Source organism: Pseudomonas sp. Tav-5-1A (genome assembly GCF_055755055.1).
On the sequence record NZ_CM146901.1, the window covers coordinates 1,753,940 to 1,809,314 of the forward strand.

At 63.3% G+C, this 55,375-nt stretch carries 54 protein-coding genes and 1 pseudogene (2 of these 55 cut by a window edge); 36 read left to right on the plus strand and 19 right to left on the minus strand.

The features are described 5' to 3' along the window. Positions 1-154: the 5' portion of a hypothetical protein gene (locus AC0J42_RS07750; protein WP_473005710.1), read on the minus strand. It extends 671 nt beyond the left edge of the window; the window shows 154 of its 825 coding nt (coding positions 1-154); the start codon lies at positions 152-154; its stop codon lies beyond the left edge, outside the window. 142 nt (positions 155-296) lie between these two features. After that, the gene (locus AC0J42_RS07755) at positions 297-1,589 is read right to left on the minus strand and encodes a glycosyltransferase (protein ID WP_473005711.1); all 1,293 of its coding nucleotides are present in this window, start codon (positions 1,587-1,589) and stop codon (positions 297-299) included. A 406-nt stretch (positions 1,590-1,995) separates the two neighbouring features. Between AC0J42_RS07755 and AC0J42_RS07760 the strand changes: the two genes are divergently transcribed. From AC0J42_RS07760 to AC0J42_RS07830, 15 genes are all read left to right on the plus strand, one after another. Beyond that, positions 1,996-3,738, plus strand: a complete 1,743-nt coding sequence (locus AC0J42_RS07760; protein ID WP_473006822.1) for a type I secretion system permease/ATPase — start codon at positions 1,996-1,998, stop codon at positions 3,736-3,738. A 15-nt stretch (positions 3,739-3,753) separates the two neighbouring features. Then, the gene (locus tag AC0J42_RS07765; protein ID WP_473005712.1) at positions 3,754-5,079 is read left to right on the plus strand and encodes an HlyD family type I secretion periplasmic adaptor subunit; all 1,326 of its coding nucleotides are present in this window, start codon (positions 3,754-3,756) and stop codon (positions 5,077-5,079) included. Continuing rightward, entirely contained in the window at positions 5,076-6,476 is a 1,401-nt protein-coding gene (locus tag AC0J42_RS07770) for a TolC family outer membrane protein (RefSeq protein ID WP_473005713.1), read from the plus strand. Before AC0J42_RS07765 ends, AC0J42_RS07770 begins: the two co-directional genes overlap by 4 nt. 248 nt (positions 6,477-6,724) lie before the next feature. Continuing rightward, on the plus strand, positions 6,725-7,756 hold the full coding sequence (gene gmd / locus AC0J42_RS07775; RefSeq protein ID WP_416423046.1) for a GDP-mannose 4,6-dehydratase: 1,032 nt from the start codon (positions 6,725-6,727) through the stop codon (positions 7,754-7,756). Continuing rightward, a complete protein-coding gene (locus AC0J42_RS07780) occupies positions 7,756-8,649 on the plus strand; it encodes a GDP-mannose 4,6-dehydratase (RefSeq protein ID WP_416423047.1) in 894 nt (297 codons plus the stop codon). The genes gmd and AC0J42_RS07780 overlap by 1 nt, the downstream gene beginning before the upstream one ends. Further along, entirely contained in the window at positions 8,650-9,795 is a 1,146-nt protein-coding gene (locus tag AC0J42_RS07785) for a glycosyltransferase family 4 protein (RefSeq protein WP_473005714.1), read from the plus strand. Further along, the gene (locus tag AC0J42_RS07790; protein WP_473005715.1) at positions 9,792-10,910 is read left to right on the plus strand and encodes a glycosyltransferase family 4 protein; all 1,119 of its coding nucleotides are present in this window, start codon (positions 9,792-9,794) and stop codon (positions 10,908-10,910) included. Before AC0J42_RS07785 ends, AC0J42_RS07790 begins: the two co-directional genes overlap by 4 nt. 36 nt (positions 10,911-10,946) lie before the next feature. Continuing rightward, entirely contained in the window at positions 10,947-11,918 is a 972-nt protein-coding gene (locus AC0J42_RS07795) for a UDP-glucose 4-epimerase family protein (protein WP_473005716.1), read from the plus strand. Further along, complete coding sequence (locus tag AC0J42_RS07800; protein WP_473005717.1) at positions 11,915-12,943, plus strand: MraY family glycosyltransferase; 1,029 nt, start codon at positions 11,915-11,917, stop codon at positions 12,941-12,943. The genes AC0J42_RS07795 and AC0J42_RS07800 overlap by 4 nt, the downstream gene beginning before the upstream one ends. Positions 12,944-13,016: 73 nt before the next feature. Beyond that, positions 13,017-15,011 (plus strand): polysaccharide biosynthesis protein, encoded by a 1,995-nt coding sequence (locus AC0J42_RS07805; RefSeq protein WP_473006823.1) that lies wholly within the window; start codon positions 13,017-13,019, stop codon positions 15,009-15,011. A gap of 293 nt (positions 15,012-15,304) precedes the next feature. Continuing rightward, positions 15,305-16,204 (plus strand): glycosyltransferase family 2 protein, encoded by a 900-nt coding sequence (locus AC0J42_RS07810; RefSeq protein WP_473005718.1) that lies wholly within the window; start codon positions 15,305-15,307, stop codon positions 16,202-16,204. Between the two features lie 22 nt (positions 16,205-16,226). Further along, the gene (locus tag AC0J42_RS07815) at positions 16,227-16,865 is read left to right on the plus strand and encodes a class I SAM-dependent methyltransferase (protein ID WP_473005719.1); all 639 of its coding nucleotides are present in this window, start codon (positions 16,227-16,229) and stop codon (positions 16,863-16,865) included. Then, positions 16,862-17,764, plus strand: a complete 903-nt coding sequence (locus tag AC0J42_RS07820; protein ID WP_473005720.1) for a hypothetical protein — start codon at positions 16,862-16,864, stop codon at positions 17,762-17,764. The genes AC0J42_RS07815 and AC0J42_RS07820 overlap by 4 nt, the downstream gene beginning before the upstream one ends. After that, the gene (locus tag AC0J42_RS07825) at positions 17,765-20,080 is read left to right on the plus strand and encodes a hypothetical protein (protein WP_473005721.1); all 2,316 of its coding nucleotides are present in this window, start codon (positions 17,765-17,767) and stop codon (positions 20,078-20,080) included. It begins immediately after the preceding gene. A gap of 116 nt (positions 20,081-20,196) precedes the next feature. Next, positions 20,197-20,508 (plus strand): ComEA family DNA-binding protein, encoded by a 312-nt coding sequence (locus AC0J42_RS07830; RefSeq protein ID WP_473005722.1) that lies wholly within the window; start codon positions 20,197-20,199, stop codon positions 20,506-20,508. 314 nt (positions 20,509-20,822) lie between these two features. Here AC0J42_RS07830 and AC0J42_RS07835 read toward each other — a convergent pair whose 3' ends face one another. Further along, entirely contained in the window at positions 20,823-21,146 is a 324-nt protein-coding gene (locus AC0J42_RS07835; protein WP_473005723.1) for a YceK/YidQ family lipoprotein, read from the minus strand. 262 nt (positions 21,147-21,408) lie between these two features. Between AC0J42_RS07835 and fabF the strand changes: the two genes are divergently transcribed. Beyond that, a complete protein-coding gene (gene fabF, locus AC0J42_RS07840; protein ID WP_473005724.1) occupies positions 21,409-22,680 on the plus strand; it encodes a beta-ketoacyl-ACP synthase II in 1,272 nt (423 codons plus the stop codon). 6 nt (positions 22,681-22,686) lie between these two features. Here the strand turns inward: fabF and AC0J42_RS07845 are convergent, their stop codons facing one another. The 3 genes from AC0J42_RS07845 to eat all read right to left on the minus strand — a co-directional run bounded on the left by AC0J42_RS07845 (position 22,687) and on the right by eat (position 25,043). After that, positions 22,687-23,253: a TetR/AcrR family transcriptional regulator gene (locus tag AC0J42_RS07845; RefSeq protein ID WP_473005725.1), complete on the minus strand. Its 567-nt coding sequence runs from the start codon at positions 23,251-23,253 to the stop codon at positions 22,687-22,689. A gap of 151 nt (positions 23,254-23,404) precedes the next feature. Further along, entirely contained in the window at positions 23,405-23,572 is a 168-nt protein-coding gene (locus AC0J42_RS07850) for a DUF2897 family protein (RefSeq protein WP_416423061.1), read from the minus strand. Positions 23,573-23,678: 106 nt separating this feature from the next. Further along, positions 23,679-25,043: an ethanolamine permease gene (eat, locus tag AC0J42_RS07855; protein ID WP_473005726.1), complete on the minus strand. Its 1,365-nt coding sequence runs from the start codon at positions 25,041-25,043 to the stop codon at positions 23,679-23,681. 214 nt (positions 25,044-25,257) lie between these two features. On the opposite strand from eat, the gene pyrF reads away from it, so the two are divergent. After that, positions 25,258-25,959 (plus strand): orotidine-5'-phosphate decarboxylase, encoded by a 702-nt coding sequence (pyrF, locus tag AC0J42_RS07860; protein ID WP_416423063.1) that lies wholly within the window; start codon positions 25,258-25,260, stop codon positions 25,957-25,959. 66 nt (positions 25,960-26,025) lie between these two features. Here the strand turns inward: pyrF and AC0J42_RS07865 are convergent, their stop codons facing one another. Continuing rightward, positions 26,026-27,027, minus strand: coding sequence for an NADP-dependent oxidoreductase (locus tag AC0J42_RS07865; protein ID WP_473005727.1), 1,002 nt, complete (start codon positions 27,025-27,027; stop codon positions 26,026-26,028). Between the two features lie 173 nt (positions 27,028-27,200). Between AC0J42_RS07865 and AC0J42_RS07870 the strand changes: the two genes are divergently transcribed. From AC0J42_RS07870 to AC0J42_RS07880, 3 genes and pseudogenes are all read left to right on the plus strand, one after another. Further along, complete coding sequence (locus AC0J42_RS07870) at positions 27,201-27,962, plus strand: SDR family oxidoreductase (protein WP_416423065.1); 762 nt, start codon at positions 27,201-27,203, stop codon at positions 27,960-27,962. 984 nt (positions 27,963-28,946) lie between these two features. Further along, positions 28,947-29,123 (plus strand): annotated as a pseudogene (locus AC0J42_RS07875) (HAMP domain-containing protein); the annotation flags it as partial. 204 nt (positions 29,124-29,327) lie between these two features. After that, on the plus strand, positions 29,328-30,032 hold the full coding sequence (locus tag AC0J42_RS07880; protein ID WP_473006824.1) for a methyl-accepting chemotaxis protein: 705 nt from the start codon (positions 29,328-29,330) through the stop codon (positions 30,030-30,032). Positions 30,033-30,086: 54 nt separating this feature from the next. On the opposite strand, the gene AC0J42_RS07885 is transcribed toward AC0J42_RS07880, so the two are convergent. Both AC0J42_RS07885 and AC0J42_RS07890 read right to left on the minus strand, forming a co-directional pair. Continuing rightward, entirely contained in the window at positions 30,087-31,277 is a 1,191-nt protein-coding gene (locus AC0J42_RS07885; RefSeq protein WP_473005728.1) for a benzoate/H(+) symporter BenE family transporter, read from the minus strand. 202 nt (positions 31,278-31,479) lie between these two features. Further along, positions 31,480-31,923 (minus strand): MarR family winged helix-turn-helix transcriptional regulator, encoded by a 444-nt coding sequence (locus AC0J42_RS07890; protein ID WP_416423067.1) that lies wholly within the window; start codon positions 31,921-31,923, stop codon positions 31,480-31,482. An 81-nt stretch (positions 31,924-32,004) separates the two neighbouring features. On the opposite strand from AC0J42_RS07890, the gene AC0J42_RS07895 reads away from it, so the two are divergent. Together AC0J42_RS07895 and AC0J42_RS07900 are read left to right on the plus strand one after the other, a co-directional pair. Beyond that, entirely contained in the window at positions 32,005-33,174 is a 1,170-nt protein-coding gene (locus AC0J42_RS07895; protein ID WP_473005730.1) for an aminotransferase-like domain-containing protein, read from the plus strand. A 12-nt stretch (positions 33,175-33,186) separates the two neighbouring features. Continuing rightward, positions 33,187-33,789, plus strand: a complete 603-nt coding sequence (locus AC0J42_RS07900; RefSeq protein ID WP_416423069.1) for a glutathione S-transferase family protein — start codon at positions 33,187-33,189, stop codon at positions 33,787-33,789. Positions 33,790-33,917: 128 nt separating this feature from the next. Here AC0J42_RS07900 and AC0J42_RS07905 read toward each other — a convergent pair whose 3' ends face one another. The 5 genes from AC0J42_RS07905 to AC0J42_RS07925 form a co-directional block, all read right to left on the minus strand. Beyond that, complete coding sequence (locus AC0J42_RS07905; protein WP_416423070.1) at positions 33,918-34,283, minus strand: glutaredoxin family protein; 366 nt, start codon at positions 34,281-34,283, stop codon at positions 33,918-33,920. 16 nt (positions 34,284-34,299) lie between these two features. Beyond that, positions 34,300-34,845 (minus strand): GTP cyclohydrolase I FolE, encoded by a 546-nt coding sequence (folE, locus tag AC0J42_RS07910; RefSeq protein ID WP_416423071.1) that lies wholly within the window; start codon positions 34,843-34,845, stop codon positions 34,300-34,302. A gap of 71 nt (positions 34,846-34,916) precedes the next feature. After that, the gene (locus AC0J42_RS07915; protein WP_416423072.1) at positions 34,917-35,474 is read right to left on the minus strand and encodes a Smr/MutS family protein; all 558 of its coding nucleotides are present in this window, start codon (positions 35,472-35,474) and stop codon (positions 34,917-34,919) included. 35 nt (positions 35,475-35,509) lie between these two features. Then, the gene (locus AC0J42_RS07920) at positions 35,510-35,830 is read right to left on the minus strand and encodes a hypothetical protein (protein ID WP_473005731.1); all 321 of its coding nucleotides are present in this window, start codon (positions 35,828-35,830) and stop codon (positions 35,510-35,512) included. Between the two features lie 143 nt (positions 35,831-35,973). Next, positions 35,974-36,564: a cysteine hydrolase family protein gene (locus tag AC0J42_RS07925; RefSeq protein WP_416423074.1), complete on the minus strand. Its 591-nt coding sequence runs from the start codon at positions 36,562-36,564 to the stop codon at positions 35,974-35,976. Between the two features lie 189 nt (positions 36,565-36,753). On the opposite strand from AC0J42_RS07925, the gene prmB reads away from it, so the two are divergent. Next, positions 36,754-37,662, plus strand: coding sequence for a 50S ribosomal protein L3 N(5)-glutamine methyltransferase (prmB, locus tag AC0J42_RS07930; protein WP_416423075.1), 909 nt, complete (start codon positions 36,754-36,756; stop codon positions 37,660-37,662). Positions 37,663-37,818: 156 nt separating this feature from the next. Here the strand turns inward: prmB and AC0J42_RS07935 are convergent, their stop codons facing one another. Both AC0J42_RS07935 and AC0J42_RS07940 read right to left on the minus strand, forming a co-directional pair. After that, positions 37,819-38,619, minus strand: a complete 801-nt coding sequence (locus tag AC0J42_RS07935) for a hypothetical protein (protein ID WP_473005733.1) — start codon at positions 38,617-38,619, stop codon at positions 37,819-37,821. A gap of 99 nt (positions 38,620-38,718) precedes the next feature. Then, positions 38,719-39,672, minus strand: a complete 954-nt coding sequence (locus AC0J42_RS07940; RefSeq protein WP_473005734.1) for an alpha/beta hydrolase — start codon at positions 39,670-39,672, stop codon at positions 38,719-38,721. A gap of 126 nt (positions 39,673-39,798) precedes the next feature. Between AC0J42_RS07940 and aroC the strand changes: the two genes are divergently transcribed. The 5 genes from aroC to mtnC are packed head-to-tail and all read left to right on the plus strand — an operon-like array spanning position 39,799 to position 43,928. Next, positions 39,799-40,890 carry a chorismate synthase gene (gene aroC, locus AC0J42_RS07945; RefSeq protein ID WP_416423078.1) on the plus strand — a complete coding sequence of 364 codons (1,092 nt, stop codon included), beginning with the start codon at positions 39,799-39,801 and terminating at the stop codon, positions 40,888-40,890. After that, positions 40,890-42,056 carry an MFS transporter gene (locus tag AC0J42_RS07950; protein ID WP_473005736.1) on the plus strand — a complete coding sequence of 389 codons (1,167 nt, stop codon included), beginning with the start codon at positions 40,890-40,892 and terminating at the stop codon, positions 42,054-42,056. Before aroC ends, AC0J42_RS07950 begins: the two co-directional genes overlap by 1 nt. Further along, positions 42,053-42,673 (plus strand): methylthioribulose 1-phosphate dehydratase, encoded by a 621-nt coding sequence (locus AC0J42_RS07955; RefSeq protein WP_473005737.1) that lies wholly within the window; start codon positions 42,053-42,055, stop codon positions 42,671-42,673. The genes AC0J42_RS07950 and AC0J42_RS07955 overlap by 4 nt, the downstream gene beginning before the upstream one ends. 18 nt (positions 42,674-42,691) lie before the next feature. Next, the gene (locus tag AC0J42_RS07960; protein ID WP_473005738.1) at positions 42,692-43,237 is read left to right on the plus strand and encodes a 1,2-dihydroxy-3-keto-5-methylthiopentene dioxygenase; all 546 of its coding nucleotides are present in this window, start codon (positions 42,692-42,694) and stop codon (positions 43,235-43,237) included. Positions 43,238-43,250: 13 nt separating this feature from the next. Continuing rightward, positions 43,251-43,928, plus strand: a complete 678-nt coding sequence (mtnC, locus tag AC0J42_RS07965; protein ID WP_473005739.1) for an acireductone synthase — start codon at positions 43,251-43,253, stop codon at positions 43,926-43,928. A gap of 61 nt (positions 43,929-43,989) precedes the next feature. Here mtnC and AC0J42_RS07970 read toward each other — a convergent pair whose 3' ends face one another. Beyond that, positions 43,990-44,268 (minus strand): DUF3509 domain-containing protein, encoded by a 279-nt coding sequence (locus AC0J42_RS07970; RefSeq protein ID WP_416423083.1) that lies wholly within the window; start codon positions 44,266-44,268, stop codon positions 43,990-43,992. A 342-nt stretch (positions 44,269-44,610) separates the two neighbouring features. Between AC0J42_RS07970 and AC0J42_RS07975 the strand changes: the two genes are divergently transcribed. The 4 genes from AC0J42_RS07975 (at position 44,611) to AC0J42_RS07990 (ending at position 48,306) form a co-directional block, all read left to right on the plus strand. Beyond that, entirely contained in the window at positions 44,611-45,135 is a 525-nt protein-coding gene (locus tag AC0J42_RS07975; protein WP_416423084.1) for an ankyrin repeat domain-containing protein, read from the plus strand. Positions 45,136-45,199: 64 nt separating this feature from the next. Further along, positions 45,200-45,730: a hypothetical protein gene (locus AC0J42_RS07980; RefSeq protein WP_473005740.1), complete on the plus strand. Its 531-nt coding sequence runs from the start codon at positions 45,200-45,202 to the stop codon at positions 45,728-45,730. A gap of 133 nt (positions 45,731-45,863) precedes the next feature. Beyond that, positions 45,864-46,055, plus strand: coding sequence for a PLDc N-terminal domain-containing protein (locus AC0J42_RS07985; RefSeq protein ID WP_416427556.1), 192 nt, complete (start codon positions 45,864-45,866; stop codon positions 46,053-46,055). 172 nt (positions 46,056-46,227) lie between these two features. Then, positions 46,228-48,306, plus strand: a complete 2,079-nt coding sequence (locus AC0J42_RS07990) for an LTA synthase family protein (protein WP_473005741.1) — start codon at positions 46,228-46,230, stop codon at positions 48,304-48,306. Positions 48,307-48,368: 62 nt separating this feature from the next. Here the strand turns inward: AC0J42_RS07990 and AC0J42_RS07995 are convergent, their stop codons facing one another. Beyond that, on the minus strand, positions 48,369-51,290 hold the full coding sequence (locus AC0J42_RS07995; protein WP_473005742.1) for a hypothetical protein: 2,922 nt from the start codon (positions 51,288-51,290) through the stop codon (positions 48,369-48,371). A gap of 178 nt (positions 51,291-51,468) precedes the next feature. Here AC0J42_RS07995 and AC0J42_RS08000 point away from each other — a divergent pair, with 178 nt between their 5' ends. Next, complete coding sequence (locus AC0J42_RS08000; RefSeq protein ID WP_416423088.1) at positions 51,469-51,705, plus strand: hypothetical protein; 237 nt, start codon at positions 51,469-51,471, stop codon at positions 51,703-51,705. Positions 51,706-51,928: 223 nt separating this feature from the next. Next, positions 51,929-52,270, plus strand: coding sequence for a ribonuclease E inhibitor RraB (locus AC0J42_RS08005; protein ID WP_416423089.1), 342 nt, complete (start codon positions 51,929-51,931; stop codon positions 52,268-52,270). A 668-nt stretch (positions 52,271-52,938) separates the two neighbouring features. Here the strand turns inward: AC0J42_RS08005 and AC0J42_RS08010 are convergent. Then, on the minus strand, positions 52,939-53,151 hold the full coding sequence (locus tag AC0J42_RS08010; protein WP_473005743.1) for a hypothetical protein: 213 nt from the start codon (positions 53,149-53,151) through the stop codon (positions 52,939-52,941). 199 nt (positions 53,152-53,350) lie between these two features. Here AC0J42_RS08010 and AC0J42_RS08015 point away from each other — a divergent pair, with 199 nt between their 5' ends. Both AC0J42_RS08015 and AC0J42_RS08020 read left to right on the plus strand, forming a co-directional pair. Further along, on the plus strand, positions 53,351-54,760 hold the full coding sequence (locus AC0J42_RS08015; RefSeq protein WP_416423091.1) for a circularly permuted type 2 ATP-grasp protein: 1,410 nt from the start codon (positions 53,351-53,353) through the stop codon (positions 54,758-54,760). A 13-nt stretch (positions 54,761-54,773) separates the two neighbouring features. Next, positions 54,774-55,375, plus strand: the 5' portion of a protein-coding gene (locus tag AC0J42_RS08020; RefSeq protein ID WP_416423092.1) for an alpha-E domain-containing protein. 349 nt of this gene lie beyond the right edge of the window; only the first 602 of its 951 coding nucleotides appear in the window; the start codon lies at positions 54,774-54,776; its stop codon lies off the right edge, out of view.

Below are 55,375 nucleotides of genomic sequence, written 5' to 3' on the forward strand. Positions count from 1 at the left end.
CAATGATGCAGTCGCCCAGTTTGGTCAGCATGTTTTTGCTGACACCCTCGGCGGGAAAGAAATCGATTAAACCTTTGCCTAGCGGAGCTTGTTGCAGCGCAATAAAAACCGCTTTCTCGGCTGTGGTGGTAGACGCATAACGAAAGATATACATACCCGGCTCGAGAAGTGTAACTCGAGAGGTTATCTTTAAATCGTCTGTGGTTTGAGATGACACCCGTTCAAGCTCCTTACTATCCTGCAACCAGTCGCGTCCCGCGCTCGTGTAAAAAGATGATCCGAGCGAGAGTTGCCAACTAATTAAAGGCTAATGGCGTTATGGTGGCTTCCCTGACAGGAAGGGAGATTAGACGATCTGAGAAAGTTTCGCAATACGTCCGTGTAAGAATTTTTTCATACGCCTGTAGGGTTACTGTCTTCAGGTCGTAACGTTGCTGAATCGTCGCTCGTGCTTGCTGGCCAATGCCCCGGAATTGCTGGGGGTCGGCCAGTACAGCGCACACCGTGCGGGCAATTTCCGCCGGTTTGAAAAAGTCCACCAGCAGGCCGTTGGTCCCGTGTTCGATGACCTCGCGAACGGGTTGAGTGTCAGAGCCGACAACCACCGCGCCCGCACTCATGGCTTCAAGCAGCGACCAGGACAGTACAAACGGGTAGGTGAGATAGACGTGGCAGCGGGTGATCTGCATCAGGCGCAGGAACACCGTGCGCGGCACCCGCCCCAGAAAATGCACGCGCGCAGGGTCCAGCAGGTGGGCCACTTCGATCAGGTATTTCTCGCGCCAGGTGCCGTCTTCACCCTTGGCGCCGTAGCCGGCATCGTCACCGCCCACAATAAATACCTGCAGGTTGGGGCGGGCCTTGAGGATGGCTGGTAGTGCGCGCATGAACTGGTGGTAGCCACGCAGCGGCTCCAGGTTACGGGCAACGAAGGTCAGCACCTCGTCGCCGCGTCGAATGCGCAAGTTTTTGTTCGGTAAGCGAATTTCAGCTGCGGGGTGCGGGGCGACCTCGTCGGTGTCGATGCCTTCGTGCAGTACCACGGTCTTGGCCTGCGCCCATGCCGGTAACGTGCTTGCCTGCCATTGGGTGGCGGCGATGCCCAGGTCCATGGCGTCCATGGCCAGTAGCAGGCTGGCGTTCTTGGTGTGCAGGCGCGCCTTGGTTGCGAAGGCCTGCTCCGGGAATTCGGGGTCGAAGTCCAGGTCCTGGCCGGTGGCGCGGTAGAAATATTCCATCAGGCACACAAGGCGTGCGCGGGGGAAGATGTCCTTGAGGTAAAGGGTCTCGCCCCAGCCTGGGTGTGCAAGTATCAGATCGGGTACAAAGCCCTTGTCGGCCAGCGCCTGAGCCAGCTGGGCACAGCCTTCGGCGCGCAGGGTCTTGCTCTCGAATTCCTGGGCAAGGTCATGTATGCCGGGGGTGTTGGATCGCTGCAGGGAATAGCTGAAAACCTCCACGCCTTGCAGAGGTTCGCGATTCAGCGGGCCCTCGCGCAGGGCGGCGACACGATGTCCCAGTTGGGCAAAGTGTTTGGCGATGTGCAAAAATTGGCCAGGAAAGTTCTGGTGTACGAACAGTAGGTTCATTGAGTCCATGATCTGTACTGCGGCAGCAGAAAGTCTGCTTCCTTGCGCAGAGCTTCGTACGCGGGGCGTGCGAAAAGTTGCAGGCCTGAGCGCGTAGCTCGCAAAAAAATTATGCCGCTATGGTAATGACAAGTGTCGGGCATGTCTCGACCGGTTGTCGACTTGCCCTCAATCTCGGAAATGCCTTACAGGTACTTCCTACAAATAAGCCTTGTTATGTGTGGGGTTGGCTAGGCAACCGATGCTGGCCTTTTGCCTTTATTTTGCGGGAGATCGGAGCATTCATTTGGATGTCACTGGTCGGGCAAATATTAAACTTGGCAATTGGTACATTTTTTTGGGCTGCATTGATGAAGCTCGATGGTACACTCTGGCGCTTTCCGTCTTACCAGCCAGTATGGATGCTATGAGTCGCTTACACGAGAATAACTTGCAGGCTGCTCTCAAAGTCTGCAAGGGCAGTTTCCTTTCCGTCGGTTTCTTCAGTCTGTTCGTCAATGCCCTCATGCTGGTGCCGACCTTCTTCATGATTCAGGTCTCGGGCCGTGTCGTGCCCAGCAGCAGCCAATCGACCCTGTTGATGCTGGTGCTGATCATGACCGTGCTGATGTTCACCATGGGGTCGCTGGAGTGGGTTCGCTCGCGCATCATGGTGCGCATCAGCAACCGCCTGGATGCGCTTCTGAGTCGCGACGTGTATCGCGCCAGTTTTCGCCGCGCCCTGGACAGTGGCGGCATGGACGCGTCGGCCCAGGCGCTGAACGATTTGACCGCCTTGCGCCAGTTCATGACCGGCAACGGCCTGTTCGCCTTCTTCGACGCACCCTGGTTGCCGATCTACGTCGCCGTGATGTTCATGTTTCACGCCGTGTTCGGTTGGGCCACCATTGCCTGTGCCATCGTGCTCATTTGCCTGGCGTTGCTGAACCAGCGCTACACCGGCAAGCCGATTGCCCAGGCCAACAAGGAAAACCTGCTGGCTTCGCTGCACACCACCAAGACCCTGCGCAACGCCGAAGTCATCGAGTCGATGGGGATGCTCGGCACGCTGATGCAACGCTGGAACGTGCGTCAGCGCACTGTGTTGCGCCTGCAGTCCTACGCCAGTGACAAAAGCGGGATCATCACGGCGGTGTCCAAGACGTTCCGCCTGTGGACGCAGTCGCTGATGCTGGCGGTGGGTGCCTACCTGGTGATCAACCACGAGGTAAACCCTGGCCTGATGATGGCCGGCTCTCTGCTGCTGGCCCGTGCCTTGTCGCCCATCGACCAGATGATCGGCAACTGGAAGGGTTTCATTGCGGCGCGTCAGCAGTACGTGCGCCTGAACGAAACCCTGGACAAGCTGGCCAACGAGCCGGAGCGCATGAAACTGCCGGCCCCGGAAGGTCATATCCAGGTCGAGGGGCTGATCGTTGTGCCGCCGGGCGGAAAGGAGCCGGTGATTCGCGGCCTCAGTTTCGTGGCCCCGGCGGGCACCATTATCGGCATCGTGGGGCCAAGCGCCGCGGGCAAGTCGACCCTGGTGCGCGCCATCATGGGTATATGGAAGCCGCAGCGTGGCGTGGTGCGCTTGGACGGCGCCGACATCGGCTCGTGGGACAAGCAGGACCTGGGCCCCTATGTGGGCTATCTACCGCAGGATATCGAACTGTTCGAAGGCAGTATCAGCGAGAACATCGCGCGCTTTGAAAAGGTCGATCCGGAAAAAGTGGTGCACGCCGCCAAGACCGCAGGCGTGCACGAGATGATCCTGATGCTGCCCGATGGCTATGACACGGTAATCGGAGGGGAGGGCATCAACCTGTCCGGCGGCCAGCGCCAGCGCATTGGCCTGGCCCGTGCCATCTACGGCAGCCCGCGGCTGATCGTGCTGGATGAGCCGAACTCCAACCTCGACGAGGTCGGGGAGCGGGCACTGGGTGTCGCCTTGCAGAAAATCAAGGAAAGCGGCGCCACGGTCTTCATCGTTTCCCATCGCCCCAACGTTCTCTCGCGTCTTGATCGGATTATGGTCATGAGTGCCGGCACTATCAGCCTCTACGGGGCTCGCGAGCAAGTGATCGCCGAATTGGCTAACCAGCAGGCAAAGGCTCAGCAGCGGGTGGCGCAGGCCCCTGCCGCGGGCGCCGCCCCGGCCAGCGCGTAAAAGGAAGTGTTTCAGATGAGCAGTACAACCCTTATTCCCCTGGACGACGACGCAGGTGAGGTACCGACCTCCGATCGTAGTATCCGCCGTCTGGGCATGACGATTGTTCTTGTCACGTTCGGCCTGTTCGGCGGCTGGGCCGCGTTGGCACCGCTGGACAACGCGGTGTTCGGCAGTGGCCAGGTCACGGTGCAGAGTTACCGCAAGACCGTACAGCACCTGGAGGGCGGTATTGTCAAGGAGCTGTTGGTTCATGACGGTGACCTGGTGCGCAAGGGCGACCCGCTGATTGTGCTCGACCCCTCCCAGGTCAGTGCCGACTACGAGTCCACGCGCAGCCAATTGATCGCTGCTCGTACCAAAGAGGCGCGACTGCGCGCCGAGCGCGATGACCTGCCGACCATGCCGGTGGTGTCCTACGAGGGGCCGGACAGTGACCGGGCCCGTGAGGCGCTCGAGGGTGAAACCCATGTGTTCAATGCCCGGCGCACCTCGCGCCTGGGCGAAATCGCGGTGAAGAAAGAGCGTGTCAGCCAACTGGGCCAGCAAATCGCCGGCCTCGAGGCCATGATCAAGACCAAGATGGGCCTGGAGCGCTCCTACAGCGAGGAAATCACCAAACTGCGCGAGCTGCTGGCCCAGGGCTTTGTCGACAACCAGCGCCTGCTGGACCAGGAGCGCAAGCTGGACATGCTCAAGTCCGAGGTGGCCGACCACAACTCGAACATCATTACCAGCCGTCTGCAGATCAACGAGACGCAGCTGGAGATTGTCCAGCTGACCAAGGACTTCAACTCCGATGTGGTCAAGGACCTGGCCGATGTGCAGAGCCAGGTGTTCGACCTGCAGGAAAAAGCCGCAGCCCTCAAGGACCGCCTGACCCGTATCGTGATCCGCGCGCCGGAAGACGGCATGGTGCTGGACATGAAGGTGCACACCATTGGGGGCGTGGTCAGCCCGGCGACGCCGCTGATGGACATCGTGCCTGAATCCTCGCAGTTGGTGGTCGAGGTGCACGTGAGCACCAACGATATTGACCGCATTGCCCTGGGCAAGGATGCAGATGTGCGTTTCACCGCCTTCAACAACGCGACCACCCCGGTCATCTCGGGGACGGTCACGCGCATTTCGGCCGACCGCCTGACTGATGACCGCACGGGTGACCCGTACTACCTGGTACGCGTGGCATTGACCGACGACGGCGCCAGGAAACTGGGTGATCGCAAACTGTTGCCAGGCATGCCGGCCGAAGTGCTGATCAATGCCGGCAGCCGTACGATGCTCGAGTACTTGCTGCAGCCTGCGCACAACATGTTCGCCAAGTCGATGATCGAGGAATGATTGTGCGTTTGCTTCCCGTTGCCTTGTTCAGCCTTGTTGCCCTGCAGGTTCACGCCGCCACCCATGAACCGCCGGCGCGCAGTGTCGCCGCCAGTACCTATGCTCTGGACCTGTTGTCACTTTACAAAGAGTCGCGCCTGCAGGACCCGCGCATCATTGCTGCCAATGCCCACGCCCGTTCCGCTGCCGAGCAGCAGCGTGCCGCGTTGGGCAGCCTGCTGCCGCAGGTGTCGGCCAATGGCTCCTACAACCGCATCCTGCGCAAGGAGGATGCCGAGCGTGAAATCTACGACAGCCAGAGCTATTCGCTCAGCCTTAGCCAGTACATCTACAACAAGCAGGCGTGGGAAGACTGGCAGAAGAGCAAAAGCGTAACCCGGCAGAAGGGTTCGGAGGCCGAGGAGGCCTTGGCTGAATCCACCGTGGATCTGGCCCAGCGGTATTTCACCGCATTGGCCGCCGACGACCAGCTTGAGCTGATCATGGCCGAGCGCCGCGCCACGCAGAAAAACCTCGACCAGGTGAATGCACTGTACGCCCGGCAGATGGCCAAGATTACCGATCAGCTGGAGATCCAGGCGCGTGTCGACAACCTGGCTGCCCAGGAAGTCGATGCGCGTAATCAGGTGCGTCTTAGCCGTGCCGCCTTGTCGGAGCTGATCGGGCGCACGGTCAGCGAGCCGTTGAGCCGGATTCGTGATGACGTTGCATTCCAGGCGCCGCTCGACAGCCTGGACAGTTGGATTGAGGTGGCCCTTGCGGCCAATCCGGCGCTCAAGGCCAAGCAAAGCAACCTTGAGGCCGCGCAGGCCGCCGTGCGTGGCGGCAAGGGTGGTCACTACCCATCGCTCAGCTTCAGCCTGAGTGGCCAGCAAAGCGACGAGGGCTACGACAACACCGTATCGCCGCGCGCCGACAGCTATGTGGCGAGCCTGAACCTGAAAGTGCCGATCTACAGTGGCGGTTCCACCTCGGCGCGGGTCCGCGGCCTGTACGACGAGCAGGATGCAGCCGAGCAGGAGCAGGAGGCGGTCAAGCGCCAGGTGGTGAAGGAAACCACCGGTGCCTACCTCACGGCGCAGTCGAGCGTGGAAATGATCCGTGCCAATCGTAATGCCCTCAAGTCGGCTACCCAGGCCAGCCTGGCGTCGCAGAAGGCCTTCAGCTACGGCGTGGCCAATGCGGTGGATGTGCTAAATGCCCTCCAGGCCGAATTCAAGGCCCGCCATGACCTGCTCAAGTCGCAGTACGACTTCGTCACCAACCTGTTCATGCTCGATCGCTGGGCGGGCAAGGTCTCGGAAGACAGCGTGGTAGACGTCAATGGCTGGTTGGGTGGCACCGCCGCCCCCGCGGTTCAAGCCCGGCAGGGGCAGGAAAACACCGCGGCGCGCTGAATCCGGCCCAGGCAGGGTTGCGGAACCTATTGACGCAACCATTGCCTGAGCACGGTGCCAGTGCAGGCCTTCAAATTACGTGGTTACAAATTGCACCCTTTTGTTCGATCTTCAGGTCGAGGGATTGCGGCGTGGCTTGTATAATCACGAATCCTGATGTATTCAATAATATGCATTCACGCCGCTACCGTGGCATGTCTTTATCTGTGCATGCCGATCCGGCATCAAAATGGAGTTTAGAAGCTCGAATGAAAGCAATTGTCACTGGTATCACTGGTCAAGACGGCGCCTACCTGGCTGAGTTGCTGCTGGAGAAGGGGTACACCGTCTACGGTACCTACCGCCGTACCAGTTCTGTCAATTTCTGGCGTATCGAAGAGCTGGGTATCCATACCAACCCGAACCTGCACCTTGTCGAGTACGACCTGACCGACCTGTCGGCCAGCATTCGCCTGCTGCAGACCACTGAGGCCACCGAAGTCTACAACCTGGCGGCACAGAGCTTCGTGGGCGTCTCCTTCGAGCAACCGCTGACCACTGCCGAGATCACCGGCCTGGGCGCGGTGAACCTGTTGGAAGCCATTCGCATCGTCAACCCCAAGGTCCGCTTCTATCAGGCGTCGACCTCGGAAATGTTCGGCAAGGTGCAGGCTATCCCGCAAATCGAAAGCACGCCTTTCTACCCACGTAGCCCATACGGCGTTGCCAAGCTGTACGCGCACTGGATGACCATCAACTACCGCGAGTCCTACGGCATCTTTGCCACCAGCGGCATCCTGTTCAACCACGAATCGCCCCTGCGCGGTCGTGAGTTCGTCACCCGCAAGATCACCGACTCGGTCGCCAAGATCAAGCTGGGCCTGCTGGACAAGATGGAACTGGGCAACATGGACGCCAAGCGCGACTGGGGCTTTGCTAAGGAATACGTCGAAGGCATGTGGCGCATGCTGCAAGCGGACGAGCCGGATACCTTCGTGCTGGCCACCAACCGTACTGAAACCGTGCGTGATTTCGTCACCATGGCGTTCAAGGCCGCGAACATCGAGATCAAGTGGCACGGCGAAGCCGAAGGCGAGCACGCCATCGACCAGGCCACCGGCAAGGTTGTGGTAGCGGTGAACCCTAAGTTCTACCGCCCGACCGAAGTTGACCTGCTGATTGGCAACCCCGCGAAAGCGAAAGAGATTTTGGGCTGGGAGCCGAAAACTTCTCTCGAAGAACTGTGTCGGATGATGGTATTGGCCGACCTGCGCCGTAACGAAAAAGGATTTTCCTTCTGATGACCACTGCCGGCAAACGTGCACTGATAACAGGGATTCATGGTTTTACCGGCCGCTACATGGCGGCAGAGCTTCAAGCCCATGGCTATGAAGTGCTGGGGATGGGTACCCACCCCTCGGATGAAGTCAATTATCATCAAGTGGACTTGGCCGATGCGCCGGGACTGCGCACGCTGCTGGCAGTGCTTCAGCCAGATATCGTCATTCACCTGGCCGCGCTTGCCTTTGTCGGGCACGGCTCGGCCGAGGCGTTCTACCAGGTCAACCTGATAGGCACGCGCAACCTGCTGGAGGCCGTCGCCGCTTGCGGCAAGACCCCGGACTGCGTGCTGGTCGCCAGCAGCGCCAATGTCTACGGCAACGTGTCCGAGGGCTTGCTGAGCGAGGTTACCCCGCCAGCGCCGGCCAATGACTATGCCGTGAGCAAGCTGGCCATGGAATACATGGTCAAGCTGTGGTGTGACCGCTTGCCTATCGTCATGACGCGACCGTTCAACTACACCGGTGTAGGCCAGGCTGACAATTTCCTGTTGCCCAAGATCGTTTCCCATTTTCGCCGCAAGGCCGAACGAATCGAGTTGGGCAACCTGGATGTGTGGCGTGATTTCAGTGATGTGCGCGCGCTGGTCAAGGCCTACCGCGGGCTTATCGAGGCCAGGCCCCTGGGCGAGACGGTCAACGTCAGCTCGGGCAAGACCTACTCGCTGCGCGAGGTCATTGCCATGTGCAGCGAAATCACCGGGCATCAATTGCAGGTCGAGGTGAACCCCGCTTTCGTGCGCGCCAATGAGGTCAAGACCCTCTGCGGTGACAATGCCAAGCTGCGTGCGCTGGTGCCGGGCTGGCAAACTCCGCCCTTGCAAGACACCTTGGGTTGGATGCTGGCTGAGTAAATGAAGGTCATCCTTTCCGTTGAGCCGGTTCGCTTTCCGCTGACCGGCATAGGTCGCTATACCTACGAACTGGCCATGCGGCTACAGCAGAGTCCTGAAATCAGTGACTTGCAGTATTTTGCCGGCCGCTCTTTTCTGCCTGCACTGCCCACGGCCGCCGAAACATCGGGGTCGGGCTACGGGCTCAAGCGCGCGGTGCAGAAAAACTTTCTCGCCATCGAAGCCTACCGGTTGCTGATGCCGTATTTGCGCAAGCGCGCGCTCAAGGGCCATGGTGATTACCTGTACCATAGCCCCAACTATTACCTTCCGCCTTTTGCCGGGCGCAGCGTTGCGACATTCCATGACCTGTCGCCTTTCACCTGGGCGCACTGCCATGCACCGCAGATGGCGCGTTACCTGCAAAAAGAGTTGACCGTGACGGTGGCCCGCGCTGATGCGCTGATCACCGACTCGCAATACACCCGTCACGAACTGGCGAACTATTTCAACTTCCCGCTGGAGCGTATCCACGCAGTTCCGTTGGCCAGTTCGCCAGAGTTCTACCCGCGTACGGCCGAAGCGCTGGCGCCAGCCCTTGCACGCCATGACCTTGTACCAGGCGGCTACAGCCTGTTCGTCAGCACCATCGAGCCGCGCAAGAACATTGACACGCTGCTCGACGCCTATGGGCACTTGCCATTGGCACTGCGCCGTCGTTGGCCACTGATTCTCACCGGTTACCATGGCTGGGCCAACGAGGCTATTCATAACCGCCTGGACCAGGCAAAGCGCGAGGGCTGGGCGCGGTACCTGGGGTTCGTCCCCAGTGAAGACTTGCCATTGCTGTTCGCAGGGGCGCGCCTGTTTGCCTTCCCGTCGCTTTACGAAGGGTTTGGCCTGCCGGTGCTTGAGGCCATGAGCTCAGGGGTGCCGGTTGTCTGCTCCAACAGCTCGTCATTGCCCGAAGTGGCAGGGGACGTAGCGCTGATGTGCGCGCCCATGGACGTGGATGCCCTGAGTGCCAACCTGCAACGCGGCCTCGAAGACGCCGCCTGGCGCGAGCAGGCGGTCGCCTGCGGGCTTGCGCATGCCGCGGGCTTTTCCTGGGAGCGCTGTACCGCACAGACACTCGATGTCTACCAGACAGTGAGCCAGGGGCGATGACCAAGGTCCTGCATTTCTTCAAAACCTATTACCCAGACAGCATGGGGGGGATCGAGCAAGTCATCTTCCAGATCGCCGAGGGGTGCACGCCACGTGGTTTCGACGCCCAGGTGCTGTCGCTGAGCGAGCAGGGTGCTGCTCGCAACCAGCCACTGGCCCACCATGTCACCCATCGCTCCAGGCTGGACCTGCATGTCGCGTCCACCGGCTTTTCGCTGTCTGCTTTCAAGGACTTCAAGGAGCTGGCCGCTGAGGCAGACCTGATTCATTACCACTTCCCGTGGCCCTTCATGGACCTGGTGCATTTCGCCAGCCGCGTACGCAAGCCGACGGTGGTCAGCTACCACTCCGATATCGTCAAGCAGAAACACCTGCTCAAGCTTTACCAGCCGCTGATGAACCGGTTCCTGAACAGTGTCGATGCGGTGGTAACCTCGTCGCCCAACTATGCCCGCAGCAGCCCGGTGCTGCAGGGGCTGGGCGACAAGGTGCGGATGATCCCCTACGCGTTGGACGAGTCGACCTATCCGGTCCCCGATGCCGCGCGCCTGGCTTTTTGGCGGCAAACCCTGGGGCCGCGGTTCTTCCTGTTCGTGGGGGCGTTGCGGTACTACAAGGGCATCGACTACCTGCTTGAGGCGGCGCATCTGACCGGCCTGCCGGTGGCGATCGTGGGCGGTGGCCACCTGGAGCAGGAGCTCAAGGCCCATGCGCTGCGGCTGGGGTTGAACAACGTGCATTTCCTGGGTGGCTTGCCGGACGAGGACAAGGCTGCGTTGCTGCAACTCTGCCTGGGGTTTGTGTTCCCCTCGCACCTGCGCTCCGAGTCCTTCGGGATATCGCTGCTGGAGGCGGCGATGTATGGCAAGCCGATGATCTCCTGCGAGATTGGTACCGGCACCACGTTTATCAATATCGACGGCGTCACGGGGCGGGTCGTACCACCGCGGGATGCCCCGGCGCTGGCCCAGGCAATGAACCAGCTGTGGAGTGAGCCTGAAGAGGCGACCCGGTGGGGCGGGAACGCGCGGAAACGATTCGAGACGGTATTCTCCATCGACGGAATGGTTGATGCCTACGCGGGCCTTTATGATGAGCTGCTGGGCAGGGCATAGCCTGTTTGATGGGTCGATTTTCTCGAGGCGCTTGGCATGTCGTGCAATTCCATATTGGTTACCGGAGCCGCCGGTTTTGTGGGTTCCGCTGTCGTCCGGCATTTTGCCGGGCGGCCATCCCAACGGGTAGTCGCGGCGTCGCGTAACCCCGCCAGCAGGCTGCCGGCAAACGTGCAATCCTGTCTCATCGGCAACATCGACCGTGCCACGGACTGGTCGGCTGCGCTTGCTGGGGTCGACGCGGTAGTGCATTGCGCGGCACGCGTGCATGTGATGAACGAACGCGCCGAGAATCCCCTTGCCGCGTTTCGCCAGGTGAACGTCGAGGGCACCCTGGCATTGGCTCGACAGGCTGCCGCCTCAGGTGTCCGCCGCTTTGTGTTCATCAGTTCCATCAAGGTCAACGGCGAACAGACAGCCGTGGGCCGACCTTTTTCTGCAGACGACGCACCAGCTCCCCTTGACCCCTACGGTGAATCAAAATGGGAAGCCGAGCAGCAGTTGCTGGCCCTTGCCCGCGACACCGCTATGGAAGTGGTGATCATTCGCCCGGTCCTGGTGTACGGCCCTGGGGTAAAGGCCAATTTTCACAGCATGATGCGCTGGCTGGACAAGCGTGTGCCATTGCCGCTGGGGGCGGTAGACAACCGCCGGAGCCTGGTGTACCTGGGCAATCTGGTTGACCTGATCGAAGCATGCATCCATCACCCTGCGGCGGCGAACCAGGTGTTCCTCGCCAGCGATGGCCACGACCTGTCCACCACGCAACTGTTGGCACAGTTGGGGCAGGCCTTGGGCCGGCCCGCCCGGCTGGTGCCGGTGCCGGCAGCCTGGCTTGCCCTGGCGGCCCGGCTGTTGGGCAAGGGAGCGGTGGCACAACGGTTGCTGGGTAGCCTGCAAGTGGACCTGGGCAAAAATAAACGGCTGCTGGGTTGGGCTCCGCCAGTGGCAACGCAAACGGCATTGGCCGACACAGCAAAGTCCTACAGGGAGTCTTGTCGGGCATGAATCATTGGATAACAGGGCTGTTGGTGCTGGCGGGGTCCTTCCTGCTGACGGGCGTTTTACGACGCTATGCGCTCAAGCGCAGCCTCATGGATGTGCCCAATGCCCGCAGTTCGCACACGGTGCCGACCCCGCGAGGCGGGGGTGTGGCTATCGTTTGTGGCTATCTGGCGGCATTGGCGGCGTTGGCGCTCCAGGGGGGCGGGGCAGGCAGCGGGTTCGTGGCTCTGGCGGGAGCCGGCTTGCTGGTCGCTGTACTCGGCTTCATGGATGACCATGGTCATATTGCCGCGCGCTGGCGCTTGTTGGGGCATTTTTGTGCTGGGGCGTGGGTACTGTACTTCGTGGGCGGCATGCCGGTGGTGCAGTTCGCCGGCCTGCGGCTGGATGCCGGCTGGCTGATGGGCGTGGCGGGCCTGCTTTACCTTGTGTGGATGCTCAACCTCTACAACTTCATGGATGGCATCGATGGTATTGCCGGCGTGCAGGCAGTGACGGTGTGCCTCGGCATCTGCCTGGTCTACTGGCTGGGCGGGCAGGGCGAACTGGCCTGGTCGCCGTTGATGCTGGCCGCTGCGGCAGCGGGCTTCCTGTTATGGAATTTTCCCCCGGCAAAAATCTTCATGGGCGATGCCGGCAGTGGTTTCCTCGGGCTCGTGCTGGCGGCGCTGTCGCTGCAGGGTGCTCATGTGGACGCTGCTTACCTGTGGGCATGGTTGATCCTGATGGGGGTATTCATTGTCGATGCCACGTTCACCCTCATGCGGCGCCTGGCCCGTGGCGACAAGGTCTACGAGGCGCACCGCAGCCACGCCTATCAGTATGCGTCGCGGCATTTTCGCGGGCATCGTCCGGTGACCCTGGCGGTGGCCCTGATCAACGTGCTGTGGCTGCTGCCCATGGCGCTGGCGGTAACCTGGCTGCAATTGGACGGTTTGGCAGGGTTGTTGCTGGCATACATGCCGTTGGTGGGGCTGGCGTGGAAATATCATGCAGGCATGCGGGAAATCGTGAATCCTGCTGTCTGATGATCTAGTCTCGGCAATGCCGCTACAATGATCCGGTCTGTTGGATGCAGTAGACCTTGAAGGCAAAGGGATTATGGATAGATTTCGAGCGTTTTTATTGAGCCTCCCGCGCCGCCACAAGCGGGTAATTCAGGTGGCGACCGACGTTCTCCTGGTGTGGGGTGCCCTATGGCTGGCCTTCATGGTGCGGCTGGGCATCGAGGACATGTACAACCCCTTCATCGTCCATACCTGGCTGTTTGTGTGCGCGCCGATCGTGGCCATCCCGCTGTTTATTCGTTTCGGCATGTACCGGGCGGTGATGCGCTATTTCGGCAATGATGCCCTGGTGGCTATCGTCAAGGCGGTGAGCCTGTCGTCACTCATCCTGGCCGTGGTGGTTTACTGGTACAGCAACCACCAGGCGGTGGTCCCGCGCTCGATCATCTTCAACTACTGGTGGCTGAGCCTGGTGATCATCGGCGGCCTGCGTCTGGCCATGCGGCAATATTTCATGGGTGACTGGTTCACCTCGGTCAATTATGTGCCGTTTCGCAACCGTGACGAGGGGCTCACCAAGGTAGCCGTCTATGGGGCGGGCGTGGCCGGCAACCAGCTCGTCGCAGCCTTGCGCATGGGCCGTACCATGCGGCCGGTGGCATTCATCGACGATGACAACAGCATTGCCGACCGCATTATTTCCGGCTTGCAGGTCTTCAAGCCCAAGCATATCCAGCAGATGATCGATGTCACCGGTGCCCAGGAAATATTGCTGGCGCTGCCTTCCACTACCCGTGCACGACGCCGGGAAATTCTCGGTTTCCTGGAGGGGTTCCCGTTGCATGTGCGCAGCGTGCCCAACGTCACCGACCTTGCCAGTGGCCGGGTCAAGGTGGATGACATCCAGGAAGTCGACATTGCCGACCTGCTGGGCCGCGACGCGGTGCCGGCCCAGGATGACCTGCTGACCCACTGCATCAGCGACAAGGCGGTGATGGTAACGGGAGCCGGTGGCTCCATCGGGTCCGAGCTCTGCCGCCAGATCGTTGCCTTGCGGCCAACCCTGCTGGTGCTGTTCGAGCATAGTGAGTTCAATCTCTACAGCATCATGACCGAGTTGGAACAGCGCCTGGAGAGAGAGGCGCTGACGGTGCGCCTGTTGCCTATCCTGGGATCGGTGCGCCACCCGCATAAATTGCTTGAAGTGATGAAGACCTGGAACATCAACACCGTCTATCACGCAGCCGCCTACAAGCACGTGCCCATGGTGGAACACAACATTGCCGAGGGCGTGTTGAACAACGTCATTGGCAGCCTTAATACTGCTCAGGCCGCCCTCCAGGCGGGAGTGGCCAATTTCGTGTTGATCTCCACCGACAAGGCGGTGCGCCCTACTAATGTCATGGGCAGCACCAAGCGCCTTGCGGAAATGACCTTGCAGGCCCTGAGCCGGGAGTTGGCGCCGGTATTGTACGGCGACCCGGCCAATGTGGCCCGCGTCAACAAGACCCGCTTCACCATGGTGCGGTTCGGCAACGTGCTTGGCTCCTCCGGTTCAGTGATTCCGCTGTTCCACAAGCAGATCAAGTCTGGCGGGCCGCTGACGGTTACCCATCCCAAAATCACCCGTTACTTCATGACCATCCCCGAGGCTGCCCAGTTGGTTATCCAGGCGGGCTCGATGGGGCAAGGCGGCGACGTGTTCGTGCTCGACATGGGCGAGCCGGTGCGCATTGCCGAGTTGGCGGAGAAAATGGTGCACTTGTCCGGCTTGAGTGTTCGTTCCGAGAAAAACCCGCAGGGCGATATCGCCATTGAATTTACCGGGCTCAGGCCTGGGGAGAAGTTGTATGAGGAACTCCTGATTGGCGACAACGTGGTGTTGACCCGCCATCCCATGATCATGAGCGCTCATGAGGAGCACATTCATTGGGACCTGCTGAAGGAGCGGCTCGCCGAGTTGATGCAGGGTGTTGAAAACAACGATTATTCCAGGGTAAGGCAGTTGCTTCGGGATACTGTGAGTGGTTATACGCCTGAGGGCGAGATTGTCGACTGGGTATACCTGCAGCAGCGTAACGAGCTGTAATTAAATGGTCAGCATCGCGTTGCTGCAGTGATGTGGCGCAAATGCTGGCGATGTTTGTTGTTGCAAATACAGCGCGGTGGTATCTAATGGCCATTATTGCGTTAAGGTGGCTACTGGAGGAAACTTTCGCCGCGCAATCTTCGTCGGCGAAAGTATCCATATCTATACAAGTGTGGGGAAGTGCGGGGTGGTTGTCGAAGAAGAGTAAATAACAGTGACCCGCATGCCGCGTAATCTGAGGTGTTGTATTGAAACTTATCATACAGATTCCCTGCTTTAACGAGTCGGCAACCTTGGCTGTCACTGTTGCCGCACTGCCAAGGTCCTTGGCAGGCTTTGACACGGTCGAATGGCTGGTCATCGATGACGGCAGTCAGGACAACACCAGTGAGGTCGCCCGAAGCCTTGGGGTGGACCATGTGGTACGCCATACCCGCAACCAGGGCCTGGCAAAGGCATTCATGACCGGCCTGGATGCATGCCTGCAACGGGGTGCCGATGTCATCGTCAATACAGATGCCGACAACCAGTATTGCGCGGCAGATATTCCTTCGTTAACCCAGCCTATTCTCGAACACCGCGCTGACATGGTGATTGGCGCTCGCCCCATCGATGCCATCGAGCACTTTTCTCCGGTTAAAAAGCTGTTGCAGCGCCTGGGTAGCTGGGTGGTACGCGTGGCCAGTAACACCGATATTCCGGATGCACCCAGTGGTTTTCGTGCACTGAGCCGTGTAGCGGCACAGCACCTGATGGTATTCAACAATTACACCTACACACTGGAGACCATTATCCAGGCGGGCCAGAAGAATATGGCCGTGGTTTCCGTACCGGTGCGGGTGAACGGTGATTTGCGTCCCTCGCGATTAGTGAAAAGTATCCCGTCATACATTCAAAAAAGTATTGTGACAATACTTCGAATTTTCATCGTTTACAGGCCATTTCGCTTTTTCGGCACTATCGGCCTGGTCATTTTCTGTTGCGGGCTGGTATTGGGTGGCAGGTTTCTCAACCTGTACCTTCAGGGGGATGGCGGCGGTCACGTGCAATCCTTGATCCTGGCCGCCACCTTGCTGATCATGGGCTTCCAGACGCTACTGATCGCCGTGGTGGCGGACCTGCAGGCAGCGAACCGAAAGTTGTTGGAAGATATTCGCTTTAAATTGAACAGTTCGAACAAAAGTGATGAGTGAACCAACCCCGGGAGCGCAACACATGAAGATGGCGGGTGGCGCGACTGAAGACGATATCGTCATTGGCAACGCGTTCGACAAGTATGGTTCTCGAAACCCCATTGTCCGCTGGATGATGAAAGGCTTCGATGACGCGCTTGCGTCGTTGATGGCCCGCACCGATGCCAAAGCCATTCATGAAATAGGCTGCGGCGAAGGTTTCTGGACTATCCAGTGGCTCAAGCAGGGCCTTGATGTGCGCGGTTGCGATTTTTCCGGCAAGGTGGTGGAGATCGCCCAGCAGAACGCGGCGCTCAACCAGGTACCGCCAGAGCGTTTCTCCGTGAAGAGCATCTACGACCTGAAGGCGCCTGCGGACGGCGCCGACCTGGTGGTGTGCTGTGAGGTTCTGGAACACCTGGAATTTCCGCAGCAGGGGATCGCCGCGCTGCAATCCATCGCCACCGGCTACGTGATCCTGAGTGTGCCGCGGGAGCCCTTGTGGTGCCTGCTCAACTTCGCCCGGGGGAAATACCTGCGGCAGTGGGGAAACACGCCGGGTCATATTCAGCATTGGTCCAAGCGCCAATTCGTGGCCTTTGTGTCGCAGTATTTCGATGTGATCGAAGTGCGCAGCCCATTGCCGTGGACCATGGTGCTGTGCAAGGCGCGCACCTGTTGAGTGCCATGCCTGGGCTGTTGCGGCGCCACGGCAAGACGATCACGGGAGCGGTGGGAAGCGTATTGGCCGTGCTGGCCATTGGTTTCATCGTCCTGAGCTTCCGCAAATATGATGCAGTGCTGGACTTCTCCACGGTGCGAACGGGGCAATGGTGGGCGCTGGTCGGGCTGGCCGCCACCTATGGCCTGGCCACTGCGCTGCTGGGCGCTGGCTGGTGGCAATGCCTTGGTCACCTGGGCCTCGCGGTGGCGCCGCAGTGGGCCTGCAGCGTGTATGGCGCCACGCAGCTGTCGAAGTACGTGCCTGGCAACATCTTTCATCTCGCGGGGCGGCAAGCCCTCGGAATGATGGCGGGCCTGCCAGGCTGGCGCCTGGCCAAGAGTGCCGTGCTGGAAACTGTTCTGCTGTGCATGGCGGGTGCCTTGCTCGGTTGCCTTGCGCTGGCACGATTGGAGCCGGCCCTGGGCACCGGCTTTGCGGTCTCTGCCTACCTGCTAGGCGCAGCACTGGTGCTGCTGGTGCTTCGGCGCTGGCAGGGTGGCCGGCTGGCTTGGGCCTTTGCCTTATACAGTCTGTTCCTGCTCATATCGGGCCTGGTTTTCCAGGGTGTCCTGCGGGTGCTTGGCTATGGAACGGACTGGGCATCCGCCAATGTGGTGCTGGTAGTAGGTGCCTATGTGCTGGCCTGGCTCATCGGCATGGTGACGCCGGGGGCGCCAGCAGGCATCGGCATCCGGGAAATGGTGCTGTTTTTCTTCCTCAAGACGACGCTGACGGAAACTGACGTGATAGTAGCGGTAGTCGCTGGTCGCGTCGTGACAGTGAGTGGCGATGTACTTGCCTTTGTGGTGGCGTCTTTATGGCGGCTGAAACTGCGGCAGCCTGGGAGGGCAAGTTAAATGCAGTGGGACTTAAAACGCATTATCTTCGCCGTTGCCCTGCTGGTGGGCATTCTCGCCTATCAGGGTGCGGTGCCGTTCGTGGCTGTGCCTACTCTGGGACAGGCGCTATGGCTGGGGGGCTTTGCCGAGTCGCTGGCGCGTGAAGGGTTGTTCAGCACGCATTCGATTTTCATTGGCTACCCCTCAGGGGCCCCGCTTGCCTTCGGGCTAGCCGGCGCATGGCCGATGGCGCTGTTGATTCGGACCGGCATGGACATGGCCAATGCCTATTCGCTGGTGTGTGCCCTGTGGCTTGCTCTCGCTTACTGGGGGGCCATAGGCCTGGCGCGCCTGTATGTGCGCTCCATCAGCCTCGCTGCCAGTGCTGCGGCGCTGTGGCTTTGCCTGCCTATTATCTGGGGCCATGCGGGTTACAGCATGTTGTCCATGGCGATGGCATTGCTGCCCAGTTACTTTCTCGTAGGGTATCGCCTGTTCACGACCCATGGCCTGGGACGCTTTGCTCGATTGACGCGCGGATTGCTATTCGTCATGACCACGCTGCTTGCGGTGTTCATGGACGGCTACACCTTTGTGATGTTCTTCGCCGGCATGGCTGTCCTGGGGGTAGCGTTTCTGTTGCGCCAGCCTGCCGCGCGGCGTGAGTTGCTGGTATTCGCCGCCCCGGTGTGCCTGCTTGGGTTTGGCTTGGCCTACGAGGCCTATACGCATTACGTTGGAAGCTCGCACTTTACCCCCAGCCCGTTGGCGTTTTTTCGTGGCTGGGGCCTGGATCTCTCGTTTGCCCTGGTGCCTACCCACGGGGTCAGTGCAGTGGCCGATGCCCTGGGCTGGAGTGTCTATCGTTCAAACGAGCTGTATTACGGGGACAAGTCTGTCTGGGCTACCCCCTATAGCCTGCCTATCCTGCTAGCTGGGTTGCTTGGCTACTGCAGCGCCCGCCGCCGCGAATGGCTTGCCTCTGCATTGCTGGTGGTGGCGCTGCTTGGTTTTTACCTGGCCCTGGGCCCGTCGCTGAAGATAGACAGTGTCAAGCCGTTGCTGGTGCAGCAGCAGGCGCCTGGTGCACTGAGTGCCTTGATGCCCGCCGGTCTGGCACCTGCCACGGGCAACGCCTGGGTCTGGGAGTACCTGCCGGGCTTCAAGGTGATGCGCGCTACCTATCGCTGGGCCGCGTTGGCGATTTTTGCGCTGTGGTGGCTGAGCGTCATGGGCCTGGCAGCGCTCGAGACGCGCAGCCTGCGCTGGGCTGGGGCAGGCGTGCTGGTGCTGTTCGTGCTGTACTGGCCAGCGGTGGGTGAAAACTGGCAGCGTGCGGTCATCAACCGGCAGATGTTCGACGCCATTGAACGTGACGTTACGAAGCCATTGGCCAAAGCATTTTCCCACAATGAGCTGGTCGCATTCGCGCCCTATGCCAACGATTTCATGGTTAACCACCTGGCTTCGTTCGGCGGCTACCGCACCTACAATATCGGCGGCGACAAGAACCTGGCGATGGCCCAGAAACATTGGCCTGCTGCCATGCTGGACTACTTCGATGGCGCGGGTGGCGTACGTCCTGACCAGGTGTTGAAGTTCTTGCTGGACAACCATGCCGACGCTGTCGTCATTCCTTATTTCAATACCTTGAGGGGCGCAGAAGTCTGGCCATGCCCGGAGTTGAGCCCTGCCATATTGACGGCCGAGGATCGACGCTTGTCGCTGTTGGATAATTTCAAATGCCCTGCACAGTTCCGGCAGGTGTTCGCCGGTACGGTCAGCCTTCTGCAAGGTAATCCGTTGCTCTCCGTCACGCAGACGCCCTATTTTGCGATAGTTCAGCTCAAGGCCAGGTCCAGCGAACAGACCACTCGGGTCAGCCTGGAACAATTGGCGGCGACGCCTTACCCCATCGCCTTCGGTAGTGGCTTGCCCAACGCGGCGTTTCTGCTTCTGTCCGGGTGGTACACGCTTGAGCCAGGGGCGGTCTGGTCGAAGCCTGAAGCGAGCCTGCGTTTGCCGGTTCCGCCCGAATGCAAGGGCGGGGGGTGTCGGGTGCTGCTGTCCTACAACACAGTAGGGGCGACCGCAGGGCATCCTGTAACGCTGCTGGTGCGCGAACCAGAGGGCTCAGCAGCGCCGGTCCAGCAGGAGCGTCTCGATGATGGCGTGGTGACGCTCGCCTTGCCGTTGGAGGCCGGCCGTGAAGATCAGGTCTTCGAGTTTTCCGTCCTTGGCGCCAGGGCGCCCAACCAGCTGTCCGGGAGCACCGACGGCAGGGTACTGGGAATTTACTTGCGCTCGGTACAGCTTCAATCCACGGGGCATTGAGTCCCGGTGAAACATCCCCTGACGTGATGCCGTTGGACAACGTATCAGGCTCGACTAGGTTGAAAGGGCGGCTCAGGAAAGCCGCCTTTGAACCCACTGTAGTCAGGAGCTGTTTCATGCCAACCTTGTTCCGTTCCATGCTGTTCGCGCTGCTGGCCAGCGTATCCGTGCTCGCCAACGCCGCGCCGGTTGCCCCCACTTCATCTGCAATGGTGCAGGCTTCCGCTTCCGGCAAGGTCAATCTCAACCAGGCCGACGCAAATACACTGCAGCAAGAGTTGTCCGGTATAGGTGCAGCCAAGGCACTAGCTATCGTCGCGCATCGTGAGCAGCACGGTGTATTCACGTCGGTGGATGAGTTGCTTGAAGTCAAAGGCATCGGCAAGTCGTTGGTCGACAAGAACCGCGACAAGCTGACGCTGGAGTGACGTAGGTCTGGGTTGGGGCGCCTGGCGCCCCAACCTGACGGCTACGCAATACTTAAGGAACCGCAGTCAATTGCGGTGCCTGAGGAGGGAAATGCGCAGCCATGAACGACATGAACGGGCTTAGCAATACTTCATTTCCATGGCCGCTCAAATGATCAGCGTCGAAAAAGAGCGGGCGGTGGGGCACAGCACGGGCAACGGGTGCCAAACGCTGACACCGGGTCTAAGGGTAATACTGGCCGCTTACAGGGCGCCTGGGCGACAACTGCGTTGATCTTCCCTTGAAAATGGGGTTGCTGGACGGGGAGGGGGGGTTAATTCAGGACCATGCTGCCGTCGGTGTGCTGGCGTACAAGCGTGTAGGGCAATACGAGAGTATCGAGTGCGCCGGAGATCGCGACGTCCAGGACCATGCCCATGGCGTATGAACTGGAACCGGTGCGCGAGTCGCTCTCCTTGACGGGCGCGTGCAGCGCACAGAAGTCATACATGACGCCGCTGTATACTCGAGGGACGGCGCCGCAGTAGGATTTCGCGTCATTAAGATTCTTGACGGTAACCTGATCGTCGCGAAAGACGGTATTGATGGTGCCGCAGCCAGTCAGGGTGGCAGCAAGCAGTACGAGCATGAGTTTCATGGTGTGTCGTCCTTGATCGGCTGCAGCCAATTATTTGTACGATAATACAAATAAAATGGAAGCGTAGCCACGCATATCGAGTGAGGAAGTGCTTTCGCCTGGGCCTTGATTGCTTTTTAAGATTATGGGTGTAATACTATTTTATAGAATTATGGTTGACATTTAATTGCCTTCTTATAACGAGGGTTTTGTCACGGCGGCACGACTGCCGCAGCGGCCTTGAGGTCGTGGCGACAGGTTTTGCTTCCAGCAAGGGGATATCATGAACAACCGCAGAATCGTCATCACCGGCATGGGCCTCGTCTCGCCGCTCGGCACCGGCGTGGAAACCGTGTGGGGCCGCTTGCTGGCCGGCCAATCAGGCTTGCGTGAGTTGCCTGAAAGCGTGGTCGCCGACCTGCCTGCGCGGGTCGGCGGGGTAGTGCCAACGCTTGGGGAAGATCCGCGGGCCGGCTTCGACCCGGACCTGGCCGCGGCGCCCAAGGAACAGAAGAAGATGGACCGTTTCATTATGTTTGCCCTCGCCGCCGCCCGCGAGGCGTTGGCCCAGGCGGGCTGGGCTCCCACGGACGAGGCGTCGCGGCAGCGCACGGCCACGGTGATCGGGTCGGGCATTGGTGGCTTTGGCACCATCGTCGACGCCGTACGCACCACCGACAGCCGCGGGCCGCGCAAGCTGTCGCCGTTCACCATTCCGGCGTTCCTGGTTAACCTCGCGGCCGGGCAGGTGTCGATCCAGCATGGCTTCAAGGGGCCGCTGGGGGCGCCGGTCACGGCCTGTGCCGCCGGCGTGCAGGCCATCGGCGATGCGGCGCGGCTGATTCGCGCCGGGGAGGCCGACATTGCCGTGTGTGGTGGTGCCGAAGCGGCCATCGACCGGGTCAGCCTCGGCGGGTTCGCTGCGGCGCGGGCGTTGTCCAGTGGCTTCAATGCCACGCCCAGCCGCGCCTCGCGGCCGTTTGACCGTGACCGTGATGGTTTCGTGATGGGGGAGGGGGCGGGGATTCTGGTGATCGAGTCGCTGGAACATGCTCTGGCCCGCGGTGCCACGCCATTGGCCGAGTTGGTGGGCTATGGCACCAGCGCTGACGCCTATCACCTCACGGCCGGGCCGGAAGATGGCAGCGGTGCCCGGCGGGCCATGGAGCAAGCGCTGGCCCAGGGTGGCATCACCCCCGGCCAGGTGCAGCACCTGAATGCCCATGCCACCTCTACTCCAGTGGGGGACAAGGGCGAACTGGCGGCCATTCGTTCTCTGTTCGGCGCCGGCCAGGGCCCGGCGATCACGTCGACCAAATCCGCTACCGGTCACTTGCTGGGCGCGGCAGGGGGCATCGAGGCGATCTTCACGGTGCTGGCGTTGCGTGACCAGGTTGCCCCCGCCACCTTGAACCTCGAGCACCCGGACGAGCTGGCCGAGGGGTTGGACCTGGTGCGTGGCCAGGCGCGTGCCATGGCCATGGAGTACGCGCTGTCCAACGGCTTCGGGTTTGGCGGGGTGAACGCCAGCGTGCTGCTCAAGCGCTGGGTGTGAAGCGGTCTAACCCGCGGCATCCGCCTGCAACTTGAGCGCCTTGCGCGCGCTGTCGAGGATACGCAGCGACAACTGCGGGTCCTCGACGCTGCGCGACAGCATCAGCGCGCCCACCAGGGTCGAGAGCATCACCACGGCCTGCTCCTCGGCATCTTCTGCCTTCAAGGTGGCGGCAATGCGTGCCAGGCGGTCTTCCACGCCTTGGTCGGTGATGGGGCTGGGCTGGCCGCGCTGCCCCAGTTCGGCGGCCATGGTCGGCAGTGGGCAGCCTTTTTCCGGGCTATCGCGATGGGCGGGGCTCAGGTAGGTGTCGATGAAACTCTGCAACGGCTGGGGCTTGGCGAAGGCCTTTTCGCATACCTCAGTCAGCTCTTCGGTTGCCGCGCGCAAGGCGGTTTCCACCAGTTCGTCCTTGGATTTGAAGTGCGCGTAGAAGCCGCCATGGGTCAGCCCCAGCGCCTTCATCAACGGCTGCAGGCCGGTGGCGCCGATGCCATCCCGGCGAAAGCGCGCCGAGGCTTCCTTGACGATGCGTTCGTGGGTCTGGGCTTTGTGGTCGGCGGAGTAGCGCATGGGGATGGCCCGGTCAGAATGGGATGTTAATCATCATTCTAACAGAAGCGGCCCCCCGTGGCAGCTGCCGCAGGCTGCGTCCAAGGCGCCGCGATTCAACCGGTGTACGTTGGCGCCTGTGACGCGGCCTTGCGGCCGCTGCTACACACGCCTACCGGTTCTGCGCGTCCTTGGCGTCCGCCTCGGCGTTGCGCTGCGCCACCTTGCGGCGCTGTTCTTCGGTGAGTTCCACTTTGCTGGCGCTGTCGCGCAACATCATCAGGCCGCCAACAATGGAGCCGATCGCTACTACCAAAATCAACCAGGCGTACCAGGGCATGGCCACTTCTCCTTGCGGGCCGGGCTCGCCGCCCGGGTGGCGGCGAATACAGGCTTGTACTCATTGGAGGCAAGCGCCCGGCAGTGGTTCCATTATAGGGCGCTGGCTACAGGCCCGTGAGCATGGCGTCTGCCGGGGCGCTGGCACGGGCGGCGCCGGTGAGCAGGAAGTAGACGAAGCCTACCAGCATGAAGCCCAGGAAGATCACGCCGATCAGGGTGTTGAACCAGGCCATGGCCACCAGGCACACCACCGCCAGCACCAGGGCGATGCCCGGCACGATGGGGTAGCCGGGGGCGCGGAAGCTGCGAGCCAGGCCGGGTTCGCTGCGGCGCAGCTTGAACAGGCTGAGCATGCTCATGATGTACATGACGATGGCGCCGAACACGGCCATGGTGATCATGGCGGCGGTCAGGCTCATGCCGCCCAGGTTGATCAGGCCGTCGCTGTAGATGGCGGCGATGCCCACCACGCCGCCGGCGATGATGGCCCGGTGCGGGGTCTGAAAGCGCGACAGCTTGGCCAGGCCCTTGGGCAGGTAGCCGGCACGGGCGAGGGCGAAGCACTGGCGCGAATAGCCGAGAATGATGCCGTGGAAGCTGGCCACCAGGCCGAACAGGCCGATCCACACCAGCATGTGCAGCCAGCCGGAGCCTTCGCCTACCACGGTTTTCATGGCCTGGGGCAGGGGGTCATTGATGTTGGCCAGGGCGCGCCAGTCGCCCACGCCGCCGGCGAACACCATCACGCCAAGGGCCAGCAGCACCAGCGTGAGGATGCCGCTGATGTAGGCCTTGGGGATGGTGCGCCGCGGATCTTTCGCTTCCTCGGCAGCCATGGCCGCACCCTCGATGGCCAGGAAAAACCAGATGGCGAACGGAATGGCAGCGAACATGCCGCTCACCGCGCCGAGGCTGAAGGTATTGTCCCCGGCCCAGCCGTTGGCGACGAAGTTGCCGACGCTGAAGCCCGGCGCCACCACGCCCATGAACACCAGCAGCTCGATCACGGCGAGAATGCACACCACCAGTTCAAAGGTAGCGGCCAACTGTACGCCGAGGATGTTCAGCAACATGAACACGATGTACGCGCCCAGCGCCGCATGGCGCGGGTCCAGGGCGGGCCACTGGACGTTGAGGTAGGCGCCAATGGCCAGGGCGATGGCCGGTGGGGCGAAGACGAATTCGATCAGGGTGGCCAGGCCGGCGATCAGCCCGCCTTTTTCGCCGAAGGCACGGCGGCTGTAGGCAAAAGGCCCGCCTGCGTGGGGAATGGCCGTGGTCAGCTCGGTGAAACTGAAGATGAAGCAGGTGTAGAGGGTGGCCACCATCAGCGAGGTCAGCAGGAAACCCAGGGTGCCAGCCACGCCCCAGCCATAGCTCCAGCCAAAGTACTCGCCGGAAATCACCAGCCCTACCGCGATGCCCCACAGGTGCAGCGTGCCCAAGGTGGGCTTGAGTTGCGTAGTCATGACGGCTCCCTCGTGTGGATTGGAACGTTCGTGCTGTTTTGCGTGCAGTGGCCGTGCCAGCCGGGCAAAAGGGGTCGTAATGGCGGGTTTGGTGTCGCAGGTGGAGATGGGTGGGCTAGGCTAAGGGCAGGCTGTGCCTGTTTGTGGGGCGCCAGCGCCCCTAAAATCCGCTACAATGCGCGCCGATTTCGACTTGCCCCCTGAGAGCCCGCCCATGTCCGCTTGCCAGACTCCTATCATCGTCGCCCTGGATTTCCCCACCCGCGACGCCGCCCTGAAACTGGCTGACCAGCTGGACCCCAAGCTGTGCCGCGTGAAGGTCGGCAAGGAGCTGTTCACCAGCAGCGCATCGGGCATCGTCGAGACCCTGAACGACAAGGGCTTCGAAGTGTTCCTGGACCTGAAATTCCACGACATTCCCAACACCACTGCCATGGCCGTCAAGGCCGCTGCGGAAATGGGCGTGTGGATGGTGAACGTGCACTGCTCCGGCGGCCTGCGCATGATGGCCGCCTGCCGTGACGTACTCGACCAGCGCAGCGGCCCCAAGCCACTGCTGATCGGCGTGACCGTGCTGACCAGCATGGAGCGTGAAGACCTGGCCGCCATCGGCCTGGACATCGAGCCGCAAGAGCAGGTGCTGCGCCTGGCCGCACTGGCGGAGAAGGCTGGCATGGACGGCCTGGTGTGCTCGGCCCTGGAGGCCCAGGCCCTGAAAGCGGCGCACCCGTCGCTGCAACTGGTGACCCCTGGCATTCGCCCGGCCGGCAGCGCCCAGGACGACCAGCGTCGCATCCTCACCCCACGCCAGGCGCTGGACGCAGGTTCCGACTACCTGGTGATCGGCCGCCCGATCAGCCAGGCCAAAGACCCGGCGCAAGCGCTGGCAGACGTCGTAGCCCAGCTCAACGCCTGATCTTTACCTGTAGCAGCTGCCGCCAGGCGGCGTCCCGGACGCCGCCTGGCGGCAGCTGCTACGGGGCTAGACCTTCAACACCAGCTTGCCGAAATTCTCCCCGCTGAACAGCTTCTGCAGCGTCTCTGGGAACGTCTCCAGCCCCTCCACCACGTGCTCCTTGCTCTTGAGCTGCCCCTTGGCCAGCCAGCCGGCGATCTCCTGCCCGGCCGCGGCGAACTTGGCGGCGTGGTCCATCACCACGAAACCTTCCATGCGCGCGCGGTTCACCAGCAGCGACAAGTAATTGGCTGGGCCCTTCACCCCGGTCTTGCTGTTGTACTGGCTGATGGCCCCGCAGATCACCACCCGCGCGTGGGGCGCCAGGCGGCTGAGCACGGCGTCGAGAATGTCGCCCCCCACGTTGTCGAAGAACACGTCCACGCCCTTGGGGCATTCGCGCTTGAGCCCGGCGGCGACGTCCTCGGCCTTGTAGTCGATGGCGCCGTCAAAGCCCAGTTCGTCGATCAGCGACTGGCACTTGTCCTTGCCGCCGGCGATGCCGACCACCCGGCAGCCCTTGATCTTGGCGATCTGCCCGGCCACGCTGCCCACCGCCCCCGCGGCGCCGGAGATCACCACGGTGTCGCCCGCCTTTGGTGCGCCGGTTTCCAGCAGCGCGAAGTAGGCGGTCATGCCGGTCATGCCCAGCGCCGACAGGTACAGCGGCAGCGGCGCAACCTTGGGGTCCACCTTGTAGAAGCCCTTGGGCTCGCCCTGGAAGAAATCCTGCACGCCCAGCGCACCGTTGACATGGTCGCCCACGGCGAACGCCGGGTTGTTGGACGCCACCACCTGGCCTACGCCCAAGGCGCGCATCACTTCGCCCAGGCCCACCGGTGGGATGTAGGACTTGCCCTCATTCATCCAGCCGCGCATGGCCGGGTCCAGGGACAGGTAGAGGTTCTTCACGCGCACTTGGCCGACGCCCAGTTCGGGCAGCGGCACGGTCTGGAAGGTGAAGTCTTCGCGGCTGGCGGCGCCGGAAGGGCGGCGGGCCAGCAGGAATTGGCGGTTGACGTCGGTCATGGCAGGTGCTTCCAAATGTGGACGGTGGACTGTTGATAGGCCGCGCGGGCGCCGCTGGCAAGGGCAACGGCCGCGCCGAATACGGTGAAATACAGCGCGCCAATAGTGCTGCGTGGCGTGCTGGCGCCTTGGCTAGACTGCGCCCATCACTTCCAATTCACAGAGGTTCGACCATGGGCATGGCATTTTCCGGACAAGTGGCGCTGGTGACCGGTGCGGCGGCAGGCATCGGCCGCGCCACCGCGCAGGCGTTCGCCGCCGAGGGCCTGAAAGTAGTGGTGGTGGACCTGGACGCCGCCGGTGGCGAAGGTACCGTGGCGCTGATTCGCGAGGCTGGCGGCCAGGCGCAGTTCCTGCGTTGCGACGTCACCGTGGAGGCCCAGGTGCGCGCCATGACCGAGCAGGCCGTGGCCCTGTGGGGCCGCCTGGACTACGCCTTCAACAACGCCGGTATCGAGATCGAGAACAGCCGCCTGGCCGAAGGCACCGAGGCGCAGTTCGACGCCATCATGGGCGTCAATGTCAAGGGCGTGTGGCTGTGCATGAAGTATCAGTTGCCGGTGATGCTGGCCCAGGGCGGCGGCGCCATCGTCAACACCGCCTCGGTCGCCGGCGTGGGTGCGGCGCCGAAGATGAGCATCTACGCGGCCTCCAAGCACGCGGTCATCGGCCTGACCCAGTCGGCCGCCATCGAATACGCGAAAAAACACATTCGCGTGAACGCCGTGTGCCCGGCGGTGATCGACACCGACATGTTCCGCCGCGCCCACGAAGCCGACCCGCGCAAGGCCGAGTACGCCGCGGCCATGCACCCGGTCGGGCGCGTGGGCCGGGTGGAAGAGGTGGCGAGCGCGGTGTTGTACCTGTGCAGCGATGGCGCGGCGTTTACCACGGGGCATTCGTTGTTGGTGGACGGGGGCGCCACGGCGATTTGATAGCAGGGCAAAGCGCCCTCCGCTTTGCTGAAAACGACACCTTCATAGCTTTTTGCCATTATTCCGACGCCAGGATCTTGTGCCTGCCCCCGTGCCATTGCCACTCTGCGTGCATTGACTCTGGGGGAGCGCGCAATGACATCGGCCAGCAGTGGACGTTTTGCCAACCTGGGCATGGCCCGCAAGCTGGGCCTGGGCTTTGCCCTGGTGCTGGCGCTGACGGTGCTGGTGGCGGCCATCGGCGTGTGGTCGCTGGCCAGCATCAGCCAGCGTTTCGACGGCTTGAAGCAGATGTCGGCGCTCAACAGCGGCCTGCTGCGGGTGCGCCTGCAGGAGCAGGAGTTCGCCCTGCACGCCGACCCCAAGACCGCCGATGCCCTGCGCAAGAGCGTGGAAACACTGGCTGCCAGCGCGGGCGCTGTAGAAGGCGTGCAACCGGCGCTGGCCGCGTACCGCAAGGCGTTCGACCAGTTCGTGGAGATCAGCCAGGCCAAGGATTTGGCCTTGGACATGGCCAGTTGGTCGGTGTCCACAGTGGCCAATAACCTCGACGTGCTGCAGGCCGGGCTGTCCGACGACGGCACCTATGCGCTCAAGGATTCCAAAGGCGAGAAGGGCAGCGAATTCATCACCCAGGCCAATGAAGTAGCGCAGGTGGCGCGGCTGATGCTGCAGGCCATGGACGCCGCGCGGGTGCGCCTGGACCAGAGCCGCAAGGGCGTCGACGACGACACCGGCAACGGCAAGATTGAGCAGGCCGCCGAGGCCCTCAAGCAAGCCAACGCCTTGAAGAGCGAGGTACAGGACGCCGGCTACCAGACGGTGTTGAACGAAGTCAGCGATCACATCGCCAGCTTCAGCGACAAGCTGGGGGAATACACCGACCTGCTGGCCAAGGAAAAACAGGTCTATGGGCAGCTCAAGGCGCGGGCCGATGAGGTGGTGAGCCGTGTCGACCAGGCCGCTGCCGCCCAGGACCAGGCCATGCAGGCCGAGTTGAAGCAGAACAGCTTGCTGATCATCGGCTCATCCTTGGTGGCGCTGCTGGTGGGCGTGCTCGCCGCGTGGCTGATCACCCGGCTGATCGTGGGGCCGCTGCGCCGGGTCATCAGCCGTGCCCAGCAGATCGCCGGCGGCGACCTCAGCGGCAGTATCGAGGTGGACCGGCGCGACGAGATCGGCCAGTTGCTGGCTGCCATGCAGCAGATGGGCGCAGGCCTGAGCAGCATTGTCAGTGGCCTGCAGGCGGGCATCGAGCAGCTGTCCAGCTCGGCGCATTCGCTGTCGGCGGTCACTGAGCAGACCAACCTGGAGGTCAGCAGCCAGCAGCAGGAAACCGAGCAGGTGGCCACCGCCATGAACCAGATGACCGCCACCGTCCACGACGTGGCCCGCAACGCCGAGCAGGCGGCGTTGGCCGCGCAGTCAGCGGATACCCGCGTGGACAACGGCCAGCAGGTGGTACGCCAGAGCATGCAGCGCATCGAGCAACTGGCCGGCGCGGCGGATTCGGCGAGCCACAGCATCGAGCACCTGAGCAACGAGATCCAGAGCATCGGCACCGTGGTGGCAGTGATCAAGAGCGTGGCCGAACAGACCAACCTGCTGGCGCTGAACGCGGCCATCGAAGCCGCCCGTGCCGGCGAACAGGGGCGTGGTTTCGCCGTGGTCGCCGATGAAGTAAGGGCCTTGGCCCAGCGCACCCAGCAGTCCACCGCCGAGATCGAGCGGCTGGTCAGCACCTTGCGCGCCAGCGCCGCGGCGTCGGTGGCGCAGATCCAGGGCAGTGGCGAACTGGTGAAGCTGGCGGTCAGCGATGCGCTGCAGACCGAGAGCGCCCTGGGCAGTATTGCCAGCGCGGTGTCACAGATTCAGCAGATGAACCAGCAGATTGCCGCGGCAGCCGAGCAGCAAAGCTCGGTGGCGGAAGAGATCAACCGCAGCGTCACGAATATCCGCGCCAGTGCTGATCAATCGGCGCTGGCGATGCGCGGCAACGCGGCGTCAAGCATCGAACTGGCGCAGCTGGGCAGCGAGCTGCGCGACATGGTCGGGCATTTCCGCCTGTAGCAGCGGCCGACGGCCGCGTCCAGGCCGGACGCAGCCTTCGGTAGCTGCTACGGGTTATTGCTTCTGCCAGTTGAGGATCAGCAGGGTCAATACGCCCGCCACGATGCCCCAGAACGCCGAACCCACCGAGAACAGCGTGAAGCCCGACGCAGTCACCATGAAGGTGATCAGCGCCGCCTCGCGCTCCTTCGGCTCGTTCATGGCAATACTCAGGCCATTGATGATCGAGCCAAACAGCGCCAGCGCGGCAATCGACAGCACCAGTTCCTTCGGCAAGGCGGCAAACAGCGCCGCCAGGGTGGCGCCGAACACGCCGGCGATGCCGTAGAAAATCCCGCACCACACCGCGGCGGTGTAGCGTTTGCTTGGATCTTCGTGGGCGTGCGGGCCGGTGCAGATGGCGGCGCTGATGGCCGCCAGGTTGATGCCGTGGGAGCCGAACGGTGCCAGCAGCAGAGAAGCGAAGCCGGTCACCGAGATCAGTGGCGAGGCGGGCACCTGATAGCCGTCGGCGCGCAGCACGGCGATGCCGGGCATATTCTGCGAGGTCATGGCCACCACGAACAGCGGGATGCCGATGCTGATGGTCGCGGCCAGCGAGAATGATGGGGTGGTCCAAACCGGGGTGGCCACTTCCAGGTGGAACTGGTTGAAGTCCAGCAGGCCCATGAAGCCCGACAGCAGGGTGCCCAGCACCAGCGCCGACAGCACGGCGTAGCGCGGCGACACGCGCTTGACCAGCAGGTAGGTGAAGAACATGCCCAGCACCAGCAGGGTGCGGTGCTGGGCGGCGACGAAGATTTCGCTGCCGATCTTGAACAGGATGCCGGCCAGCAACGCCGCGGCCAGGGAGGAGGGCAGGCGCTTGACCAGTTTCTCGAAGCTGCCGGTGAGCCCGCAGATCACCACCAGCACCGCGCAGGTGATGTAGGCGCCGATGGCCTCGCTGTAGTTCACATGGCCTAGGCTTGTGATCAGCAGCGCCGCGCCGGGCGTCGACCAGGCCACGGTGATGGGCGTGCGGTAGCGCAGCGACAGGCCGATGCTGCACACCGCCATGCCGATGGACAGCGCCCAGATCCACGAGGAAATCTGCGCGCTGGTCAGCCCTGCGGCCTGGCCGGCCTGGAACATCAGCACCAGGGAGCTGGTGTAGCCGGTCATCATGGCAATGAAGCCTGCGACCACGGCGGAGGGGGAGGTGTCGGCCAACGGGCGCAAATGCACGGGGGAGGCGTCGGTCATGCTGCAAATCCTTGAGCGAGGTGGTGGCAGGCCTGAAAGACTAAACCCGCCGCCTTGCACCGTTGCAGTACAGCAGCAGTAACATTTAGCCATACAGTCAAACTGTACCGGCCTTTGTGGGAGCTGGCTTGCCAGCGAGTTTTTCGGGCCTTAACAACTCGCTGGCAAGCCAGCTCCCACAAGACGCAGCCTGCGGCAGCTGCTACGGGCGGTTGGTGGTCTTGCCCAGTGCTGCATTCACCGCCAGCCAGCCATCCACCGCCGCCGGGCCCGCCTCGGCGAACACTCGTTGCAGCAGCTTCACTTGCTCCTTGCGCAACGCCTCTTCAAACCGCAGCCCCTCGGGTGTCAGCCCCAGCAGGCGCTTGCGCTTGTCGCTGGCGGGCGCGGTGCTGGTCACCAGCTGCATCTCGATCAGCTGGCGCAGGGGCATGTTCAGCGCCTGCTTGCTCACCCCCAGCTTTTCCAGCAGCTCGCTCACGCCAATGTCCGGGTAGCGCGCGATGAAGAACACCACCCGCTGGTGCACCCGGCTCAGGCCCCGGCGGGCCAGCATTTCGTCGGCCTTGGCGGTGAAGGCCTGGTAGCCGTAGAAAAAAGCTTCCATGGCGATTTGTTGGGTGGCGGTGTTTTTAAGGTCAAGCATATTGACGTATCCATGCCCGGCGTCGTAATTTCGGTCAAGCAGTTTGACGTATCTTCCGATGACTTTGCCAGTGGTGGTCCCATGGCTTTCTCTGAACGTGTCACACGCCTCAAAAGTTCGCTGATCCGCGAGATCCTCGCTGCGGCCCAGCGCCCCGAAGTCATGTCGTTCGCCGGCGGCCTGCCGGCCGAGGCCATGTTGCCCACCCTGGACTGGACGGGCCTGCCCGCCAGCATGAGCCAGTACGGCACCAGCGAAGGCGAGCCGCAGCTGCGCGAACAGCTGGCCGCCGACGCTCGCGCCTTGGGCATCGATTGCCAGGCCAGCCAGGTGCTGGTGCTCAGCGGCTCGCAGCAGGCGCTGGACCTGGCCGCCAAGCTGTACATCGACAAGGGCACGGAAATTGTCGTCGAGGGCCCCACCTACCTGGCTGCCCTGCAGACCTTCCAGCTGTTCGGCGCCGATTGCCTGGGCGTGCCGCTGCAGGCCGATGGCCCCGACCTGGACGCCTTGCGCGCCCACCTGCAGCGCAAGGCGCCGGCCTTCGCCTACCTGATCCCGACCTTCCAGAACCCTTCGGGCGTGCGCTACAGCGAAGCGGCCCGGGCGGGCGTGGCGGCGCTGCTGGACGAGTTCGCGGTGACCCTGATTGAAGACGAGCCCTACCGCGAGCTGACCTACGACGCCGGCCACGCGCAGCCCATCGCCGGGCGCCTGCGCACCGCCAGCTGGATCTACATGGGCAGCGTGTCGAAAACCCTGCTGCCCGGCGTGCGCGTGGGCTACCTGATCGCCAGCCCCGACCTGTTCCCGCACCTGCTGCGGCTGAAGCAGGCCGCCGACCTGCACACCAACCGCATCGGCCAGTGGCAGGCCATGCAGTGGCTGGGCACGGACAAGTACCGCCAGCACCTGGGCGAGTTGCGCAGTTTCTACCGTGAGCGTCGCGATGCCATGCAGGCGGCGTTGCTCGAGCATTTCGCCGGTCTGGCCGATTGGCACGTGCCGCAAGGGGGCCTATTCTTCTGGCTGACCTTGAAACAGCCGATCGATACCCGCACCTTGTTGGCCGACGCCATGGCCCAGGACGTGGCGTTCATGCCGGGGGAGCCGTTTTTCGCCGACCCCGCGGCCCACCCGGGTTGCCTGCGGTTGAATTTCAGTCATGTCGCCCCGCACCGCCTGCACGAAGGGCTGGCGCGGTTGGCCCACGTTATCCGCAAGGCTCAGGCCGCTCAGGCAGCGGCGTAGAAGGAGAGGTTCATGTACAAGGTTTACGGCGATTACCGCTCGGGCAACTGCTACAAGGTCAAGCTGATGCTGCACCTGCTGAACCTGCCGTATGAATGGGTGGACATCGACATTCTCGGGGGCGACACCCAGACCCCGGAGTTCCTGGCCAAGAACCCCAACGGCAAGATCCCGGTGCTGGAACTGGAAGATGGCACCTGCCTGTGGGAGTCCAACGCGATTCTCAACTTCCTCGCCGATGGCACCGCGTTCCTGCCCACCGAGCCGCGCCTGCGCACCCAGGTGCTGCAGTGGCAGTTCTTCGAACAGTACAGCCATGAGCCGTACATTGCCGTGGCGCGGTTTATCCAGTTTTACCTGAACATGCCCGAAGACCGCCTGCAGGAGTACCAGGACTGCCAGGTGCGCGGCAAAAAGGCATTACGGGTGATGGAGCGGCAGCTGCAGCTGACGCCGTTCCTGGTGGGGGACCAGTATTCGATCGCGGATATCGCGCTGTACGCCTACACCCATGTGGCTCATGAGGGTGGCTTTGATCTGGCCGGCTACCCGGGCATCCAGGCGTGGCTCAAGCGGGTTGAATCACAACCGCGGCATGTGACCATGCTCGGCTGAGGCTGGAAACACAAAACCCGTAGCCGCTGCCGCAGGCTGCGCTGGCCCTGATCCACGCCGAAGATCCTCGGTGTAATCAGGGGCCAGCGCAGCCTATCGGCAGCGGCTACGGGTTTGTTGTATCTCGCTTAAGCAAACCGCTGCTGCAGGTACGCGATGATCGCCTTGGATTCGTACATCCAGGTGGTCTGCCCGTGCTCTTCGATGCGCAGGCACGGCACCTTGATACGGCCACCCTCGGCCAGCAGCGCCTGGCGGTGCTGCTCGTCGTGCTTCGCGTCGCGCAGGGCCACCGGCACGTTGAGCTTGTGCAGGGCGCGGCGGGTCTTGACGCAGAACGGGCAGGCGTGGAACTGGTAGAGGCTCAGGCCCTTGGCTTGCTGCTCCACGTCGGCCTGGGCCTGGGCGCTGCGTTTCTGCTTGGGGCCGCGGGTCAGCAGGTCGCCAATCACGATCAGCTGGCCCAGCCCCACGCGCAATGCTTTCATCAACATGTCGGTACCCTTGGGATCACTTGATCAGGCTGAGGAATTCGCTGCGAGTAGCGGCGTTTTCGCGGAACTCGCCCAGCATCACCGAGGTGATCATCGACGAATTCTGCTTTTCCACGCCGCGCATCATCATGCACATGTGCTTGGCCTCGATGACCACGGCAACGCCCAGGGCACCGGTGACCTGCTGGATCGCGTCGGCGATCTGGCGGCTGAGGTTTTCCTGGATCTGCAGGCGGCGGGCGTACATGTCGACGATGCGCGCGACCTTGGACAGGCCCAGCACCTTGCCGCTCGGGATGTAGGCCACGTGGGCCTTGCCGATGAACGGCAGCAGGTGGTGTTCGCACAGCGAGTAGAGCTCGATGTCCTTGACCAGCACCATCTCGCTGTTGTCGGAGCTGAAGAGCGCACCGTTGGTGACGTCTTCCAGGGTTTGTTCATAACCGCGGCAAAGGTACTGCATGGCTTTGGCGGCACGCTTCGGCGTGTCGAGCAGGCCCTCGCGGGATACGTCCTCGCCGAGTTTGCCGAGAATCGCGGTGTAGTGCTGTTCCAGGGACATGGATCTAAACCTGTGGGAATTTTCGCAAACGCGAAGGGTACGGCGCTGGCCGCGTCGCTGCAAGCGCGAGGTTATTCGTCGCGCCCTTCAAGCATGGTGCGCTTGAGCATCACGTACACCGCACCAGCGCCGCCGTGGCGCGGTTGGCAGGACGTGAAGCCCAGCACCTGGGCATGTTGTCGCAGCCAAGTGTTGACGTGGCTCTTGATCATGGGGCGCTTGCCGTCCAGGCGCACGGCCTTGCCGTGAGTGACGCGCACGCAGCGGATTTCGAACTTCACCGCCTCGGCCAGGAAGGCCCAGAGGGTTTCCCGGGCCTTTTCCACGCTCATGCCGTGCAGGTCCAGGCTGCCCTCGAACGGGATCTGGCCGACCTTGAGCTTGCGCATCTGGCTTTCCTGCACGCCGTCGCGGGCCCAGTGCAGGTCGTCCTCGGGGCCCACGTCGATGACGAACTGGTCGCTCAGGCCATCGACGGTGGTGGCGTCCTGGCGCACGGTCGCGGCCTGGCGCAGTGTGGCCAGGTTCTTGCGGTCGGTCTTGGGTTTGCCCGTGTCGGCGCGGTCATGCTTGATCGGCTTTACGCCGCGCATTTCGCTTGTAAACAGGGAAAAATCATCGTCTTGCATGTCAGCCTCCACCAGGAAGGCCTAGTTTACGCGACTCAGTCGTGTTTTTTCATCAGGTGCGGCGCCAGGTTCAATTCGCGATTGCGATGGCGACGCCGACGGCAGCGGCGCCACAGGCCCACGCCCAGGTACAGAATCAGCAGGCCGAACACCACCAGCAGGGCGGCGCCGGTCTTGCTGGCGTTCAGGTCGCCCAGGGCCGGGGGGTGGCCCAGAAGGCTGGCGGCGCCGGCCATGGCCAGCAGCACCCCAAGGGCTGCCAGCAGCGCGGCGAAGGCCTGGCCCAGGCGTGTTCCCCAGTTACGTTGGCCGCGTGGGCGAAGGCGGCGAGCGTCAAAACCATCGGATAACTTCATTCCGATTTCCTCAGTGAATATCCGGCCTTCGACTCGCCAGCGGCGTCGGGGTTCCGACACGGGGGGCAATTAGGAAAAATGAACGCTTTTATCGGATGGGCGGCCACGTCGCGCGGCCGCCGGGTCATGCACTGCCGGTGGGGTCAGACCAGTTCGTCGGTCTGGGCCACGCAGGCGAAGTTGTCATTCATGGTGGCCATGCCCACCTGCTTCACGGTGGCTGCCGGTACCACGCCGTCCTTGAAGGGCAGGTCGCGGGTGGCGCAGGCATCTTCCACCAGGGTGCTGCGGTAGCCGTAGTCCTTGGCCGCGCGCACGGTGGTGCTGATGCTGGAATGGGTCATGAAACCGCAGACGATCAGGTCGATCGGGCCTTTTTCCTGCAGGGTCTGGTGCAGGGCGGTGTTGTTGAACGCGTTGGGCATGTTCTTTTCGATGATCGGCTCGTCACCCAGTGGCTCAAGGCCGGGGATGAACTTGCCGCGGTCGCCCTGGGGGTCGAACAGGCCGCCCACGGTGCCCAGGTGGCGCACGTGCACGATGGGGCGGTGGGCAGCGCGCGCGGCCTTGAGCAGGCGGGCAATGTTGGCCACCGCTTCGTCAATGCCTACCAGGGCCAGGGGGCCCTTCAGGTATTCACGCTGGGCGTCGATGATCACAAGGCTGGCGCGGCTGAGATCGGCAGGGGGATGGCCGCGGCCAGTCAATTGGAACATCGTCTTTGTATCGGACATCGGGGGCTCCTTTGGATAGGGCTTTTGCCACATTCTCCACTGCTGGAGCCTTTCTGTGAATCGCTACGCGCACTTGCGGTGCAGATTCGGGGCGGTAGTCGGGTGCCGCGCTGCTGCAAAATGCCAGCAGGGGCCCCACGGGCCGGGCTTCACTGGTAGAATGCGCGGCTGTATTCAAAGGAGTCTGCCGTGATCACTTCCCGCCTGCGCACCCTGCGCGACCACATCCGTTGGGCTGTCAGCCGTTTCCACGGGGAAGACCTGTACTTTGGCCACGGCACCGACAACGCCTGGGACGAAGCCCGGCTGCTGGTGCTGGGTGCCGTGCACCTGCCTTACCAGATCGCCGACAGCTACCTGGACTGCGCCCTGGAAGAAGACGAGATCGTGCACATCCAGGGGTTGCTCAAGCGCCGCATCGAAGACCGTGTGCCGGTGCCGTACCTGCTCAACGAGGCGTGGTTCTGCGGCATGTCGTTCATCGTCGACGAGCGCGTGCTGATTCCGCGTTCGCCCATCGGCGAGCTGATCGAGGACGGCTTCAGCCCCTGGTTGGCCAACCCGCCGGCGCGCATCCTCGACCTGTGCACCGGCTCGGGTTGCATCGGCATCGCCTGCGCCGACGTGTTCCCCAACGCCGAAGTGGCGCTGGGCGACCTGTCGTTCGAGGCCCTCGAGGTGGCGAACCAGAACATCGAGCGCCACGGCGTGGAAGACCGCGTGTACACCGTGCAGGGCGACGGCTTCGACGGCCTGCCGGGCCAGCGCTTCGACCTGATCGTGTCGAACCCGCCGTACGTGGACGCCGAAGATTTCGCCGACATGCCCGACGAATACCAGCACGAGCCGGAACTGGGCCTGGCCTGCGGCGACGATGGCCTGAATCTGGTGCGGCGCATGCTGGCCGAAGCGGCCGACCACCTGACCGAGAAGGGCCTGCTGATCGTGGAAGTGGGCAACAGCCAGGTGCACGTCGAAGCCCTGTACCCGGAGGTGGACTTCCACTGGCTGGAATTCCAGCGCGGTGGCCATGGCGTGTTCATGCTCAGCGCGGCGCAGTGCCGCGAGCACCAGGCGCTGTTCGCTTCGCGCGCGTAAAGCGCCGCCGGCATCCCGTAGCCGCAACTGTCTTGTGGGAGCTGGCTTGCCAGCGAGCTTTTATGGCCCCAACAACTCGCTGGCAAGCCAGCTCCCACAGGATGTAGCAGCGGCGGGGCGGCCATCCGCCGCCAGGCCGCGTCCCTGGCACCGCCATCAGCGGTGGGTGGCGATCCAGATCAACAGCCCCGCCTGGAACACCGCGAACGCCACCAGGCAGGTGATGGTGAAGCGCAAGCCGGCGTCCTCGCGCTTGAACTTGCTGACCTTTTCTTCCTGCTGGCGCAACTTCACTTCCAGTTCCTGCAGGTTCTGCTCCGCCAACTGCAGCATGTTGGCCGCGTCGAGAATCTCCACCACCTGCACCTTGTCGCCGTTCCAGGTGGCAATCAATTCGCCCACCTGCACGCCCTCGTAGCTGGCCTTGAGGTGCTGGGCGTCGGCATAGCTGACGGTCAGGCCATGGCTTTTCAGCACGTGGTCGCGGCGCAGGCGGGTGTCTTCGTTGAGGGCGTCCTTGCTCGCCAGCGCGGCGCCCTCGACCCGGTAGTGCGCCCATTTGCGCTGGGCCCAGATCACCCCCTGGGCAATCAGGAAACGCCCCAGGCCGCGGTTCAGCGGTTCCATGAACAGGCCGGACTCGGGGCCGAAGCTGACGGTGCGGGCCTGGTGGTTGGCCCATACTTCCAGGCGGTTCTGGTCCTTGCGCACCTTCTGGCCCGGCAGCTGGATGTCCATGCGCAACAGGCTGTGGTCCTTGCTGTGGCGCTCGGCGCGGCCGAACTGCACGAAGCGCAACGGCCGCGCACCGGTGGCGCGGTCCACCGGCAGGGGCACCAGACGCAGCATCTTGAAGTGTTCAGGCAGTACGTCCGCCCACGGCAATTCCACCGGTGCGGGGGCCTGTTCAGGTTCGACAGCCACTTCGGGTGACTCTGGGGTTTGCGTATCGGTCATCTCGGCGATCCTCTTTCGCGCAGCGCTGCGGGTATCAAAGTGGATACCTGCATCGGCGTATCGGCAGGCTTTGCCGATACTTGCGTGCTATTTGCGCGATCAATGCACCGATTGGATAAACGCCACCAGGTTGCGCCCCAGTTCATCGGCCAGCGGCAGGTTGCGGTCGTTGTAGGACGCCACCTGGGCCTTGAGGTCGTTGGGCACGATGCGCAGCACGTGGTTCATGCCGTCGATCAGCACCAACCTGGCCTTGGGCTGGGCGGCCTTGAGTGCCTGGGCGTCGGCGACGCCGACCTGGATGTCGTTGCGGCCCTGGATGATCAGCGCCGGCACCGTCAGGCGGGCGAAGGCGGCGGCCGGGTCCTGGCGCAGCAGCGACACCAGGTAGGGCTGCACGCTGGGGCGGAACACCACTTGTAAGGGTGCGGGTACATCCGCGTCGTACTGGCCGGCCTTGAGGCGGTCCAGCAGTTGCCCGGCGCGTTGCTCCAGGTCAGGCGGCAGGCGGCCCTTGAGCTGCTCGCGAATCACCTGGTCCAGCGGCCGGCCGCTGCCGGCCACGGACACCACTGCGTCGGCGCCGGCCTGGGGCGCGGCCAGGGCGGCGATCAGCGCGCCTTCGCTGTGGCCCAGCAGAATCAGCGGGCCGTAGTGCGGGTCGGCCTTGAGCTTCTGCGCCCAGGCCTGGGCGTCGGCCACGTAGCCTTCCACGCTCAGGGTGCGTTCGTCCGGCGCCAGCGGCTGGCCGCTGGCCACGCCGCGCTTGTCGTAGCGCACGCTGGCGATGCCGTGGTTGGCCAGCAGCAGCGCCAGCTTGCGCAGGCTGTCGTTGCGCCCGCCCTGGGGGTTGTTGCCGTCGCGGTCGGTGGGGCCGGAGCCGGAGATCATCAGCACCACCGGCACTGGTTTATCGGCCATGGGCAGCAGCAGCGAGCCGTGCAGCACGCCGCTGCCGGTGTCCAGGTCGATGGGGCGCTGGGCAATCACGGGGGCGGCCTGCAGCAGGGGGGAGACGAAGCAAATCAGCAGCGCAACAATACGTAACATCATCAAGCCAGTATCCGGAAGGTGGCAATTGGACTTATACCAAGGGCGAAGGTTCGCACATCCAGGGATGAATCAGGTCACTAGCGTGCGTATACTGCCCGTCTGATCTGATTTCGCGGAGCGTCCTGCATGTCCGGCAATACCTACGGCAAGCTGTTCACTGTCACCACCGCTGGCGAGAGCCATGGCCCGGCGTTGGTCGCCATTGTCGATGGCTGCCCACCGGGCATGGAGCTGTCCCAGCAAGACCTGCAGCGTGACCTTGACCGGCGCAAGCCGGGCACCAGCCGCCACACCACCCAGCGCCAGGAGCCCGATGAGGTCGAGATCCTGTCCGGCGTGTTCGAAGGCCGCACCACCGGTTGCGCCATCGGCCTGCTGATTCGCAACACCGACCAGAAGTCCAAGGACTACTCGGCGATCAAGGACCTGTTCCGCCCGGCCCATGCCGACTACACCCTGCACCACAAGTTCGGTGAACGCGACTACCGTGGCGGTGGCCGCAGCTCGGCGCGCGAGACCGCGATGCGCGTGGCCGCCGGCGCCATCGCGAAGAAATACCTGGCCACCCAGGGCATCGTCATTCGCGGCTACATGAGCCAGCTGGGCCCCATCGAGATCCCGTTCAAGACCTGGGACAGCGTGGAAGAGAACGCCTTCTTCAGCCCCGACCCCGACAAGGTGCCGGAGCTGGAGGCCTACATGGACCAGCTGCGCCGTGACCAGGATTCGGTGGGTGCGAAAATCACCGTGGTCGCCGAAGGCGTCAAGCCGGGCCTGGGCGAGCCGATCTTCGACCGCCTGGACGCCGAACTGGCCCACGCGCTGATGAGCATCAACGCCGTGAAGGGCGTGGAAATCGGCGCCGGCTTCGCCTGCGTGTCCCAGCGCGGCACCGAGCACCGCGACGAGATGACCCCCGAAGGCTTCCTCAGCAACAACGCTGGCGGCATCCTGGGTGGCATCTCCTCGGGCCAGCCGATCGTCGCCCACCTGGCGCTGAAGCCAACTTCCAGTATCACCACCCCGGGCCGTTCCATCGACGTGCACGGCAACCCGGTGGAAGTCATCACCAAGGGCCGCCACGACCCGTGCGTGGGCATCCGCGCCACGCCGATCGCCGAGGCCATGATGGCCATCGTGCTGATGGACCACCTGCTGCGCAACCGCGGCCAGAACGCCGACGTGCGCGTCACCACCCCGGTGCTGGGCCAGCTGTAATGACCCTGGCCCCCGGGGCTGCCGGGGTTCCCTACTGGCGGCTCTCGGGGTTCTACCTGTTCTATTTTGCCTTGCTGGGCGCCACCGCGCCCTTCCTGGCGATGTACTTCGACCACCTGGGCTTCGCCAGCGCGCGCATCGGCGAGCTGGTGGCCATTCCCATGCTGATGCGCTGCATCGCCCCCAACCTGTGGGGCTGGCTGGGTGACCACACAGGCCAGCGCCTGGCCATCGTGCGCTTTGGCGCCCTCTGCACCCTGGGCTGTTTCTCGCTGATCTTCGTCAGCAAGACCTACGCCTGGCTGGCCATGGTCATGGCCCTGCACGCCTTTTTCTGGCACGCGGTGCTGCCGCAGTTCGAGACCATCACCCTGGCGCACCTGCACGCCCAGCCGGCGCGCTACAGCCAGGTACGGCTGTGGGGCTCGATCGGCTTCATCCTCACCGTGGTCGGCATGGGCCGCCTGTACGAGTGGTGGAGCCTGGACGCCTATCCGTATGCGCTGGTGGTGATCATGGCCGGCATTGTCGCCGCCAGCTTCTGGGTGCCGAACATCCAGCCCCAGGTGGACCCGCGGCGGCCGGCGGGGGAGGGCTTTCTCAGCCAGCTGCTGCGCCCCGGCGTGCTGGCCTTCTATGTATGCGTGGCGCTGATGCAGGTCAGCCACGGGCCGTATTACACCTTCCTCAGCCTGCACCTGGAACACCTGGGCTACAGCCGTGGGGTGATCGGCGTGCTGTGGGCGGTGGGGGTGGTGGCCGAGGTGTTGATGTTCCTGGCCATGAGCCGCATCCTGGGGCGCTATTCGGTGCGCCAGGTGCTGGCCGCCAGTTTCCTGCTGGCCGCGCTGCGCTGGGTGCTGCTGGGCAGTTTTGCCGACCACCTGGGCCTGCTGGTGCTGGCCCAGCTGATGCACGCGGCCACCTTCGGCAGCTTCCATGCGGCCTGCATTCATTTTGTCCAGCGCACCTTCGGTGGCCGCCAGCAGGGCCAGGGCCAGGCGTTGTACGCCGCGCTGGCCGGCACCGGCGGCGCCCTGGGTGCGCTGTATTCGGGCTACAGCTGGAACAGCCTGGGGCCGGCGACGACCTTTGCGCTGGCCAGCCTTGCCGCGCTGGCCGCGGCAGTCATCATTGCCACACGGCTCAAGGAGGAGGCTGCATGAGCGTTGAACGCGACACCCTGGCCCAGCAGATCATCGAGGCAGGACGCCTGCTGTACGAGCGTGGCTGGTCCCCGGCCACCAGCAGCAACTATTCCGCCCGGCTGGGCGCCGACCAGGCCCTGCTGACCGTCTCCGGCAAGCACAAGGGCCAGTTGGGGCCAGACGATGTGCTGGCCACCGACATGGCCGGCAACAGCCTGGAGCCGGGCAAGAAACCCTCGGCAGAGACCCTGTTGCACACCCAGCTGTACGCCTGGCAAGCGCAAATCGGCGCGGTGTTGCACACTCATTCGGTGAATGCCACGGTGTTATCACGGCTCACCCCGGGCACCTTCCTGGCGTTTGAAGGCTATGAGCTGCAGAAGGCCTTCAGCGGCGTGACCAGCCACCAGTCCTGCGTGCGCGTGCCGATTTTCGACAACGACCAGGACATCGCCCGCCTGGCCAGCCAGGTGCAGCCCTGGCTGGACGCCCACCCCGAGTGCGTGGGCTACCTGATTCGCGGCCACGGCCTGTACACCTGGGGCGCGGCCATGAGCGACGCGCTGCGCCAGGTCGAGGCCTTCGAGTTTTTGTTCGAGTGTGAATTGAAAGTGCGATCGGTCACCGGTCGCTAGAAAAAGGAGTTGCCCCTGATGAGCAGCCTGACCGTGTACCACGTTTCCACCCCTGGCATCCCCAACAAGGTCCTGACCCACGCCGAGGACATCAGCGCCACCCTGGCCGAGCAAGGCGTGCGCTTCGAGCGCTGGCAGGCCAACGCGCCGATCCAGCCCGGCGCCAGCCAGGAGCAGGTGATCGACGCCTACCGCGGGCAGATCGACCAGCTGATGACTGAATGCGGCTACCAGACCGTGGACGTCATCAGCCTGGACCGCGACCACCCGCAGAAGGAGCAGTTGCGCGCCAAGTTCCTCGACGAGCACGTGCATGGCGAGGACGAAGTGCGCTTCTTCGTCGCCGGGCGTGGCCTGTTCACCCTGCACATCGACGACTACGTGTACGCCGTGCTGTGCGAGAAGAACGACCTGATCTCGGTGCCGGCCGGCACGCCGCACTGGTTCGACATGGGCGAGCAGCCGCATTTCGTTGCCATCCGCCTGTTCAACAACGCCGATGGCTGGGTGGCGAAGTTCACCGGCGAGCAGATCGCCAGCCTGTTCCCGCGCCTCGACGACTGACCCCGGAGCTCGCATGCCCATCACTGCCATCCTCACCGACATCGAAGGCACCACCAGCGCGGTGAGCTTCGTCTTCGATGTGCTGTTTCCCTTCGCCGCCCAACACCTGCCCGGTTACGTGCGTGCCCACGCCGCCGAGCCTGCCGTGGCTGCGCAGCTGGACGCCGTGCGCCAGGCCAGCGGCGAGCCGGGTGCCGATGTGGAACGGGTGATCGCCATCCTGCTGGGGTGGCTGGCCGAAGACCGCAAGGCCACGCCGCTCAAGGCGTTGCAGGGGATGGTCTGGGCCCAGGGCTATAACGCCGGGCTGCTCAAGGGCCACGTGTACCCGGACGCCGTGGAAGCACTGACCCGCTGGCACGCCCAGGGCTTGCCGTTGTACGTGTATTCGTCGGGCTCGGTGCAGGCGCAAAAGCTGATTTTCGGCTGCTCCCAGGCGGGAGACCTGACGCCGTTGTTCAATGGCTACTTCGACACCACCTCGGGCGGCAAGCGCGAGGCGCAGTCATACCGCACCATCAGCGCGGCCATGGGCGTGGCGGCGGGGCAGGTGCTGTTCCTGTCGGACGTGGTCGAGGAGTTGGATGCAGCGCGGGCGGCGGGAATGCAGACCGTGGGGTTGGTGAGAGAGGGTGGGGAACTCGGCGATCACTGCTGCGTCGAAAGCTTCACACAGATCAGCGTCGTCTGATTCGCGGGCAGAGCCCGCTCCCGTGGGAGCGGGCTCTGCCCGCGAAAAGGTATCCCGTGTCTCAGGCCGAATGATAGGTCGGCAGCGCGAAGCGGTTTTGGCTCTGCAGCATGTTGATCGCCGGCAGCTCGCTGGCGGCACCTGCCAGGTCACGGCGAATGGCACTGATCACCCAGGTCAGTTGCTCGGCGGTGTGCAGTTGCTGGTACGAGATCGACCGGCGGGTCACTTTGCCTTCGCTGTCACGCAGGGTCAGCAACACGGCGCCATCGGGGCGCGGCTGGGTGGTGACTTCATAGCCTGCGAATACGGAAGCGAATTTTTCTTGAATGAAGTTCATGTCAGCTCCTGGCTCTTTGGTTGGCAAACCTGTGAGTAAGGAGTGCAGAGCCCGTGCCAGCTTTGCCATCAGGGCGAAACCCAATGAAACCGGGCACTTCAGGAAAATCGTGAATTTCAGATCCGTGCAAAATGCATGACTGGTCATTTGTTGCACGGCATTTTGCGCGACGGGTTCGGACAAACCCGGGGGGAAGGGTGGGGCGACTTTTCAGTCATCCCTATGGTCTATGACAACGTATTGCCAATTAATTCCCTTGTCCGCCGCCATAGGCAGGTTCTGTTGACCACCTGTCGCCGCCCCCGGACACTGAACAGCATTAGCCAGCCAGGAGAGCCCACCATGACCGACGCCCAACCCGCCCGCCAGATGACCCCGGATGAAGCCGCCGAATTCGCCGCGCAAGTGTTCGACGTGGCCCGCAGCGGCGACGCCGACATGCTGGGCCGCCTGCTGGACAAGGGCCTGCCGGTGAACCTGCGCAATCACAAGGGCGACACCCTGCTGATGCTGGCCGCCTACCATGGCCATCAGGACGCCGTGCGCGTGCTGCTGGCCCACGGCGCCGACCCCGAGCTGCGTAACGACAACAACCAGAGCCCGGTGGCCGGTGCCGCGTTCAAGGGCGACCTGGCGGTGGTGCAGCTGTTGATCGAGGGCGGCGCCAGCGTCGAAGGCGCCGGCGGCGATGGCCGCACCGCGCTGATGATGGCGGCGATGTTCAACCGCACCGCCATCGTCGACTACCTGCTGGCCCAGGGCGCCGACCCTCATGCCCGCGACGCCAACGGCGCCACCGCCCTGGCTGCGGCGCAGACCATGGGCGCCCAGGACACCGCCGCGCAGCTGGCCAGGCTCACGGCCTGATACCCTCGGGGCGCGAATGCGGCTATGCTTTGCGCCCTTTTTTCGTCCGCTGCAGGCTGCCCCCATGAAAGACCAACTGATTGAACTCATCACCAAGATCAGCTCGGGCTGCCTGGCGGACACCGACATCGCGCGCATCGCCGACGAAGCCGCCCAGGCCTACGCCGACCCACAGGCGTTCCTGGCGGCCAACCCGGACATCAACTACGACGACAGCTTCCCCATTGCCCTGGGCGAGTGGGTGGTGGTCGGCAGCCTGCCCGACACCGTGCTGTTCCAGGCCGACACCTACCAGGACCTGTTCCAGCAGATCACCGACTCGTTCGGCCCGGGCGTGGCGTTCAACTTCAAGGCCAAGCAACTGGCCAAGGTCGAGCCGCTGACCGCGCTCAACCGCATCCAGGTGCAGATGAGCAGCCTGGCCAAGGAAGACGGCGGCTACACCCTGGTCGACTTCAGCCAACCGCTGGATGACGAGCTGCAGTGCGTGCTGGTGTTCGGCAAGGACGTGGAGCGCGTGCTGGAGCTGTGCGCCGCAGTGAACATCGCTGCCGCCGCCTCCCTGGAAGCCCTGAAAATAGCCGTGCACATCTAACCCGTAGCAGCTGCCGAAGGCTGCGTCCGTGTTCCAGGCACCCATTGCGGCGCTCCCGGACGCGGCCTGCGGCCGCTGCTACAACGTGGTGGGCTACGCTGAAGGGGGAATCCCTTTCTCGGAGCACTTCCCCATGGGTTCCACCTTCAACGGCCTGGTCGGCCTGATCATTCTGGCCCTGGATATCTGGGCCATCATCAATGTGCTGAAAAGCAGCGCCGAAGTCGGGATGAAAATCATCTGGGTGCTGCTGATCCTGCTGTTGCCGGTGCTGGGCCTGATCATCTGGGCCATCGCCGGCCCACGGGGCAATGTGCGGCTCTGAATTGTTACGCGGTGTGTGGGGGGCAGCCTTGCCCCCCGCTCTACAGGCCTTTCACAAAGATATGACGTTGCGCCTGGCAAAATTATGCAGTGCATCGCCTGCCATCTTGATGCACCATTTGCCGCCTCGTGTTTCACGATTCCAATAAACCATCCACGGATTTTCTATCGACATGGCCAACACGGACGCCTTGGGTCCGGCGCAGGCGTACAAACGCCGGCAGCCGACCGTCAAATCCCACCTTGCCTACACGTTGCTCAGCGGCCTGGCCATCATGGTGCTGCTCAGCCTGCTGCGCCTGGCGCTGCTGATCTACAACCGTGAAATGATCCTCGACACCCCGGCCGCAACCTTCGTCGAGGCTTTCGGCAACGGCCTGCGCTTCGACGTGCGCCTGGTGGTGTACACCCTGGTGCCGCTGATGATCGCCACGCTGGTGCCATGGCTGATGGCTCGCCGCGGCCTGTGGCGTTTCTGGCTGACCATCACCTCCAGCGTGATGATGTTCCTGGGCCTGATGGAACTGGACTTCTTCCGCGAGTTCCACCAGCGCCTCAACGGCCTGGTGTTCCAGTACGTGAAGGAAGACCCCAAGACCGTGCTGAGCATGCTCTGGTACGGCTACCCGGTGGTGCGCTACCTGCTGGCCTGGGCCCTGGTGACCTGGCTGCTGAGCCTGGTGTTCAAGGGCATCGACCGCCTGACCCGCCCGCGCGTGGACTACGTGGCCAGCGGCCGCCGCCCGGTGGCGCCCTGGTATGGCCGCCTGGCCGTGTTCGTGGTGCTGCTGGCCGTGGCCGTGGTCGCCGCCCGTGGCACCCTGCGCCAGGGCCCGCCGCTGCGCTGGGGTGATGCCTACACCACCGACTCCAACTTCGCCAACCAGCTGGGCCTCAACGGCACCCTGAGCCTGATCGGCGCGGCGAAAAGCAGCTTCTCCGACGAGCGCGACAACATCTGGAAGGCCACCATCCCCCAGGATGACGCCCAGCAGACCGTGCGCAACATGCTGCTGACCTCCAACGACAAGCTGGTGGACGCCGACACCGCCGCGGTGCGCCGTGACTTCACGCCGCCGGCGCAGAACGTCATGGGCTACAAGAACGTCGTGGTCATCCTGATGGAAAGCTTCGCCGGTCACTCGGTGGGCGCCCTGGGTGCACCCGGCAACATCACCCCGTACTTCGACAAGCTGGCGAAGGAAGGCGTGCTGTTCGACCACTTCTTCTCCAACGGCACCCATACCCACCAGGGCATGTTCGCCACCATGGGCTGCTTCCCCAACCTGCCAGGTTTCGAATACCTGATGCAGACCCCGGAAGGCGCGCACAAGCTGTCGGGCCTGCCGGAGCTGCTCAGCGCGCGCAACTACGATGACGTGTACGTGTACAACGGTGACTTCGCCTGGGACAACCAGTCCGGCTTCTTCGCCAACCAGGGCATGACCACCTTCATCGGCCGCAACGACTTCGTCAACCCGGTGTTCTCCGACCCCACCTGGGGCGTGTCCGACCAGGACATGTTCGACCGTGGCGCCCAGGAACTGGCCAAGCGCGACAAGGCCGGCAAGCCGTTCTATGCCTTGCTGCAAACCCTGTCCAACCACACCCCGTACGCCATCCCGTCGCCGCTGCCGGTACCCCAGGTCACCGACCGTGGCCCGCTGAACCAGCACCTCACGGCCATGCGCTACTCCGACTGGGCCCTGGGCCAGTTCTTCGAGAAGGCCAAGAAGGAGCCGTACTACAAGGACACCCTGTTCATCGTGGTGGGTGACCATGGCTTCGGCAACGAACAGCAGATCACCGAGATGGACCTGGGCCGCTTCAACGTGCCCATGCTGATGATCGGCGAAGGCCTGCAGCAGAAGTTCGGCGCGGTGAACCACACCGTGGGCACCCAGATCGATATCGTGCCGACCATCATGGGCCGTGTCGGTGGCGAAACCCGCAACCAGTGCTGGGGCCGTGACCTGCTGAACCTGCCGGATGGCGACAAGGGCTTCGGCGTGATCAAGCCTTCGGGTAACGAGCAGACCGTGGCCATCATCACCGGCGACCGCATCCTGGTTCAGCCCAAGGACATGCCACCGCGCATGTTCCGCTTCCAGATGGGCAGCGACCCGAAAGCCGAGCCTATCGCCGATCAGCCCGACCAGGCCGACCTGCTGCACAAGCTCGACTCGTTCATCCAGACGGCCACCAAGAGCCTGTTGGACAACACCGCTGGCGTGACCGACTCGAAGAAGTAAGCTGATACCTGCACTGCAAAAAACCGATGCCAGCGATGGCATCGGTTTTTTTATGCGCTGAATCACTCGATGGCGGGTGCCCCGGGCCGCTGGATCACCAGCCGGTTGAGGTAGATGCGCGAGCTTTCAAGTGTCTCGCCCACGTCCGCGACCACTATGGCGGGCACCAGCTGATTGGCGCGGTGGGCCCGGCGTATGGCCCGGCGCAGGTCGCCACGTGGCACGTTGCGCAGGATGTAATGCACCCAGGAACGATCGGCCAGGCCCATCATCGGGCCGGTGAGGGTGATGGAGTCGAAATCCCAGAACATCAGCCGCGGGTAGACGATATACAGCGCCTGGGTAGACGGGTAGCGGCCAACCGGCATCGTCATGCCACGGATGTCGATATCATCCAGCAGCGCGTAGCCTTGCCGAGCCAGCAACTGCCGGGCCAGCCGGGCACTGACCCGGCGTTGGCTGACCAGGTCCCGTTGGCCCAGCAGGGCGTCGTAGCGCAGGGTGCGCAATCTGGCAAGGTCGCCGTCGTAGGCCGGCATCTGGTCGGCAGGGACCTGCCAGGGGTGGCGCAGGCCTTCGAGGGCAAACCGCGACACATTGAGCTGGTCGATGGTCAGCATCCCGGGGCTCAAGACCAGCGGTTCGCCTGCCTGCAGCAGGTCCGGGAGGGGCGGGGCAGGGGCCAGCACTTCCTCTTCGTTGAACTGGAACTGGCCCTGCTCCAGCCAGTGCGCAGCCTCGGCAAACGCCGCTTCGTCCTCGGGTTCCAGCCCGGCCTCGGCCAGCAGTTGCGGCTCGACCCAGTGCTGCGGCTGCGCGACCACGGGCGGCTCGGGCACGGGTAATTCGACCTCGGGCGCCCACAAGGCGGGCACGTGGGTGCGCCAGGCCATGGAGTCGCTGCGCCGGACGGGCTGGCGTAGGGCATCGGGTTGCCTGGCGTCGAGGGCGCGGTAGCTGCCATGCACGGCGCTGTAGTCCACCTCGTGCTGGCGCACCTGGGTGGGGCTGTCGATGTGCCGGATGTAGTGGCGCCCGGCGTGATGGTAGACGCCGTCGCTGTCGGGGCTGGCGTGGGCCAGGTCGACCTTGGCCTCGGCCAGGGCAGGCAGCGCCTCGGCGATTGGACGAGGGCCCAGCAGCCTGGGTTGCAGCGCCTCGGGCCCGCGCCTGAACAGTGCCACGGGGGTGTGCGCCGGCCCCGGCAGGTGGCCGACGGGCACCAGCCCGGCCAGCGCGCCGCCGATTGCATCCACCGCCTGCTCGTGGTCGCCGCGCTTCCAGGCCCGTACGCCATCGGCCACTGCCCGGGCGCTGAGCAGGCCGTTGACGGCGAGGCCCAGCCACGGGTTGACGGCCATGGCCACGGCGGACACCGCGATGATGCACAGGGTGACGGCCACGTGCAGGTCGCTTTCCCGGTCGCTGGTGGACGCTGCGTCCGCCGAGGCCATCAGAGTATCGACCTGGGCCTCGAAACCAGCGTCCAGCGTGGCTTCGGTCAGCAGGCCGTCCTGCAGGGTCGGCTGCCAGGCGGGGTCGGGCGGGGCGCCCATGCGGGTGCGCTGGCGTTGCACGGCATGGCGGGCACGCTGCAGAAGGGCAAAGGCGGCGTGAAATTGCAGCTGGGCGGCGTTGTCGATCTTCCCGCGGATAAAGGCCGGGTAGCTGCCGCCCACGTCCACCTCGCGCACCACCTCGCGGATCAGGTCGGCCTCAAGGCCTGGGACGATGTTGCGGTGCTGGTCCACCACCAGCGCGGTCAGCCGGTAGTCCACGTCCAGCGGGCTGATGTTGGCCAGGGCCTTGTCGACGATCGGGGCCACGTCGCGGCCACGCTTCACCTCGCTGTAGATCAGCCAGGGCAGGCCTTTCCATAAATTGGGGATGATCCCCAACACCCGTGCTTCGCTGATGTACAGCTGGTCGACGTCGATGCGCCGCTTCAGGCGGCGCCGCAGTTCGCCTTCTACGCGGGCCTTGGCGAAGCCCTTGAGGCTGGGCAACTGGTTCATCAATTGCTGGAACTGCAGGTGGTATTTGATCAGCGTGCGCGTGCGCTTTGCCAAGGCTTTGCGAGCAACGGCAGTGGAGTTGGCTAGCCAGGGCGGGGCAACCGCCTGGAGCAGGGCAGCGATGCGGCGGGTGAAGAAGCCGCTGGGGTTGAGCGCGTCATGCAGGTCGGTGGCACGGGTCAGGCCAATGACCCATTCCTCGCCCTGCAACGGGCTGAGGTCGCGGTGGTGCAGGTGGTAGTTGAAGTCGTCCAGTTGCTTTTCATGCCAGTGGCCGAGCAACTGGGCAAACAGGTGCCCGGTGATCTCGCTGAAGGTCACCGGGGCCTCGGGTGCCCGGCCCAGGCGCTTGTGGTCGCGGGTGGGCACGCCGGCTTGCAGGGTGTCGAGGCGGGCCAGGCGCTGACGCAGGCCGGCCAGGTCATTGAAGGCCTCCAGGCCGCCACCGGGGGTGAACAGCAGCAACAGGCCGACCTCTTCGGCTTGCGCCAGGCTGGCCAGCGGTGCATGTGCAGCCTGGGCCAGGACGAAACTGCCGATGGCCGGCACGCGCGCGTCGCTGGTCTCCAGGTGCAGGGCGTAGGCACGGGTGACGCGACCGTAGTGGCGCGTACGCTCGGCCCGCTCGGGCCATTGGTAGACACTCTTGGCCATCAGCCAATGGTCGTTGCCGAGCAGGCCGTCGGCGTGCAGCAATTGGGCCTGGGCATGCACGAAGCCAGCCAGCGCCTTGGCGGCTGCGGCGGCGTGGGCCTGCCCCCCTTCGGAGCGCCGGTAGTCGCGGTAGCGGCTGGGGTAGGCCTTGGGCAGTTTTTCCAGCGGCGTGCGCGGGTCATCAGGCTCAAGGCGCTGCCCCATGCGCTGGAACACAGCCAGCGGCGTGGGCGCCTGGGCCAGGGCGCCCAGCAGGGTGTGGTAGTGGGCGAGCACGTCATCGTAGTGCTTCACGGCAGCTAGGGTGTCGGTCATGACCGTCTCCTTGGGTGGAAACCGTGCATTTCGCCCGTTCGTCTGCCCGCCAAGGTGTTATCTAAATGAATCATTGCCGCTGGCGGGCACCCGGCCGGAACGATGCCGGCCCTGGCCGGTCAAGTGAAGTAAGGCGCAAGCCTTGTGTCGTCGACTCCGTTCTGCCGAGGAGATCTAGATGAAAAAGTGGCAAATCACGTTTATCGATGAACATGGCCAGCAGTTGAACCTGCAGGTCGATGCGCAGGAACGTCCCGACAAGGACGAGGCGGCCAGGCATGTACGTGCCTATTACCGCCCGGTGCTGGAAAAGGCCGACCTCAATGATTTTGATAATCGTGCCGCGGAACCGGCGGCCAAGGCGCTCAAGGAGATGAATGCCATGGAAATCGTTTCTGTGACGCCAGTCGACTGATCCGCAATTGGTGCGCCTGACCCTCTGGCACAGGCGCCGCCTTCGCGCTACTCTGCAATCGAGAGCGGCCTGCCCCCTTTGGCCGTGCCCTCGTCTTGTTGTCAGCTCCATGCTTGTTTCCGGGTGACCCTTGAGTCGCGTAGTCCCATTGCAGTCGTTTTTCTGCCAACGGAGGTCCTGGAAGTACTGAAAGTCTATCCATCAATGATGAGGAGGACGATTCATGAGCACAGCCTATCAAGAAGACATCAGCACCCACGTGCTGCGCCGCATGAAGGAAGGCGGCTTCGATTTTGCCAGCATCCATCCCATCGAGTTCTATGCCGTGTTCCCGGACGAAAAGCGTGCGCGCACGGCAGCGGGCAAGTTCCAGGGCGAGTCACTCAATGCCCAGGTCAGCGAACGTGACGATGGGGCCTGGTACTTGGAGTTGAGCAAGGTGATGTTCGCCACCTATGGCGGCATCGGCGAGTTCGAGCAGGACTTCGAAGCCGTGATCGAACCGCTGGGCGGGGAGATAGAAGGGTGGGGTGTGAAGCATCAGGTGCAGCGCCTGCAGGCTTGACTGACCCCCGCAGTACATGACGGCTGGCCCATGGGCTGGCCGTTTTAGTTTGCAGGCCATCCACAATACCTCCAGTTATTGCTGCTGCCCTGGCTCGTGATCTTGATCTGGCTTTTGACTTGGCTTTTGACTTGGCTTTTGATCTGGCTTTTGATCTTGATTGTATGCCCCGTAAAGCGCCCGGGCCCACTGGAGGCGTCGATCAACGGGCTGCCCGAAGGGCCGAGGCCGCAGGCCGAAGAGACGGTAACCCGCAGGCTTCTATAGCGGGTGCCGTCTGCCCGTTGAGCGGCGCCGGAAGGAGGGGACCCGTAGCGCAGCGGAGGGCCCAAGCAGGGGCAAGCGTTTTTTGGTTACTTTTTTTGGCGTTTGAAAAAAAGTGACCCGCCGTAAGGGCGGAAAGGTGATTTTGCATCACCCTTGGTAATGGATAAAGTCACGGATTCGGCATCGCGCTTCGGCGATTTCGAACATATCCATTTTCGCGGGGATACCACCGACCGTTTCGGCCTTACGCCGACTCACTTTTTGGCAGTCGCCCCAAAAAGTAAGCAAAAAGGGCTTGCCCCTGCTTGGGCCCTCCGCTGCGCTACGGGTCCCCTCCCTCCGGCGTCGCTCAAGCGGACGACGGCCCGGAATAGAAGCGCCTCCGGTTCCGTCTCCCTCGGCTACGCCTCGGCCCGCTTGATCAACGCCTCCAGTCGGCCCGGGCGCTTAACGGGGCCAAGATCAAAATCAAACGCCAGATCAAAAGCCAGATCAAGATCAAGAGCCAAATCAAGATCAAGAGCTTCAAGATCAAGAGCTTCAAGATCAAAAACGATTTGCGGGGATTGAATATTCATTAAAAAAACTGTCTGGCGCAGCGTTGCCGAAATCATCTCTGTCTATGCTGGTCATAGCAATTAGCCTTGAACTACCGCTTCGCAATGAAGCGTCCGGGGACGGGTTGGGGTCAATGACGCACAGGAATGGTGCGAGCGCGAATCGGGCGTTATCCAACCTGTTGTTATTTAAGCGTTTCTGCCGCTGGCACGAGCCTTGCGATGGGCTTGGTGTCCGGGTGACAAGGAGTACGGCATGATCCGCACCTTTTATGATGAGATGTACGATGCCGGCGGCGTGGTCCGCCCGCATTACCGGGAGTTCGCGCGCTGGCTGGCCGACACCCCCGAAGAGCTCCTGGCCCAACGGCGCCGGGAAGCCGATCTGCTGTTCCACCGGGCTGGCATCACTTTCACGCTCTATGGCGACGAGCAGGGCACCGAGCGGCTGATTCCGTTCGATACCATTCCGCGCAGTATCCCGGCCAGCGAGTGGCGGGTGGTGGAGCGCGGCTGTATCCAGCGGGTCAAGGCACTGAACATGTTCCTGGCCGACCTGTACCACGACCAGCGCATCATCAAGGCCGGCATCATCCCCGCCGAACAGGTGCTGGCCAACGAGCAATATCAGCTGGCGATGCAGGGCCTGAACCTGCACCGTGACATCTACTCGCACATTTCCGGCGTCGACCTGGTGCGCGACGGCGATGGCAGCTACTACGTGCTGGAAGACAACCTGCGCACGCCCAGCGGCGTGAGCTACATGCTCGAAGACCGCAAGATGATGATGCGCCTGTTCCCCGAGCTGTTCGCGGCCCAGCGCATCGCCCCCATCGACCATTACCCGAGCATGCTGCTGGACACCCTGAAAAGCTCCAGCCACCTGGACAACCCCAGCGTGGTGGTGCTGACCCCCGGGCGCTTCAACAGTGCGTTCTTCGAGCATGCGTTCCTGGCCCGCGAGATGGGCGTGGAACTGGTGGAGGGCGCCGACCTGTTCGTGCGCGACGACCGCGTGTTCATGCGCACCACCGACGGCCCCAAGGCCGTGGACGTGATCTACCGCCGCCTCGACGATGCCTTCCTCGACCCGCTGGCGTTCAACCCCGAATCGATGCTGGGCGTGCCCGGCCTGCTGGCGGCATACCGCTCGGGCAACGTGGTGCTGGCCAACGCCATCGGCACCGGCGTGGCGGACGACAAGTCGGTGTACCCCTACGTCACCGACATGATCCGTTTCTACCTGGACGAGGAGCCGATCCTCAAGAACGTGCCGACCTGGCAGTGCCGCAACCCCAAGGAACTGTCCCACGTGCTGGCCAACCTGCCCGACCTGGTGGTCAAGGAGACCCAGGGGTCGGGCGGCTACGGCATGCTGGTGGGCCCTGCCGCCAGCGCGGCCGAGATCGAGAACTTCCGTGCCCGCCTCAAGGCGCGGCCCCATGCCTACATCGCGCAGCCGACGCTGTCGTTGTCGACCTGCCCGACCTTCGTCGAGAACGGCATTGCCCCGCGCCATATCGACCTGCGCCCGTTCGTCCTGGCCGGCCGCGAAACCCGTGTGGTACCCGGCGGGCTGACCCGCGTGGCGCTGCGCGAGGGCTCGCTGGTGGTCAACTCGTCACAGGGTGGCGGAACCAAGGACACCTGGGTGGTCGAGGATTAAGGATGCCTGCCAAATGCTGAGTAGAACTGCCTCTGATCTGTATTGGATGTCACGTTACCTGGAGCGCGCGGAGAACCTGGCGCGCATGCTCGAAGTTAGCTATTCGCTGTCGCTGATGCCCCAGGATGGCCGTGGCGACGGTCTTGAAGAAATGGCGATGCCGCTGTTGATCACCGGCACCCTCGACGACTACCTGGAGCGCCACGGCAAGCTGCACGCCGAGCGCCTGCTGCACTTCTTCGCCCTGGACGCCAGCAACCCGGCCAGCCTCTACAGCTGCCTGGGCGCCGCCCGCGCCAGTGCCCACGCGGTGCGTGGGCGCATCACCGCCGACATGTGGGAAAACATCAACGCCACCTGGCTGGAGATTCGCGGCATCGCCGAGCAGGGCCTGGGGCGCTACGGCCTGAGCCGCTTCTGCGAGTGGATCAAGGAGCGTTCGCACCTGTTCCGTGGCGCCACCTACGGCACCATCATGCGCAATGACGCGTTCCGCTTCATTCGCCTGGGCACCTTCATCGAGCGCGCCGACAACACCCTGCGCCTGGTGGACGCGCGCTACGAGATGCTGGGCGACGAGGCCGAACTGGTGGACGAAAGCTCGGCGCGCAGTTA

What these genes read in the sequence shown, in the direction of transcription:
- AC0J42_RS07830 (WP_473005722.1), top strand. Translation starts at nt 20,197, where the DNA reads ATGCCAACCTTGTTCCGTTCCATGCTGTTCGCGCTGCTGGCCAGCGTA.
- AC0J42_RS07785 (WP_473005714.1), top strand. Translation starts at nt 8,650, where the DNA reads ATGAAGGTCATCCTTTCCGTTGAGCCGGTTCGCTTTCCGCTGACCGGC.
- AC0J42_RS07905 (WP_416423070.1), bottom strand. Translation starts at nt 34,283, where the DNA reads ATGTTGATGAAAGCATTGCGCGTGGGGCTGGGCCAGCTGATCGTGATT.
- AC0J42_RS07970 (WP_416423083.1), bottom strand. Translation starts at nt 44,268, where the DNA reads ATGAACTTCATTCAAGAAAAATTCGCTTCCGTATTCGCAGGCTATGAA.
- AC0J42_RS07825 (WP_473005721.1), top strand. Translation starts at nt 17,765, where the DNA reads ATGCAGTGGGACTTAAAACGCATTATCTTCGCCGTTGCCCTGCTGGTG.
- AC0J42_RS07940 (WP_473005734.1), bottom strand. Translation starts at nt 39,672, where the DNA reads ATGATGTTACGTATTGTTGCGCTGCTGATTTGCTTCGTCTCCCCCCTG.
- AC0J42_RS07980 (WP_473005740.1), top strand. Translation starts at nt 45,200, where the DNA reads ATGAAAGACCAACTGATTGAACTCATCACCAAGATCAGCTCGGGCTGC.
- AC0J42_RS07885 (WP_473005728.1), bottom strand. Translation starts at nt 31,277, where the DNA reads ATGACCGACGCCTCCCCCGTGCATTTGCGCCCGTTGGCCGACACCTCC.
- AC0J42_RS07985 (WP_416427556.1), top strand. Translation starts at nt 45,864, where the DNA reads ATGGGTTCCACCTTCAACGGCCTGGTCGGCCTGATCATTCTGGCCCTG.
- AC0J42_RS07960 (WP_473005738.1), top strand. Translation starts at nt 42,692, where the DNA reads ATGAGCAGCCTGACCGTGTACCACGTTTCCACCCCTGGCATCCCCAAC.
- AC0J42_RS07850 (WP_416423061.1), bottom strand. Translation starts at nt 23,572, where the DNA reads ATGCCCTGGTACGCCTGGTTGATTTTGGTAGTAGCGATCGGCTCCATT.
- AC0J42_RS07995 (WP_473005742.1), bottom strand. Translation starts at nt 51,290, where the DNA reads ATGACCGACACCCTAGCTGCCGTGAAGCACTACGATGACGTGCTCGCC.
- AC0J42_RS07800 (WP_473005717.1), top strand. Translation starts at nt 11,915, where the DNA reads ATGAATCATTGGATAACAGGGCTGTTGGTGCTGGCGGGGTCCTTCCTG.
- AC0J42_RS07790 (WP_473005715.1), top strand. Translation starts at nt 9,792, where the DNA reads ATGACCAAGGTCCTGCATTTCTTCAAAACCTATTACCCAGACAGCATG.
- AC0J42_RS07760 (WP_473006822.1), top strand. Translation starts at nt 1,996, where the DNA reads ATGAGTCGCTTACACGAGAATAACTTGCAGGCTGCTCTCAAAGTCTGC.
- AC0J42_RS07890 (WP_416423067.1), bottom strand. Translation starts at nt 31,923, where the DNA reads ATGCTTGACCTTAAAAACACCGCCACCCAACAAATCGCCATGGAAGCT.
- gmd (WP_416423046.1), top strand. Translation starts at nt 6,725, where the DNA reads ATGAAAGCAATTGTCACTGGTATCACTGGTCAAGACGGCGCCTACCTG.
- AC0J42_RS07865 (WP_473005727.1), bottom strand. Translation starts at nt 27,027, where the DNA reads ATGACCGACGTCAACCGCCAATTCCTGCTGGCCCGCCGCCCTTCCGGC.
- AC0J42_RS07920 (WP_473005731.1), bottom strand. Translation starts at nt 35,830, where the DNA reads ATGAAGTTATCCGATGGTTTTGACGCTCGCCGCCTTCGCCCACGCGGC.
- AC0J42_RS07780 (WP_416423047.1), top strand. Translation starts at nt 7,756, where the DNA reads ATGACCACTGCCGGCAAACGTGCACTGATAACAGGGATTCATGGTTTT.
- mtnC (WP_473005739.1), top strand. Translation starts at nt 43,251, where the DNA reads ATGCCCATCACTGCCATCCTCACCGACATCGAAGGCACCACCAGCGCG.
- AC0J42_RS07990 (WP_473005741.1), top strand. Translation starts at nt 46,228, where the DNA reads ATGGCCAACACGGACGCCTTGGGTCCGGCGCAGGCGTACAAACGCCGG.
- AC0J42_RS07925 (WP_416423074.1), bottom strand. Translation starts at nt 36,564, where the DNA reads ATGTCCGATACAAAGACGATGTTCCAATTGACTGGCCGCGGCCATCCC.
- AC0J42_RS07870 (WP_416423065.1), top strand. Translation starts at nt 27,201, where the DNA reads ATGGGCATGGCATTTTCCGGACAAGTGGCGCTGGTGACCGGTGCGGCG.
- AC0J42_RS07950 (WP_473005736.1), top strand. Translation starts at nt 40,890, where the DNA reads ATGACCCTGGCCCCCGGGGCTGCCGGGGTTCCCTACTGGCGGCTCTCG.
- AC0J42_RS08005 (WP_416423089.1), top strand. Translation starts at nt 51,929, where the DNA reads ATGAGCACAGCCTATCAAGAAGACATCAGCACCCACGTGCTGCGCCGC.
- AC0J42_RS07935 (WP_473005733.1), bottom strand. Translation starts at nt 38,619, where the DNA reads ATGACCGATACGCAAACCCCAGAGTCACCCGAAGTGGCTGTCGAACCT.
- AC0J42_RS07815 (WP_473005719.1), top strand. Translation starts at nt 16,227, where the DNA reads ATGAAGATGGCGGGTGGCGCGACTGAAGACGATATCGTCATTGGCAAC.
- AC0J42_RS07915 (WP_416423072.1), bottom strand. Translation starts at nt 35,474, where the DNA reads ATGCAAGACGATGATTTTTCCCTGTTTACAAGCGAAATGCGCGGCGTA.
- pyrF (WP_416423063.1), top strand. Translation starts at nt 25,258, where the DNA reads ATGTCCGCTTGCCAGACTCCTATCATCGTCGCCCTGGATTTCCCCACC.
- AC0J42_RS07845 (WP_473005725.1), bottom strand. Translation starts at nt 23,253, where the DNA reads ATGCGCTACTCCGCCGACCACAAAGCCCAGACCCACGAACGCATCGTC.
- folE (WP_416423071.1), bottom strand. Translation starts at nt 34,845, where the DNA reads ATGTCCCTGGAACAGCACTACACCGCGATTCTCGGCAAACTCGGCGAG.
- AC0J42_RS07835 (WP_473005723.1), bottom strand. Translation starts at nt 21,146, where the DNA reads ATGAAACTCATGCTCGTACTGCTTGCTGCCACCCTGACTGGCTGCGGC.
- aroC (WP_416423078.1), top strand. Translation starts at nt 39,799, where the DNA reads ATGTCCGGCAATACCTACGGCAAGCTGTTCACTGTCACCACCGCTGGC.
- AC0J42_RS07765 (WP_473005712.1), top strand. Translation starts at nt 3,754, where the DNA reads ATGAGCAGTACAACCCTTATTCCCCTGGACGACGACGCAGGTGAGGTA.
- AC0J42_RS08010 (WP_473005743.1), bottom strand. Translation starts at nt 53,151, where the DNA reads ATGATTTCGGCAACGCTGCGCCAGACAGTTTTTTTAATGAATATTCAA.
- eat (WP_473005726.1), bottom strand. Translation starts at nt 25,043, where the DNA reads ATGACTACGCAACTCAAGCCCACCTTGGGCACGCTGCACCTGTGGGGC.
- AC0J42_RS08015 (WP_416423091.1), top strand. Translation starts at nt 53,351, where the DNA reads ATGATCCGCACCTTTTATGATGAGATGTACGATGCCGGCGGCGTGGTC.
- fabF (WP_473005724.1), top strand. Translation starts at nt 21,409, where the DNA reads ATGAACAACCGCAGAATCGTCATCACCGGCATGGGCCTCGTCTCGCCG.
- AC0J42_RS07895 (WP_473005730.1), top strand. Translation starts at nt 32,005, where the DNA reads ATGGCTTTCTCTGAACGTGTCACACGCCTCAAAAGTTCGCTGATCCGC.
- AC0J42_RS07755 (WP_473005711.1), bottom strand. Translation starts at nt 1,589, where the DNA reads ATGAACCTACTGTTCGTACACCAGAACTTTCCTGGCCAATTTTTGCAC.
- AC0J42_RS07975 (WP_416423084.1), top strand. Translation starts at nt 44,611, where the DNA reads ATGACCGACGCCCAACCCGCCCGCCAGATGACCCCGGATGAAGCCGCC.
- AC0J42_RS07955 (WP_473005737.1), top strand. Translation starts at nt 42,053, where the DNA reads ATGAGCGTTGAACGCGACACCCTGGCCCAGCAGATCATCGAGGCAGGA.
- AC0J42_RS07880 (WP_473006824.1), top strand. Translation starts at nt 29,328, where the DNA reads ATGACCGCCACCGTCCACGACGTGGCCCGCAACGCCGAGCAGGCGGCG.
- AC0J42_RS07795 (WP_473005716.1), top strand. Translation starts at nt 10,947, where the DNA reads ATGTCGTGCAATTCCATATTGGTTACCGGAGCCGCCGGTTTTGTGGGT.
- AC0J42_RS08000 (WP_416423088.1), top strand. Translation starts at nt 51,469, where the DNA reads ATGAAAAAGTGGCAAATCACGTTTATCGATGAACATGGCCAGCAGTTG.
- AC0J42_RS07900 (WP_416423069.1), top strand. Translation starts at nt 33,187, where the DNA reads ATGTACAAGGTTTACGGCGATTACCGCTCGGGCAACTGCTACAAGGTC.
- AC0J42_RS07805 (WP_473006823.1), top strand. Translation starts at nt 13,017, where the DNA reads ATGGATAGATTTCGAGCGTTTTTATTGAGCCTCCCGCGCCGCCACAAG.
- AC0J42_RS07770 (WP_473005713.1), top strand. Translation starts at nt 5,076, where the DNA reads ATGATTGTGCGTTTGCTTCCCGTTGCCTTGTTCAGCCTTGTTGCCCTG.